Genomic DNA, 57,671 nt, shown 5'->3' on the forward strand with positions numbered 1-57,671 from the left:
ACGACGGTTTGCTACGCTGTCAGTCTTAGCCAGTGTGATTAAAGGTTCAATTACACGGCGCAACTCTTTCGCTTTAGGCAAAGTTGTTTTGATGATTTCGTGCTTCACCAAAGAACCAGCCATGTTGCTGAACATCGCTTTGCGATGGCTGCTGTTACGGTTTAATTGACGACCACTCTTACGATGGCGCATGACCCTATCCTTCTAACTAAACTAATATAGTAATCTGATTATTCAGCTAGACTTGCAGGTGGCCAGTTTTCTAGGCGCATGCCTAGAGAAAGACCACGTGAAGCTAGCACGTCTTTGATCTCTGTTAGAGACTTCTTACCAAGGTTAGGCGTCTTAAGAAGCTCAACCTCAGTACGCTGTACCAGATCACCGATATATTGAATTTGCTCGGCTTTCAGACAGTTCGCTGAACGTACAGTTAGCTCTAAGTCATCAACAGGACGAAGTAGAATCGGATCAAACTCCGGCTTCTCTTCTTTCGCTTCTGGCTCAGAAACATCACGTAAATCTACGAATGCTTCAAGCTGTTCAGCTAGGATAGTCGACGCACGACGGATCGCTTCTTCAGGATCTAGTGTGCCGTTCGTTTCCATATCGATGATTAGTTTATCTAAGTCTGTACGCTGTTCAACACGTGCTGACTCAACCGAGTACGCAATACGCTCAACCGGGCTGAATGATGCATCAAGCAACAAACGACCGATTGGACGCTCATCGTCATCAGAGGATAAACGACTTGACGCCGGTACATAACCACGACCACGCTCAACACGAATACGCATGCTGATCTCGCTATTGTCAGCCGTTAGGTGACAAATCACGTGCTCAGGATTAGCAATTGTTACATCGCCATCATGTTGAATATCTGCCGCAGTCACAGGGCCTACACCAGATTTAGTCAGGGTAAGGAAAACTTCATCTTTACCTTCTAGAGATACTGCTAAGCCTTTTAGGTTTAACAAAATTTCAATGATGTCTTCTTGAACGCCTTCTTTCGCGCTGTACTCGTGTAATACACCGTCAATTTCAACTTCAGTCACTGCACAACCTGGCATAGATGACAGAAGAATACGACGTAAAGCATTACCCAAAGTGTGACCAAAACCACGCTCAAGTGGTTCTAAAACAACTTTAGAACGTGATGGGTTGATAGCGTCGATATCGACTAACCTTGGCTTTAGGAATTCGGTTACAGAACCCTGCATTTTATCCTCTCTTAACTCTTAACTTTACTTCGAGTAAAGTTCGACGATTAGTTGTTCGTTAATGTCCGCAGACAGATCAGAACGCTCTGGTAGGCGCTTGAAGCTACCTTCCATTTTCTTACCGTCAACTTCAATCCAAGTTGGCTTTTCACGTTGCTCAGCCAACTCTAGAGCAGCGATGATACGCGCTTGCTTTTTAGACTTCTCACGAATTACTACTACATCTTCAGGAGTAACTACGAAAGAAGGGATATTAACAACAGTACCATTAACCATAATCGCTTTGTGGCTAACTAGCTGACGTGCTTCAGCACGTGTGCTTGCAAAACCCATGCGATATACAACATTGTCTAAACGTTGCTCTAGAAGCTGTAATAGGTTTTCACCTGTATTACCTTTAAGGCGAGCAGCTTCTTTATAGTAGTTACGGAATTGCTTTTCTAGTACACCGTAAATACGACGAACTTTTTGCTTTTCACGTAATTGTAGACCGTAATCAGATAGACGACCTTTACGAGCACCGTGCTGACCAGGTGCTGTTTCAAGCTTACACTTAGAGTCGATTGCTCTAACGCCGCTCTTAAGGAACAGGTCAGTACCTTCACGACGACTTAGCTTGAGCTTAGGGCCCAAATATCTTGCCATGTTCTTTCTCCTAACCTATTGTTATACGCGACGTTTCTTCGGTGGACGACAACCATTATGAGGGATTGGCGTCACGTCAGTGATGTTTGTGATACGGTAACCTAGTGCATTTAATGCACGAACTGAAGATTCACGACCTGGACCTGGGCCCTTGATGAATACTTCTAGATTCTTAAGACCGTACTCTTGTGCAGCAGTACCTGCGCGCTCAGCAGCAACCTGTGCAGCGAACGGAGTAGACTTACGAGAACCACGGAAACCAGAACCACCTGCAGTCGCCCAAGAAAGAGCATTACCTTGACGGTCAGTGATGGTCACAATAGTGTTGTTGAATGATGCATGAACGTGTGCCATACCATCAGCAACTTGCTTTTTGACCTTTTTACGACGAATTGGTGCTTTAGCCATAACTTACCCCACCTTATTTCTTGATAGGCTTGCGTGGACCCTTACGAGTACGCGCGTTAGTCTTAGTACGCTGACCACGTAGTGGTAGCGAACGACGATGACGTAAGCCACGGAAACAACCAAGGTCCATTAGGCGCTTGATGTTTAGTGTAACTTCACGACGAAGGTCACCTTCAACAGTGTACTTACCTACTTCTTCACGAAGTACGTCAAGTGTTTCGTCAGAAAGATCACCGATTTTAGTAGTTTCGGCGATACCAGTCGCTGCTAAGATCGCCTTAGCGCGAGTTTTACCTACACCATAGATGCTTGTTAAACCGATAACAGCATGCTTATGATCAGGAACGTTAATGCCTGCGATACGGGCCACTAACATATCTCCTATAATTAAACTTGATCATCATCTTGCTGGAAAGCCCGTATAGGATACCCAGCCGATATTCAAGTTTTACCAATGAAACAGGCTAAGTAATATTACTTAGCCTGCATGACTTTTATTAGCCTTGCCTTTGCTTGTGCTTTGGCTCACTGCAAATCACACGTACAACGCCTGCACGTTTGATTACTTTACAGTTACGGCAAATTTTCTTAACGGAAGCACGTACTTTCATTGCTCAACTCCGTAAACTAGCCTTAACGACCGTAGCCCTTAAGGTTTGCTTTTTTCAGCACAGAATCATACTGATGTGACATCATATGAGTCTGTACTTGTGCCATAAAGTCCATGATTACTACAACGATAATCAAGATTGATGTACCGCCGAAGTAGAATGGCGTTTGCCACGCCATAGTCATAAACTCGGGCACTAGACAGATAAAGGTTATATACAACGCGCCCGCAAGGGTTAAGCGTGTCATCACTTTATCAATGTATTTTGATGTCTGTTCACCCGGACGAATGCCTGGAATAAAAGCGCCAGACTTTTTAAGGTTATCTGCTGTCTCACGCGGGTTAAATACCAACGCAGTGTAGAAGAAGCAGAAGAAGATAATAGCCGCAGCTAATACCATCGCATACAGAGGCTGACCAGGAGTCAACACTGCAGAGATAGCTTGTAGCACATCAGCGACCGGACCTTCACCTTGGCCGAACCAGCTTGCAATTGTACCAGGGAACAAAATGATACTGCTAGCAAAGATTGGTGGAATAACACCCGCCATATTAACTTTTAATGGTAAGTGCGTGCTTTGAGCAGCAAATACCTGACGACCTTGTTGACGCTTCGCATAGTTAACAACGATACGACGTTGACCACGCTCAAAGAACACAACAAGATAAGTTACAGCGAATACGATTACCGCAATCATAAGCAGTACAAAAACATTCAAATCGCCTTGGCGCGCCATTTCGGCTGTCGAGCCAACAGCAGACGGCAGGTTAGCTACGATACCAACAAATATTAGAACTGAGATACCGTTACCGATACCACGCTCTGTAATTTGTTCACCCAGCCACATAAGGAACATAGTACCTGTTACTAAGCTCACCACAGCGGTGAAATAGAAACCGAAACCTGGGTTAACAACTAACCCGTCCATCATGCTTGGTAAGCCAGTGGCGATACCAATCGACTGGAATGTAGCAAGCACGAGCGTACCGTATCGAGTATACTGGCTGATTTTCTTACGACCTTGCTCACCTTCTTTCTTAAGCTCTATCATCGCAGGATGTATGTGCGTTAATAGCTGCATAATAATCGAAGCTGAGATGTAAGGCATAATACCCAGCGCTAATACCGAAGCACGCTCAAGCGCACCACCACTGAACATGTTGAACATCTCAACAATGGTGCCCTTTTGTTGCTCGAAGAACTCGGCAAGTACAGCGGCGTCAATCCCAGGGATCGGCACGAAAGAACCTAAACGGTAAATAATAATTGCACCTAATACAAATAGTAAACGGCGCTTTAATTCCGCTAAGCCACTTTGTGCACTTTGCATATCTTGACCTGGTTTAGCCATTGTGTACTTCCTTAGTCTTCTACCTTGCCTCCGGCAGCTTCAATAGCTTCGCGTGCACCTTTAGACACTTTCATGCCTTTAACAGTAACAGCGCGTGAAACTTCGCCAGATTTAACTACTTTAACGAACTGGATGTTCTTTTTAACTAGACCAGCTGCTTGTAACGCGTTCAGATCTACCACATCGCCTTCAACTTTAGCGATTTCGTATAGGTTAACTTCAGTAGATACTAGAGATTTACGTGAAGTGAAACCGAACTTCGGTAGACGACGTTGCATAGGCATTTGACCGCCTTCGAAACCAACGCGAACTTTACCGCCAGAACGTGATTTTTGACCTTTGTGACCACGGCCGCCAGTTTTACCTAGACCAGAACCGATACCACGACCAACACGTTTACCAGCAGACTTAGAACCTGCAGCAGGAGAAAGAGTATTCAAACGCATCGAATTAGCCCTCTACCTTAACCATGTAAGAAACTTGGTTGATCATACCACGTACACATGCTGTATCTTCTAATTCAACAGTGTGGTTGATACGACGTAAACCAAGGCCACGTAAAGTTGCTTTATGCTTCGGTAAACGACCGATAGAGCTCTTTACTTGAGTAACTTTTACAGTATTTGCCATGGTTAATTACCCCTGAATTTGGTCAACAGTTAGACCACGCTTAGCAGCGATCTTCTCTGGAGAGTTCATGTTCTCAAGAGCAGCTACTGTAGCGCGAACGATGTTGATTGGGTTAGTTGAACCGTATGCTTTCGAAAGTACGTTCTGTACACCAGTTACTTCTAGTACTGCACGCATCGCACCACCTGCGATGATACCTGTACCTTCAGATGCTGGCTGCATGTATACTTTAGAACCCGCGTGGCGACCCTTGATTGGGTGCTGTAGCGTGTTGCCATTTAGGTCAACAGTGATCATGTTACGACGTGCTTTTTCCATTGCTTTTTGAATCGCAGCTGGAACTTCACGTGCTTTACCGTAACCAAAACCTACTTTACCTGCGCCATCACCAACTACTGTTAGTGCAGTGAAGCTAAAGATACGACCACCTTTAACTACCTTAGACACACGGTTTACCGCGATTAGCTTTTCAGCTAATTCTGGCTGTTGTGCTTTTGCTTCTACGTTAGCCATTGTCTACTCCTAGAATTGCAAGCCAGCTTCACGCGCTGCATCAGCAAGCGCCTTCACACGGCCGTGATATTTAAAGCCACTACGGTCAAAAGCAAGTTTTTCAATGCCTTTGTCTGCAGCGCGCTCAGCAATTGCTTTACCTACAGCTTGTGCTGCAGCGATGTTGCTAGTGCCTGTTAGGGCTTCTGCAATTGCTTTCTCAACAGTAGAAGCAGCAGCCAGCACAGTACCTTCAGCGTTTACTAGCTGAGCGTAAATGTGACGTGGCGTGCGGTGGATAACAAGACGCGTTGTGCCTTGTTCAATAAAATTTCTACGAGTGCGCTTAGCACGACGTAGACGAGCTGTTTTCTTATCCATCGTCTTACCTTACTTCTTCTTAGCTTCTTTACGACGCACGTGCTCATCAGCATAACGTACACCTTTACCTTTATAAGGCTCTGGCTCACGGTATGAACGGATGTTAGCAGCAGTTTGACCAACTAATTGTTTGTCAGCGCCTTTAACTACTAGTTCAGTTTGGCTAGGAGCTTCGATTGTGATACCCGCAGGGATCTCGAAGTTCACTGGGTGTGAGAAGCCAAGCGTTAAGTCTAATACTTTACCCTTAACTGCAGCACGGTAACCAACACCTACTAATTGAAGCTTTTTCTCGAAACCTTCGTTAACACCTTGGATCATGTTGTTGATCAGTGCACGTGCAGTACCAGCTTGAGCCCAAGCATTTGCTACGTCACGTGGAGCAGTAGTGATAACGTTGTCGTTTAAAGCAACTTCAACAGCATCGTTAACTACACGAGTTAATTCGCCGTTTTTGCCTTTAACTTTGATTTCCTGGCCAGCTAGTGTAACTTCAACACCGGCAGGAACTGCAATAGGAGCCTTCGCTATACGAGACATAGTTCCCCTCCGATTAAGCTACAAAGCCAATGATCTCACCGCCAATACCAGCACTACGTGCAGCACGGTCAGTCATTAAGCCTTTAGAAGTTGATACGATAGCGATACCTAAACCACCCATTACCTTTGGTAAGTCGTCACGTTTCTTATAGATACGTAGACCAGGGCGGCTAACACGCTGGATATTTTCGATTACAGCTTTGCCTTCGAAGTACTTAAGTTCGATAGTCAATTCTGGTTTTGCGTCGCCAGCTACTGCGAAGTCAGTGATATAACCTTCTTCTTTTAGTACTTTAGCAACTGCTACTTTCAGCTTTGAAGTTGGCATTGAAACTGATACCTTCTTCGCAGACTGACCGTTACGGATACGTGTGAATAAATCCGCAATAGGATCTTGCAAGCTCATGTCTTACTCCCGTGATTCTATTACCAAGAAGCCTTTTTAAGGCCAGGAATTTCACCGCGCATAGCAGCTTCGCGAACTTTGATACGGCTCATGCCGAACTTGCGAAGGAAACCATGTGGGCGGCCCGTGATGTTACAACGATTACGTTGACGTGCAGGGCTTGAATCACGCGGTAAAGACTGAAGCTTTAATACCGCGTCCCAACGATCATCTTCAGATGCATTAACATCGCTGATGATAGCTTTTAGTGCAGCGCGCTTTTCAGCGTACTGTGCAACTAATTTAGTGCGCTTTGCTTCGCGCGCTTTCATTGAATTCTTTGCCATAACCCTACCCTTACTTTTTGAATGGGAAGTTGAACGCTTCTAATAACGCACGGCCTTCATCATCTGTTTTCGCAGAAGTAGTGATCGTGATATCCATACCGCGAACGCGGTCTACTTTATCATAATCAATTTCTGGGAAGATGATTTGCTCACGTACGCCCATAGAGTAGTTACCGCGACCGTCAAAAGACTTTGCGCTAACACCGCGGAAGTCACGAATACGTGGCATCGCGATAGAGACTAAACGCTCTAGGAAATCCCACATACGCTCGCCGCGTAGGGTTACTTTACAGCCGATTGGGTAACCTTCACGGATCTTAAAGCCAGCAACTGATTTACGAGCTTTAGTCACTAGAGGCTTCTGACCAGAGATTGACTCAAGGTCGCGTACAGCGTTCTCAAGGATCTTCTTGTCAGCTAGGGCTTCGCCCACACCCATGTTAAGTGTGATCTTTTCGATCTGAGGGACTTGCATGACAGAGCTGTAACCGAACTTTTCAAAAAGTTCTTTTACTACTTTGTCTTTGTAAACTTCATGCAGTTTCGCCATCGTCTACTCCAACTAATTAAATAGCTTTTCCGTTAGACTTAAAGAAACGAACTTTTTTGCCGTCTTCAAATCTAAAACCTACACGATCAGCCTTGCCAGTTTCGGCATTGAAGATCGCTACGTTAGAAGCGTCGATTGATGCTTCTTTTTCAATGATACCGCCAGCTTGTTGAAGCTGAGGAACTGGTTTTTGGTGCTTCTTGATAAGGTTTACACCTTCAACGAAAACACGACCAGTTTCAGTAACAACTGAAAGCACTTTACCGCGCTTACCTTTGTCTTTACCGGCTAGTACGATTACTTCGTCATCACGACGGATTTTTGCTGCCATGATCGACTCCTTATAGTACTTCTGGTGCTAGTGAAACGATCTTCATGAACTTGTCGTTACGTAGTTCACGAGTCACAGGGCCGAAGATACGAGTACCAATTGGCTGTAGGTTATCATTTAAGATAACAGCCGCATTGCTATCGAAACGGATTAAAGAGCCGTCTGGACGACGAACGCCTTTTTTAGTACGCACAACTACTGCGTTTTTAACATCACCTTTCTTCACTTTACCGCGAGGAATTGCTTCTTTAACAGAAACTTTAATGATGTCACCAACTGCCGCGTAGCGACGGTGCGAACCACCAAGGACTTTAATACACTGCACTTTGCGAGCGCCGCTGTTATCAGCAACGTCCAGCTGAGTTTGCATTTGGATCATTTTTGATGCTCCGGTGTAGTTAAACTTCGCTTCAAATTTGTATAAATATGAAGCAGTTAGATTATTAATCACTCAAAAAACGTGGAGTTCGTCTTTCAAGGGCGGGCAATTGTAGCAATAAACATGAGGGATGGATAGTTCAATTTTTAATTAATTGTGCTATTCCACCAAGTTTTCTAGATTGCATTTCTGATATGGAGACAAGCAGTTAGTTTTTCAAGCGCAAAAACTAAAACAACTTCAACTGATTAAATAACAAACAAGTAAAAATAGCAGTGATAAAATAAAACCGTCGTTTATTTAATCTATTTCATGTTTTTCTATCGTAAATAGTTCGAATTCTCAAACTCGAACCGATACACTAACTCTAGAACTAATAATAAAGCATTTTATCGTGATACAACTCGAGCAATTTTACCAACAAATCACCCCATTAGGACAAGGCGGCATGAGCCGTGTTTTTTTGGCCGTGGATGCTAAGTTAGAGCGTCATGTTGCGGTAAAAGTGCTCGACGTAAATAAAGTCGATAAACAGCAGGCTTTGAACGAAGCCAAAATTCTTGCCCGCGTTAATCACCCAAATATTGTGCAAGTATATAAAGTGCACGAGAGTGACACCCAGCTCGCCATCGAAATGGAATATGTACAAGGCGCTACCCTTAAACATTTTTTAAAAACTCGTCATCTCGAGTCTGAGCAAAAGTTACAGCTATTAATTGATATAGCCCAAGGCTTATCAGAAGCGCACAAAAACGACATTCTGCATCTAGATTTAAAAGCTGATAACATTTTAATCAACGCCCAGGGTGTGGCAAAAATCGCTGATTTTGGCATTGCCCAACTCGGTGATGAGCAGCGCAGTCATCATTCTAGCTTTGGTAGTTTAACGGCAATGTCACCAGAGCAATTGAATAAGCAGCCGTTAGATCAGCGTGCCGACTTATTCGCATTTGGCTTGCTGGCCTATCAGCTGTTTGCAAATGAGCATCCTTATTTAGCCCAAGCCAAAGACGCCGCGCCAGATGCCATTGCAGAACAAATCAAGCATGTTCCTTGTCAAAATGATGCAAGCAAATTACTCGACATGCCTGCGCAGCTTGGTGCCCTAATCAATTCGCTATTGGCATTCGACAAAGCAGCACGCCCAAATAGCTTTCACCAAGTCATTACTCAGTTAAAGCAATTACAGCAAAATATTGGTTATGCACAATGCGATGACACACAAGATATTGATGCAGTAGACCTACAAGTACCCACACCTTCAGAATCTACATCTAATGCAAAATCGAGCTTCTGGCAAAAGTATGTCACGGCTATGTCGTTTTTATTTGCTGTTTGCCTTATCGGCGCGGGTTATTGGTATTGGCAAAGTAATCAACCAAAGAGTTATATTGCTGCCCTGCCCATTACCTTCGACGGACAAACTGAATTAACCGACACCCAACAGCGCATTGCCACCTTAGGGCTTGAAGACGCCATCAGTAACTTTATTTTACAAGACACCTCAAGCTTGCAGGTATCGAACTCAGAAGTAACCAGCACTTTAAAGCTGATGGGTGAACAAGCATCGCAAACTGACATCGGCAAAGCCCTTGGCGCCGACGTGCTGCTTGAATCAGTATTTAACTGCCGTAATTCATTGTGTGAAGTCACACTTAATGCCATTGATGCACACACAGCCACTTTGCTCGATACCACTCGTTATAGTGTCGATACCGAAAGCTTTTCGGAGGCCTATCACAACAGTTTGGTGAATATTGAGGCATTATTCGACAAGCGCTTTACCAGCCAAACTTATAGCGATGCGTTTTACGACAAATATGTAGCGCAGGTTGAAGCATTTCAAAGTGGCTCGCAAGACATTGCGGTGACACTGGCTGAAGTGAAGTCACTGATCCGCAAAGAACCGAGCTTTGTGCCTTTGTATAGGCTTTATAGGAAGGTGGCGGTTACTACCCATCATTTAAATCCAAATGACGATATTATTTGGGAGTTATTAGATGCATTAGACCGTTCGCCTGAAATTTATAAGCAAAATTTAAATTACATTGTTGACCGTATCCAAGCTTTCCAAGCTGTGAAAGATTGGAATAAAGCAGAAGCTTTAATTAGAAGCCTTGAAAAATCAAACATAGAGCCATATGAGTTATTCAGTGTCAAGGCAAATTACTTTAGGAAGCAAGGAGACTACGATAAAGCATTTGAGAATATAACTGCTGCATATCAATCAAAGCCAACTTTTCAAGTTATTCGAAATGCGGGAATAATCGCATTGCTAAAAGGAGAATATCGTTCAGCAATTGCCTATTTGGAAGAAGCTCTGGTGATTGCAAAAAATGATTTCTGGGCTCTTAAAGCCCATGGAGATATTTCTTTAGTCAACGGCGCACCTGACAAAGCAATACAATCTTATACTGAATTATTATCAGAAACACCTAACGATAGTACACTATTATCGAATCTTTCGATTGCTCAATCTTTACTTGGGCAGTTTATAGAATCGAACTCTTCTGCAAAGAAAGCTTATGAGCTTAATCCAAATAATATTGATATCATACTTAATTTAGCTGATAGCTATTCATACATAAATAAAACGCTTCAAGCTCATGAGGCTTATAATAAAATAATTTCTCTTACAGACATGACTTCCAGTAAAGATGAATTAATTGTTAGGGTTCAGGCTTTGCTTCATACAGGTAAAAAGGTTAGGGCTCTTCAACTACTTGATAAATTGGAAAAAAGCGATTCCAATATATATGACCTTTTATTTGTTAGAGCATTAGTATTAACTAGGCTTGGGGAACACCAATCAGCAATGTTAAGTATTAATTCTGCTATCCAGAATGGCTGGAGTAAGAGCTTTTATACACTTCCCTGGTTTCAACCTCTTTGTGAATATTCGTCTCAATTAGAAAGAGTTATAGGTACTAAGAACATGAACCAGCTCTGTACCTATAAATAATCAGATTTTTATGGCTGTGTATCGCCTATTATCACTCTTGGATCTTGAGAAATATAAAGCTTACCTTTTTTACCCTCTTTCTCTGCAAGTAATCTAAAGTCAATCTCGTAATTGGTATTGGCTTCAAGCTCAACTTTAGAGAACACCTTGTCTTTGCTCTTAGACTTCACTAACTCTTTAATCACATCAGCTGGAATGCTGGCATCCGGTTCAATATTCATTACCGTCACGACCACAGAAGTGCCGCCATTGAATACTTCGCTGCTAAGCTGATAGTTAAAATTATCACGGGCATCAGTGAACAAGGTGCCATTGCCAGCAAAGCGGAAACCTTTGTCTATGCTTGATTGTGTTAGCACATACACAAGGTTAATCGACTCATCTTCAGGGAATTGAGCAAGATCGACCGATACGTTATCGGCAGGGTTGCCGTCTGTGTCTAAAATTACCCAAGGCGTGTCGTCACGGCTTGGTTTAACGGTATACGTTAATTGTTGCGTCATAGTAATGTCCTTTAGAAGTACTAACCCCATAAGAGCACAGACAATTATTGAAAACAACTCCTTGAGATTACACCCGATTACACTGGTTGTTTCATGAGCAAAATAGCACTTTATATGACGAAAAATAATCAACCGATGGTAAAACATGACGCGAAGTAATTTCGCTGCTACCAAGAGTGCAAAATACACGTTGCGAAGCAAGGTTATTTTTGCGCAAGGTGAAATGAGCAACATTAACTGCTGCAATGGAGTACTAAATCTATCGTTTTTACGTCATTTATGGCGACAATTTAAAAAACAGTGTTGCGCTAAACAAAAAAGCCAGTGCATTGCGGCACTGGCTTTTGCTTGTTTAGAAACGCTTAGGTTTTAACCGAAGAAGCCTTTTAATTTGTCTTTCAGCTTATCTTTTACTTTCTCTTTCGCTTCTTCTTTGGCTTTGTCTTTTGCCGCACTGCCAAAGTCGAGTTTGTAATCCACCTTGTGGAATGGGCCTTTAATACGCAGTGGTACTTTAAAGCCGGTGCTGTCATCCCTGCTTGCTTGGCCTTCAATGGTATCAACTAAGCCTGTGACTAGGCGGTAATTCACATAAGTCTTAGGTAAATCGACTTCACCGCTGCCCGTAATTCGCAACAGTGGGCTGGCAAGGTTTAGGTCAGTATTGGTGCCGACACCATTTTTAAAGGTAAAGGTGCCTGTCAGTGCCGAGAAGTCGGTTTTCTGATTTGGATCGAAGTCGGCGTTCAGGCCTTCTTTTAAAGATGAGAAGTCACCTTTGAGCATTTCGCTGCCCTTACGCATCATCTCTGCGATATTGGCCCCTTTTACGCCACCATCTACAAAGCTAAACGCCAAGTTACCCGCTAAGGCTGACACAAACTGCTTCTGACTTTGACCTTGGGTGTTCAGCGCCCAGCTGATGCTGCCTTTGCCTAATACCTTGTCAAAGCCGACCGCGTCAGTCAGTAATGGTTCGGCGTTGATGTCGGTTAAACTAAAATCGGTATTAATCTGGTAAGGGGCACGCTTGGCATTCACCACCACTTTACCCTGCCCTTTACCTTCATAAGCGTTGAATTTATCTAGGCCTAAACGTGCTTTGCCGTCTTTCAGATTAACTGAGAATTGGTTTTCGCCCAGTTTAATCTCTTTAGCAATGAGGCCCTTTGAGCGCACTTTTATGTCGGCGTCTAAGGCATTAAGACCCGATAAATCAATCGGTGTGTCGTCCCATACAATCGGCTGTGGCTCACCCGGTTCTGCAGGCTGTGCAGGTTCGGCTGGTTTTTCCGGGCTCTCAGGTAGGTATGGGTTGAGGTCTAACATACCCAGGTCAATGTCGGCCATGACATTTAAACGCGCACCTAAATCAATTTGGCTTTGCCCTTTAATTGCCAGTGCATCAAGTTTAGCTTCGAATGCGCTCAGTTTAAAAGTCTCTTCAGCTAGGTGCATCTCACCACTGACACTAAACTGGTTAAAGGCGTTGTCTTTGGCTTTGAGATCAATGCCCTGCCACTGGGTAATGGCTTTTACTGAATCACCTGCCAGTTTCAAACTACCTTTAATGTCTTTGCCTTGCTGAGCAATGGCACCGTTAAATTCAAGATCTAATAACGTTGAAGCTAAAGTTTGCGTGACATTAAAGGTTTGCCCTTCAATGGCTTTTGCTGGTGTTTCGACTTGGGTATTTAATTCAAAACGCTGTTGTTGGTAGGTTAACCCCCCTTTCACATCTAGCGGCTTGAATAAAGAAGGCAGCGCTACAATTAATTCAAAGTCACTCACCTGCTGTTTTGCGCCAGTCACGCCATCAAGATAAGTCAGTTGACCCCCGTAAATCGCCACTTCACCTAAGCTGACATCAAACCCTTGAGGTAATTTTACTGGGCCAGCGGCTGCCTCATTAGCTTGAGCTGTTGGCGCAGCGGCAGTTGTTGGCATGATCTGCCAGTTCGCTTTGCCTTGTTTGTCTGTTTCTAGCAAGATGTTTGGATTGCGGATCACAAAACGCTCTAACTTGGCTTCACCACTTAATAACGACAACCAAGGAATATGTACGGCAAGCTGTTCCATACTGACCATATTTTCAGCACTGCCCGAGGCCATATTGGCAAAAGCAACGTCGTTCAGTTCAATACTTAGGCTTGGAAACACCGTTAGCTGGCTTTCGCCGGCAATGGTGAGTTTACGACCTGTGGTATTTTCGACTTGTTCTGAAACCTGCTGAATAATGGTGTCGGTTGGGATCAAAAATGGCGCCGCAACCACAGCACCAACGGCCACAACAACCACACCACCAATGACTTTTACAAAGCGATTCATTGCTTTTCCTTACATTTGCAATTGATGTTACTAATCATAACGGCTGAGACGAAAAAAATCTGCACACAAAGACAATGAAATTAGCATGATACCTAGAGGTTACAAAAAACCGTTGACCTTATGATACCTACAGGTTACATTGATACCCGCAGGTTACATTACGAAGGAAACCATGGCATGACAAACCTAGAAGTTAAAAATGAAGAGAAGCACATTACATTAAGTGGTTGGTTTTGGCTGGCACTTGGCACAGTGTTACTGTTCATGGTGATCACTGACGTATTCAGCGACAGTGAAAATCAACAATTCTTTAATATAGGATTTGTGGTGCTATTTGTTGGCATAGCTGTTTTTTACAAAATTAAAGCGTTCTTCAATTCAAAAAAATACACTGACGGCTATCAGGACGAGTTTATAAAGCAAATGAACCATAACGCTTGCCGCCATGCTTTTTACTGTACTGTCGGTGTCATTGTTGCAGTTTGGGTAATTGGAGATGTCATAACAATTCCATTTACTCATGAAACAATGTCACTTGCGTACTTGGCCACTGCCAGCTTAAGTTATGGTGCATCGATAATTTGGCAAAATAGAGACTAACAAGTATGCAAGTTAAGGTTGCTGAATTAAGAAAGCTCAACAATTTATCTCAACAAGAGTTAGCCGATTTAATTGGTGTTTCTCGCAAGACCATTAGCACCATAGAAACTGGCCGCTTTACCCCCTCGGTGGTGATTGCATTAAAGATTGCGCGCCACTTTGAGCAACCTGTTGAGTCACTCTTTGAGTTAGAGACAAGTGATTAACGCTAAAAAAGGACACTTACTATGAAAAAACAAATAACCGAGTACTGGGCAACCTTGCCCAAACATACACAGTATGAAATAGAAACACACCTTGCCATTATGTTACCAGCGATAGGGTCAATTCTTGGCGCAGCATTGGTGTTGGCCTTTTAACTCCACCTCCAAAAACTCAGCTTGTAAGCTCCTGCAGATGCTGAGTTTTCTTACCTCTTGCAATAAATAAGCATTTCTTCGATTGCATCCACGTCTCACTTAGGTATGATCCACGCCCTCATTTGTGTAGCACAAGTTCTGCTACACTTATTTGGTTAGCTATTTAACCTGAGCTCAGGTTAATTAACCCCTAATAACTTAACCCGTGGAGACACCACCCCCTATGAAAAAGCTGCTCATTTCCCCGTCAAAAATGGCATTGGGTGAACAAGAAAGTCAGATTTACCAAAACATTCTTAAGCAATCTACCGAGATAAGTTTGAATCTGATGGCAGTCAAAGTAGAAAACCACCCAGAAGACTTCTTGGGTTGGTGCTATGAGTTATTAGATGTAGCAAAAAACCGCATCAACTTCGACTTACTCGACGACCACCAGCTTCCAACGGTTAAGAAACTACAAGATTTGTTAATTTCTGCTATCAGCTTTTTACAGCTTAAAACGCTACGTATTGCCCCTTGGCCTGTGATCTGTGGCTTTATCGAGCAACATAAAGACGTATTGGCCCTTGAAGAACAGTTAAAGCTAACCAGCTACCTAGCACCGATGCGCAGCACGCCATTAAAAGAGATGATCGCCGAAGACCGCCTAGCGTTTACTGGTAAACATGCTGCAAGCTTGGATACCAGCGTGTACAACTTCGATGTTGAATGGTTTGCTTCAACTAAGAGTGCGAAAGGGTTCCACCAGCTATTAGCAGATTTACCTGGGGCGTTTGATGACGCCCTTGCGAACATTCCAGCTGAAGGTGACGTAAGCGAGCAAGACTATCAAGCATTTATGATTGGTTACTTAAGTGCCTTTGCGGGCACAGATGAAAAACCAACCCTTGCGCCTGCTACGCGCCTATTAGCGATGCGTCGTCCAGATGTGTTCACACCTATTAGCAACAATCGATTAGATGCACTTTGCCAAGCATTGGGTATTAGCCGTTTAAATAACCGTGACTTCGAGCGCTATTGGTCAGATGTTGTGATGAGCATCCGCACTATGCCTTGGTTTGCAATGACGACTGAAAACGGCGAATTAGAAGAGCAACTCGCTAGCATCAAAGCACTGTTACCTTGCTTCTTCTATTATGCTGACAAAGACACGGCTGATAACTCTAACTATATTAAGTTATTAAATAAGCCTGTACGTAGTAGCCGCAGCGGTGGCACTAAAACCGTTCGTCGCGGTAAAGAGTCTGCTGAGGTATTGGTTGATCGCGCACTTGCTGATGAGAGCATTCCTGATCATATTCGCGATAAGCGTGACTCAATCATCGCAGAGGTTGAAAAAGGCCGCAGCGTAGACGAGACCATTGGCTTAATGCGCGCGATCTTTGGTTAACCTGTAAATATATAAGGTTAAGCACAAAGAAATAAATATTCCCCATTGCACGATATGCGCAAATATCGTGCAAAACATTATTCCTTTCGCACTAAAACTGTGCATAAATTTTCTAATCAAAAACTATCATTTATAAAAAAACATTAATAATCAAATAGTAAACTATATTAATATAGACACATAAAAAGTGGTGCACGCATTGCTTTTAAGATTAGGAAAATTTAGCGCACATAGGAATGAAGATGAAAAAGACAACCTCTCTCTTACTTAGCTCACTATTACTCGCAACTTCTACTGCAAGTTATGCTGAAGTCACCGCAAACATTGCAGCAAGCTCAAACTACTTCTGGCGTGGTATTACACAGTCCGCTGATGGTGCAGCCGTATCGGGTGGCATTGATTATGGCAATGATTCTGGCTTTTACGCTGGCACTTGGGTATCAAATATCGACTTTGGTGGCAAAGAAAGCTATGAGATGGATTTTTATGCGGGCTTCAGTGGCTCTGCAGGTGATATTGGCTACGATGTGGGCTATGTCTATTACGCTTACCCAGATGCCGAGGGCAGCATCGACTTTGGCGAACTTTATGGCGAAGTCAGCTATGACGTATTAAGTGCGAAGATCAGCTATCTAAGTAATGCGCAAAGCGGCTCAACTGCAGAAGAAGACATGCTGTATATTGAGTTGAACGCCGCATTTAGCGTATTCAATGACACTGAACTTGGCTTACATTTAGGTCGCTCAAGCGGTGACACTGTAACTGAGTGGTACTCAGAAGATAACTATATGGATTATGGTTTTAGCCTAAGCAAAGATGGCTTCACTTTTGGCGTGATCAAAACTGATTTAGACGCCGATGACGATATGAAAGCATACGTCAGCTATTCAATGGATTTTTCTTTGTAATTACTTGCTATTCAAGAAGTGACAACCCGCTTGTCACTTCTCACTTTTTGCAAAATCTAGTTTCGCGCTTTGCACGCTACACCCTCAGTGAAAAGCAACTCACCGTTGTCTTGATAATAAGATACATAGCACTTTTGATTTGATTCACTTACTTTAGGGGTCAAATGCTTTTGAAACTGCTTTGACGCGCACTCATCTACCTCCCAAAGAATACCCGCAGAACCATAAGCATCAAGCGAAATGCCATCGATCACAGTGAGTATTGGATTTACATCAACCTGCAAGCGGTTGTTGTTCCAAAAAGTTGTATAGGTGACATAGTAATCTGGACCAAGTACTCGTTCAATATGTCTCCAACTTCCCTCATATTTGCTATCGTTAAACCGCAGCGAAAAGTTGCTTTGATTAACCTCGGCCGAATTAAAAAAACTTTCAGGATCTTCAATCTCTCGTTCTGCTTTATTTCTTATTTCTGACCGAATTTCATTGATAAACTCTTGGTCATACACAGCCGAAAACGTAGCTTCGATATAGTTAGGACAAACTAGCTGAACTTCTTCCTTTGTAATATCCGCCTTTTTCACGGTAACTTTTGTCGCACCGGAAGCATCCGCGCTAACGAATGAACTAAAAGCAATTGCACACACAGTTAGCAGGCCTTTTAATAATGCCTTCATTTCTTACCGTTTTCCTTTTTCTTTTTTAGAAACAAAGTAAAGCTATTAAAAAAAGGATTAAATTGCAACCAGTGGGGCTTACAAGTTACTGCTAAACGATTGATCTAAATTGGAGTAAATGCGTCTATCTCAGAACAACCTTTGCATTTAAAGGCGCCTGCTTCTGATACTGCAATTGCAACTCATCACCATGATTCAAGACCCCTACTCCTTCTGGTGTCCCTGTTAACACAATGTCGCCCGGCATCAGGGTAAAGCTTTCACTGATCTCTGTGAGTAAACGTTCGATGTTAAATAGCATGAGTTCAGTTTTGCCATGCTGCTTTAAATCACCATTCTGCCAATACTTATATTCAGCGCTAGAAAATTCAGTTGGTGATTTCAACGGATAAAATGGTGTAACAGGGCAGCTGCCATCATAAGCTTTGGCGCGCTCCCAAGGATGACCTTTGCTTTTAAGCTCACTCTGCACATCACGTAAGGTTAAGTCGAGAGCAAGCCCAACTCCGGCAATTTTTGTTAGCACATCTTGACCGCCGTATGAAATCGTATCGCCAATTAACAGGGCTAGTTCTGCTTCGTAGTGATGTTCACCTAAGCGTTTAGCGAGCGTAATCTCTTTGAAAGACTGTAAACATGTACTGGGTTTAATGAACAGAATTGGGCGGCTCGGAATAGGGTTATTCAGCTCTTGTGCATGCGCGGCGTAGTTGCGCCCAATACAAACTATCTTGCCCGTCGGTAGATTAATTGCCTCGCCTGTGTGCCATTGATGTTGATACATACATGCTCCTATTTGATACCTGTTATTTTCGCGCAAAGATTAACATAACAGGTTTATTTATAACCTTTATTTATTAAACCTTAAGTATTCACCAAATTTATATTTTGAAAAACAAAAGGCCTCTACGATAGAGGCCTTTAATGATTAACTTGAGCTGTAAATAACCTGAGCTCTTGATAATAAATCTATCTCCAGCGGCTACTTTCAACGTTAACAGCGTTGAATTTACTTGCAATAGGCCAGCTATTGACGCGTAAATTCGCCTTGTTATCGCTAAAAGTCCCCGGCTGCAGACTTGAAAAATCACTTATTATTTTAATATCAATATGTTAGTAAATCTCTTAACCAAAGCTCAGGTTAAATAAGTTAGCTCATACAAATTACAGCGACTTAATATTATCGGCTGCTTCTTTGTCGATCAGTTTTACAAATGGGTCAATACCCGCAAACTTAGGTAAGTCTTTTACTTTCAGTTTGATCACATTATCACCCGTCGTAATACTGTGCTTTTGTAGATACATCACATTCTCGCCTTCATTGATGTCATCAGGATCGGCTTTGAACAGGGCAATGTCTACCATTTGCTCAAGTGGTACATCTTCTTCGTTACCTTCACCATCAGCATGCTTTTTCGCTGCTTTCACGGTAAGCGTAATAGTATGAAGTTCACCTTCAGACGTAGCCTCTTCAATTTCAACGTCAGCCAGCTTTAACTCATATAAGGTAATTGAATTAAATTGGTCTTCGATGAAGGCTTGCTCTTGCGCCGTTGCATCTGACTTCAAGTATGTAATGAAATCAAGCGTGGTTGGGAAAACATCACTTCTGAAGCGATAGTCATCAATGAAGTTGCGTAGTGCTTTATTCAGGCGCGCTTCGCCCAGTAGGTCATGCAAAGCGAGCATCACAACTGATCCTTTATTGTAATGAATGTGCTGTTGCCCTACTGTTCTGGCAAGTGAGCGCTCTTCATGGGCTTCTGTCGTACGACCACGCAGGTATCTGTCTAGCTCATACTTCAAGAATTTACGAAGGTTGTGCTCGCCATACTTCTCTTTCATCACCATAATGGCCGCATACTGAGACAACATTTCAGACAGAATATTTGACCCTTCTACGTTTGCACCGATCACCTGATGCGCCCACCATTGGTGTGCCAGTTCATGAGCAGTGACATAGTAAGGCACATTAATATTCTCAGGATTGCGGGTATCGGTTAAGAAACCCATTTCTTCTGAGTACGGTACTGTATTGGCAAAACTCTGCGCAAACGAGCGGTAACGAGGGAACTCGATAATACGCATTTGCTTATGCTGATATGGGCCAAACTCTCTTGAGAAGTAGTCGATTGAGTCTTTTGTCGATTCAAGCATGGTATCCACATTCCACGCATGATCTTTGTGATAGTAAACCTCAAGCGCGATGCCCTTATACTCTTCACGTTTTACTTCAAGTTCCATCGACAGCATAGTGTAGAAGTGCAGCATAGGCGCATCCATCTCGTACACATAAGTTGTACGGCCATCTTTGGTTTCTTTCGACTGCAGGTAACCCGGCACCATAGCCACTTGCGATTCATCAGTCGTCACACGAGCTGCAAAGGTAATAAAGTTATCAGCAAATAGAGGTTGATTATGGTACTGCGTCTCTTCGATTTTGTTACCAAGCTTTAGCGGCTCAAGACCACGTTTACGACGCTCATTTTTATCAAAGATCTGCTTACCTTCACTATAACCAAGAGTTGGGAATAAATCGGTATTATCAATAAAAGTACCATTATGTACCAATCGGGTATCACTGCCTCGGTCAACAAACCCTAGAGTTTGACGCGCCACCGACATAGTTAAAGTACGACGCTCACCAGGTAGCATAGGTTCAGATAGGTTCATCCAAGCATGCGAATAATCTGTGTTTAATTCGCCAAGTGTTGCGCCTGACATTTCAACAGACCACTCAAGCGTATGTGCAGGCTTATTTACCAAGAAGCGCTCTATCACTTCTTTGCTCTTGTTTTCGACCTCTAAAACAACCGTTGCTTCAATACGGCGTGTTTTAGGGAAAATCTCCGCATCAAGTTTCACGTCAAGCGGAACGGGTATTGGTGCATCTCTGAATTGCACAAACTCACGTTCGTACTGCTCAGATAGGTCTTCTCTATCATCTTGTGTGATAAACTGATTAACGACTTGAGTGTTATAGTAGATATAACTACCACTGCCTACAAATAGGGCTGCACCCGCAACAATCACAGCTTTACCAGCAAGGCCTAGCTGATAGTTCACCTGACTTAAACGCGCCTTGAAAGTTTGCCCTGCGCCACGCGGCCATAGTGCATAGCTAAACGCTGCCAAGATCATCGCAAAGCCAAACCAATACATGTTATACCAATGTGCTGCACTTAAGAAATGACCGTAGCCGTTGATATCTGAATATGGCGTGCTTGGCATATTTCCGATGTGCCACAAATTATGCTCGAAACCATAACTCGACATGACTTGGGAAGCTATAAAGTAAAGCACAAATAGACCCATGCCCATATATTTACTCGGGCTAATGACTTGTAATAAGAACGCCACAGAACCCAAAATAAACAGCCCAAATGCAAATAAATAACCAAGGCGCATCGCGTACTGAGAAATTTCAATATGCTCTATACCGGAAATCAGTTGGAAAATAATGGTGATCAACGAACCAAATACGCATAACAGAGTAATGACAAGTACTAAGGCGCAATATTTAGAGCCCCAAAACACCCAATTCGCAACCGGATAAGAATCAACAATCTCACTCATACGCGCTTCGCGGTCATGCCAAACTAATTCGGCGCAGTAATAGACTAAGACGATGATCATCAAGAGACTGAAACTTCCCTGGATCAGCTCGACCATTCTAAAAGTAACAGGCCAAACATCTGTGCCATACATACCAATTGAACTGACAAGACCAGGAATTAACATACCAAGACTTAAAATAACCAAGACTAAGAATGAATAGCTAAAAATAACCTGCTTCACTTCAAAACGAGTACGCATCGTAAAGTGTGCCCAAGCACTGCTGGCATTGGCTTTAAAATCAATACGATTTAACAGCGCTTGCGCTTGACCGTTTTTCGCATCGCCTTTCGCCTTGCTTTTGTTTTTTTGCTTTTGTGGAAGATAATGTGTTTTATCTAGTACCAAGGTCAGTAAGCCAGCAACCGCCAACACACACCAAAGGATACGGTTATAGAGTAAGTCACCGGTTAAAGTGAGTATTGAGACATTGCGATCAGCAATTGTCCAGTACTCGGTTTGTGCATTCGCTGCCGACAACGCAAACATATCTATGTATGTAGAAAGTGTGCGGTATTCGATATCAGAAAATAGATTACGAGAGATTAAATAACCAATCAGAAGTGCCACCGCAACTAGGTACATGGCAGGCATACTTCTGAATTTTTTCGCAACCACGACGAATAGACTAGAAATGAAGAATAAAGTAGGCGCTGCAAGATAGAGATACGGCGTTAGATAATAAGATAGCTTATTTGGGCCAATCATCTCAGGGTCAAGCCACTGCATTAAACCGCCAAAACCAGATCCTATCCAAATACCGAAAAGGCACATAGAAAAAACGATCATAGTAACAATGTAAGCACCCAAAAAGCGCCCTAGTCGGTACTGTACTATGTCTAAAGGTTTACTAAGCGCAAGCTCGCTGAATTTGCTTATTTCGTCACGAATTGCTGCACTACCAACAAAGTTAACCACTAAGAAAATGCCGAATACCGACATAGTGCCAACCACCTGCATAATGGCAAATGGCGAGTTCACGTTCACATTACCTGCACCACCAATTTGTACGGTGTCAGACACCGACGCCAAAAAGGTCAGTAAAAATAAGATAAGTGAAGTGACATAAAACGAGGGCTGACGAATAAAGAATCGCAGCTCAGATTGCATCATTTTAAATAGCATTAACCGACTCCTTATGCAGCTTGGCTATTACGGTGTTGATGCAATGTCGAGAAATACACATCTTCTAAGTCAGCAGGCACGGCATTAAAGCCTTCTGGAGCTTCATCAGCAAATACATTCAGCAAAGTATTACCCGCAAATAAGCGCTTAGAAATAACCGGTAAGACTGCTTCTAACTCTTTTGCTTCAGCTAGGCTTACCGACTTACGCCAGATCTTACCTTGTAGCTGCTCAGTTAAATCAATCGGGTTGCCTTCAAGTAAGATCTGACCACTTGCCAATACCGCCATATTTGGGCACAGCTCAGACACATCTTCTACTATGTGCGTCGATAAGATAATGACCTTACTTTCACCTAAACCCACTAATAGATTGTGGAATCGGTTACGCTCTTCTGGGTCAAGGCCCGCTGTTGGTTCGTCGACAATAAGTAAGTCAGGGTCGCCAAGTAGTGCTTGCGCAATACCAAAACGCTGACGCATACCACCAGAGAAGCCACTTACCGCATTTTTACGATGGTCATATAAATTGGTTTGGGCCAGTAAGCCTTCAACTGCTTCTTTACGTTCTGCTTTATTATTTAAGCCTTTTAGCACTGCCATATGATCAAGTAAATCATAGGCACTGACGCGTGGATAAACACCGAAGTCTTGTGGTAAATAGCCTAAACGCTCACGCAACGCCTTTGGCTGTTCGAGTACGTTAATCCCATCAAACTCAATACTCCCCGAATCAGCGGATTGTAATGTTGCAATTGTACGCATAAGTGAAGACTTACCTGCGCCATTTGGCCCCAGTAATCCATACATACCTTTTGGAATATCTAAATTCACCCCACGTAACGCGTGAACGCCATTGTCATATGTTTTTGAAAGCCCAGTTATTTTAAGCATTTACATTCCCTTTTATTGAACAAATAAGCAACGCTGTTATAGCAGCTTTACATTACAGGTACAATTAATACCCTGCTAACAATTGCAATAGTTTGTAAACACTGGAACACTAAATGACCTGAGCTAAATATAAAAATTACCCTAGGGATGAGACATGCAAGACCATGCAAACCGACCGCTAAGCGACTTTATTGAATACCCACAAGACGAGATGCTGAGCCGCGCTGAAAGCTTTTTAGACAACTGTAAGCGTCGCCACTCAATTCGCAGTTTTAGCAACCGTCCTGTACCAAAAGAAATCATCGAAGCCTGTATTAAGACCGCAGGCACGGCGCCAAGTGGTGCCAATCACCAGCCTTGGCATTTTGTTGCGATCCACTCAACCGATGTCAAAAAGCAAATTCGCCAAGCCGCAGAAGATCTAGAGCGCTCTTTTTATGAAGGTCGTGCAGGTGAAGAATGGCTAGATGCCCTAAAGCCATTAGGCACAGATGCACAAAAACCGTATCTTGAGCACGCACCTTGGTTAATTGCCGTGTTCAGTCAGAAGAAAGGCGGTATTCACACTGAAGATAAGAACACCAACTACTACGTGCATGAGTCTGTGGGTTTAGCGACTGGGTTCTTGATTCAAGCATTACATAATGCGGGCTTAGCAACACTGACACACACGCCAAAACCGATGAGCTTCTTAACCGATATTTGTGGCCGTGACCGCGATAATGAACGCCCTTATATGTTGCTGATTGCAGGTTACCCAAGTGAAGATGCGACTGTGCCAGAGCACGCTTTAGTGAAGAAACCAATCGAAGAGATTGCGACGTTTTTATAAAGAACGCGCTCTAAGAAAAAGGCCACATTAAAATATGTGGCCTTTTTCTTATGTAACCGTTCCGTCAATTATATCGCAGGCTTCAATGCGATTTTCTCGCCTGCTTCTAACCCAGCCAGTACTTGCACGTCACTGTTATTTACGGCTTCACCTAGCCGAACATAACGCTTTTGCAATTGTCCTTGCTCAACCACTTCAACCATAGTCAATTGCCCATAGCGTTTCACCAGTTTACGCGGGATCACAATGGTGACTTGCTCTTCACCCGGCAAAAAGACTTGCGCATACATGCCCGGTTTGACTTCTTTGGCAAAACCGATATCAAGTTTGATGGCAAAACGGCGCGCTTGTTTATCAGCAACCGGTACAATTTCGCTAATTTGCGCATACTCGGTTAAGCCAACGGCAGGCACAAACACTTTTAATTTATCGCCGACTCGTAAAAAAGCAGCTTGCTGTTCACGCACCGGCGTATGAACTTGTAACTTAGTCGGGTTATATAAAGACACAATCGCCATGCCAGGGCTCAGCATAGTGCCTGGCTCTTGTAAGCGCTCTACCACTTTGCCATCAATTGGCGCATGAATTTTGGTGTATCCCAAGGCAACTTGTGTGCCTTCAAGCTGCTGAACCAAAGCCGCCGACTGCGCTTCTAGCTCGTTCACTTTGGTTTGCCATTCATCGACCTGATTTTGTGCCACAAGCCCTTGGGCTTTTAGCGCAACCACGCGCTCTAATTGCTTTTTAGCTTGTGTAAGCTGGGCGTCATTGGCGCTTTGCTGAGCCTTAACTTGCTGAACTTGTGTTTTTAAGTCAGCACCTTCAAGGGTTGCGATTAACTGCCCCGCCGATACAGTATCGCCCGCACGTACATGTAAGGTTTTTAACTGCGCCAGCACACGACTCGACACGCGCGTATTAAACTTGGCATCGACGCTGCCGCTGACGACTTCAGCACTTTTTACCGCTTGCAAACTCACGGTATGAGTTTGACCATTATATTCTTCAGCAAGGGCTTTTGTGCCCGCGGGCATTTTTTCGTTAAACACCCCAGCCATGGCCGCAATGGCAATCGCTAACACGCCCATCGCCACACTGATCCCTGCAATTTTAGTTACTTGTTGCATCTTGCTGCCCCTGTTGCTCGGTTGATTTGAAAACTAAGAAATACACCACTGGCACCACCAACAACGAGAAGATAGTTGAAGCAATAATGCCAAACATAATGGCCAAAGCCAGCCCGCTAAATACGGGGTCGAGGATGATCACCGCATTCCCCAATAAAGTTGTGCCTGCGGTGAGTAGCACTGGGCGCATACGTACTTCACCTGCACGTACCAAGGCTGCTTTCAATGCCATGCCTTCTGCTCGAGCCTGATTGATAAACTCAACCAAAATAAGTGAATTACGTATTACGATGCCTGCCAGTGCTATCATGCCTATCATGGCCGTGGCGGTGAATAAAATAGGCTCAGGTGCGCCCGCAATCACGCGTTCGCCAAACTGATTTAGCGCCCAAAAGCCTGGCATAATGCCAATCATGGTTAACGGAATGGCCGACATAATTATCAGCGCTAAGCGGTTCGAGCCCGTTTGCATACGCAATATGATAAATATCGCCGTGAGGGCAAAAGCAAAGGCAATACCCATATCTCTAAACACATCCACAGTAATGCGCCACTCACCTTCGCCACCAAAGCTATAGCTGGTGCCTGTAGGCATTTGCCAGCCTTGTGTGCCGCCTGAGTTTAAGAAAGTGCGCGTTTGCCAAGGTTGGTAGTTTTCCTCAGTGCGATTTTCATCTGCAACCACATCGGCGATGACTTCAGCAGGCGTTCGACCATTTAACTCCGCCATAACATACACCACGGTTTGAAGGTCTTTGCGCATAATCGGCTGTTCAACATAATGTTGTTGCCACTGACCAAGTTCAGACAGTGCAACCAAAGGTCGTGCAGCACTATCGAGGCCATAATCATTGGCGACTTTACTTAATGCCTGTTGACCCGTTAACTGCACGGCCGCCAAAGACTGCCATTGATTGCGCACTTCATACGGTACTTGCAGTTGCACCGGTACTGGCATGGCTTCATGCGGGGTATATAGTACACCCGCAGGCATACCTTGGCTGGCTATCTGTAGGGTTTGGCTAATATCTTGGGTGCTAACGCCTGATAACGCCGCTTTTTCTTTGTTTGTCACAAAACGCGCTAGAGGGGCAAGCTCAGCAATAAAGGTGTCGACTTCAACCACATGGGGCTCTTTTGCTAAACGTTTCGCCAGTGTGTTTACCGCCTCATGATGCACTTGCGTATCAACAAATGGGTCGGCGGTGACTTCGGCCACTAAGGTGTTTAGCACTGGCGGACCCGGTGGCACTTCGACCACTTTGACCTTGATGCCATTTTGATTGAACCCGGCCAGCGCCTGACGTAAACGCAATACCACCCCATGAGATTGGTGGTCGCGCTCGGTTTTATCGTTCAGTAATACGCGCAAGTCAGCAAGGTGCGGAGCATGACGTCGATAATAACCGCGTACCATACCATTGAAGTCCATGCTCGAAGGTTGACCGACATAAGCGGCAACCGCGGTGATTTCGTTAAGCTGCCACGCAGCTTGTTGTACTTGTCGTGCCACTAAGCTGGTTTGCTCCAGCGAACTACCCTCTGGTAGCTCAACCAATATTTGCACTTCATTCTTGTTATCAAACGGCAGTAACTTAAGCGGCACGGCTCTGAAGACTGGTAAACTCGCACTCAGCATAAACAGCACCAATACCGACCACAGCAACCACTTTGCTTTCTTGTTCGAGTCTAATAGCGGCATCACTAACTTGCTATAAAGACTCTTGCCCTCACCGATTTCTGGCTCTTCAATTTCATGACCTTTAAGCAGTTTTTTGGCAAGCCAAGGTGTGACAAAGAAGGCTACAACGGTTGAAACCACCACACTCACAGGCACATTAAACGCCATCGGTGCCATGTAAGGCCCCATCATGCCAGTAATAAATGCCATCGGCACAAATGCCACCGCAATGGTTAACGTCGACATCAACAACGCCACTTTAATTTCACTCATCGCACCAAGAATGCGCTTGCTTGACGAGTCTGATTTCTTACCATGTTTTAAGAAACGACTGATGTTATCGACGCCCGTGATTGGATCATCAACTAATAAACCTAAAGACAAGATCAGTGCGAATAAGGTGACGCGGTTAATGGTATAACCAAAGGCAAAATCTAGCGCCAGTGTAATGCCATAACAAATAGGCACAGCGAGGCCAACCACAATCGCTGGGCGCCAGCCTAGAAAGACCCCAACAAAGACCACCACAGTAAAGACCGCAAAGGCCAAACTCGCAGTGAGATTATTTACTTTCTCATTGGCCGTTTCACCATAGTTTCGCAATACTTTAAAATCCACTTCAGCAGGCAATAAATCGGCTTTAAGCTGCACCATTTTGGCCAGCGTTTGCTCGGCTACCGCCACGGCATTACTGCCTTTTTGCTTGGCAACGCTGATGGTGACAAGAGGCAAATCTTGCTGAGTATCATCAATGGCCAACCACTGATATTGATTTGGCTCGCTAGGGCCATCGGTGACTGTTGCAACATCTTTTAATAAAACTTGCTGACCGTTTACGACATTCACTGGCAGGCTCGCCACTTGTATTACATCGCGAAGCACATCGCCCGCTTGAAGTTGAATTTGCTGTTTGCCCGTCACCAGATGACCGACTTGCTGTAATTGATTCGACACTTGCAGTGCGCGTAATACATCTAAAGGCGTGGTTTGGTGTGCAGACAGCGCACTAATGTCTAAATCGACTTGCACTTGACGGGTGCGACCTGCGAGCACTTCAATGGCACTGGTATTGGGAATTTGTTGCAGGTGATTGGATAGCTCTTGAGCAAAGCGCGTGAGTTCGTAGTCGCCATATAAACGGGGATCTTGTGAATACAAGCCCAACATTAAAATGGGCACATCGTCCACTTCTATGGGTTTGATCTGCCAATTACTAATCACCGGCGCCATCTGCTCTTGGTGTGCATAAAGCTTGCTGTAGGTATTGAGAATGGCATTTTCTCTGTCTTCACCAACATGAAAGCGCAGCGTCACAACCGCTTGCCCTGTTTGTGTCGTAGAGTAAACGTGCTCAACACCAGGGATTTGTCGCAATAACTTTTCGAGTGGCTCAGTGACCAAACGCACCACTTCAGGCGCACCTATGTTGGGTGCTTGTACATGAATGTCGAGCATAGGCACGACAATTTGAGGCTCTTCTTCACGCGGCGTAAACTGTAAGGCCATGGCCCCCATTACCAGCGATAAGAACAAGATCACAATAGGGATACGACCTTGCAAACTTGCCGAAATGGCTTTGTCTAATCCCATCATTATTCACCCGGTTGGCAAAAGAGTTGGTAAAGCTGCTGCAAAATCGCCTCAACCTTAGGATCGGTAAGACGATAGTAAATTGTTTGCGCATCTCGACGGGTGGCAACACATTCGGCTTTTCTTAACGCTGCAAGATGCTGGGAGAGTGCCGATTGCGCTAACGGAATCGACTCATTTAACTGCGTCACACTCATTTCACCTTGCAACAAGCTGCATAAGATCATCAGGCGGTTTTTATTCGCCATCATTTTTAATAACTGCTCTGCTTGCTCTGCGTTATGCGCCATATCTTCAATTTGCATACATGTCCCCATGGTCGATTTTCAACAAGTATAAACCATACATTAGAAAAGTCTAATATTAGAGCTTGCTAATTTAGATTTTACTAATAAACTAATTATACCAATCCTCTTAATTAAGTGAGCTATTTTTAGGCGAGAAAAACTTGTCGATAGCAAGGCGAATATTTTGCTATTTAGTTGTTCTAAATAAGAAATTTTCAACGTAGCTAGCGTCAGTTTTAATCCCTCAAAATGATTAAGTATTATTGAGGGTTGGTATTTTGATGTCTTCTATTCTTAATTTAGAGGTGAGCTATGACAATGCATCCAATACTGCGCTTAATCGCCGGCACTATGGTGTTAATTTCTTTACTGTTAACCTACTTCGTACACGAAAACTTTATGTGGTTTACGGTATTTATTGCTATAAATTTAATTCAATCATCTTTCACGCTTTGGTGTCCGATGATCACTTTTTTAAAACGACTCGGTATTAAGGAATAGTTCAATGTTGACTCCTGTTCAAGATGTATTAAAAACAGTTCATCCTAACCAGCGCTGCATTAGCGCAGAGCAAGCAAAGCAAGAAATTCAAGACAATGAGGGGGTACTTGTTGATGTGCGCGAGCCTCAAGAGCATGCGCAAAAAGCAGCAACCGGTGCCATCAATGTGCCACGCGGTTTACTAGAATTTAAATTACCTGAAATCGTGAAAGATGCCGAAAAACCCATTTATGTGCATTGCGCTGCAGGCGGCCGTGCAGTATTTGCCGCAGAGCAACTGACGCGTATTGGCTATCAAAATGTGACGGTGATCACCTGTAAAGCTGACGATATTTGCAATATTTTCTAACCTTTTGCGCTTTGCCCCTGTGCAAAGCGCTCTTTCACTCTGCCACCACACTGTCATATCACTCTTCCATATAGTTTTTATTAGCTTATAAATTAATAGGTTAGACTATGTGACACGCTCTGTCTTATGACAAAAAAGGCACTGACATATTACTGTCGGCGCTTTATACTGACGTACCGAATATGCTTATCCCAACTTAATCAAAACAACTAAGGGAATACGCACCATGACTCATAGCATCAACAACGAAGAAAAAGTACTACCTAAGAAGCAGTCTTTTGAATTGTATTTTCAAGATGGGGATAACCAAATCGCCTGTAAAGCAAATATGTTCACTGGAAAGGAATATGTGTACATCAATGATGAACTCGTTTCTGAAAAAAGAAATATTGGTTTTAAAACGGTACATGAATTCGAATTTGAAGGTAAACCGTGGCAAGTCACATTCGATGTAATGAACCTAATAACCTGTAGAACAGAGTGCGTTGTCATTAAAAATAAAAAGATTATTGGACGAAAAACTCTCGACCCATTTTCTTGGAAAGCACTGTTTAAGTTCTTTATATACGGAGTTATTTTTGGTGTTCTATTTGCCACTCTAGGATACTTCCTTGGTGGTTTATACGGCAGCACGCTTTAGGAGACTGCCATGCAACTAAACCCAAAAACCGTAAAACAGTTAAGAGATAACAAGAATTGGACACAGCAATCATTGGCAGATGCGTGTGGCCTCAGTCTTCGCACCATTCAACGTGTTGAAAAAGAAGGGGTTGCCAGCCGCGAAACCATGATGAGCTTGTGTGCCGTTTTTGAAGTAAAGCAGTCATCTCTAATTAACCTAGATGAAGCTGAGGCAGACAATAGCAGCCAAACGACTACTAACATGAAGCAATATTTAATGATGTTCAGTACTGCACTATTAGGTGGACTTGCAGGTGCAGGCATGATGTATGTATTCATTGCATAAACAGACCTGTACAGTAACCATCACTATATAAAGGAGTAGATCATGGACAGGATAATCATGAGCTATTACACAAGCAGCTTATTATTGACGACGGTTGGGACTTTGCTAAGCACCCAGACACCACCTTTTTATGCTGACATCATTATTTTGTGTGCCGCTTTATTGTTTGCCGTAACTGGTACACTAAAAACGAGAAAAGACATTTAGCCTAAACCTGACACCTTAATTCTGAGGATCTCATGACAGACATTGAACTGACTACCATTGCCATCGTTGATAAACAACTCGACGCCTATAACAACCGTGACATAGACGCTTTTGCTGCGACATATCATGATGATGTTGAAATTCATGCCTTCCCTGGTGGCTTACAATATCAAGGTAAAGATAAGCTGATTGAACGATATGGTCAGAAGTTCGCCTCTTTGAAATATCTTAATGCTAGCTCACTAAAACGCATGGTAGAGGGCAATATTTTGGTGGATCACGAGCTGGCTGAATCAGCCAGTGAAGATGCAAATATAATAGATAACAGCGTAACCGTGATAGCCGCTTATGAGGTGATTGACGGCCTTATTAAACGCGTGACTTTTATGGGTCGCTGACGGTTACTCTGTGATTAAAGCTGATGGAATAGCTGGTAACTGATATGGGGCAACCAATTTATTGAGTTGTCCTGATTTAGCCAGCTTTATCATTTTTCTTTGCAGCTTTATCGCCAGCTTGGTTTTTGCAAAGCGCTGGCTAAACGCCATATGACCATAGATGTTGTTGGTATGGCGATAATTCACTTTTTTTAATTGCTCAAATGGCTGATTCAGTGTTCTCATCGCCACCTCTGCGGTTTCTTCAACCGACAACACTAAATCAACCCGCCCTTTCAGTAGCAAATCAAACGCCACATGCTCAGAGTTCACTTGCACTCGATTGAGTGTGTTGTCTTCATCAAACTCTTTGTAATAGGCGCCTCCGCGCATTACCGCGATACGTTTGCCATGTAACTCATCGAAGTTGTTCACTTCGATATCACTGTGTTTATTGGCATAAAAAACAAAAGAAGACGATAAGACCATGTAAGGCGGTTGCACAAATGCCATGGTTTTTTCACGACGATTGGTTTTAATCAGGCCACCCATAACATCAACCTGCCCTTGGGCAAGCATACGTACACAGCGAGAAAACGGGCATGGTACGGGTTTAATTTTATAGCCTGGATGAGCGTCTTTCAGTAATTCTGAGACAATATCGATGATCAAGCCTTGGCTTTCACCTTGACTATCTATTTCACTGAATGGGGGTGCGTGGTCAATGGCCACATGTATGGTGTGATCAGCCCAAACTACTCGGGCAAACAACAAGAAAAAAACTGTGATAGCTGTATATTTAGTCAAATCAAATTACCTCTATTCACCTCCCTATTGCTTGCGTGATTTCTAACTCCATATCAAATGCCACAAAAAAACTATGCGATTTCGCATAGCGCAACAGGCGCACTGTATCATATGCACAGTTTAAATTATGCACTTTATGACAATTTTTTTACGACTCAATATGCTAAATAATTATATCAACCGATTACTTAAATTTGGCGGCCAATTCAATCATTGTTAAGAACGCACTAACTTTCAATCTAATATAAGTATTGGCAAGGCGTGGCGTTAGTCAAGTTTCAGTTGGCCCGTGACTGCTTGGAAAGGTCTTAGCTCAAAATCAGCTAACTTAGCAACCAAGTACTCGATAACCTCAGCTTGCAATTGTTCATAAGGCACCCACTGAGTGTTGCTACTAAAGCAATACACTTCTAACCCCAGACCTTTTTCGCTGGGTGCTAAAGAGCGTACCATAAGCACACACTCTTTACTGATTTTAGGGTGAGACCTTAAATAATGCTCAGCATACTTACGGAAGACAGACACATTACTCAGAGGTTGGGCTGCATCTATCTCAAAACCTAATTCGTTCGCTTTGCTGGTAATCTGTTCTTCTGACCAAGTTTGTAAGCTATGCATATCAATGTAGATTGGGCGCTTGATCCGTCTACCCGACGATTGCTGCATAGCGCGCCAGTTTTTAAATGAGTCCGAGATAAGTTGATAAGTAGGGATAGTCGTTATGGTGTTATCCCAGTTACGCACACGTACGGTATTCAAACCTAAATCAAGTACTTCGCCGTCTGCACCAAAAGCATCTACCTGGATCCAATCACCAATGCTCACCAGACGATTGGCTGCTATTTGAATGCTCGCCACTAGGCCTAAAATAGTGTCTTTAAACACCAATAGTGTCACCGCCGCAATGGCACCAAAACCCGATAAAATATAAGTGGGTGATTTATCAATTAACAGGCTGATTGATAAAATGGCACAGACAATAAAGGTAATTAATTTCGCAACCTGCACTAGGCCTTGGATCGGTACTTCTTTGGCAAACTTAAGTTGCTGATAAATACCATGACCCAAATTAATAAAGGCACTAAACAGCAAACCCGAAATAATCACTAACAGAATTTGCCCCACCACTTTGCCAATGGCAAATAGCCACTCAGGCGCAACAAATACCCGCTCAAAAAAGCCTAAAAACAGTACACAGCAAATGAGTGCCGAAAGGCGCCCTGATAGTTTACTAAGTTGTGGACTCAGCTGCCCAATACGACTAGGAGAGAAGCGCGTAATCAAATTCTGTAGGCTAGGTAAGACCAATCGGCGAGTCACTAAATACAACAAGCAAAGTGCACATAAACCAATTAGGTTTGCCACGGTATGGGTTAACCACTGCGACGCCATTGAGCTCTCAAACCAAGGCTCTATCAGTTGCGTCAAATGTATATCTGTCATAGTTGCGAAGCTTCCTTCTCTGTCGCGCTACTACTGGTTTGCTGAGCTGATAATATATCTATCTGCGTGTCTTTTTTCTGCCATTGTGCGTTTAGGTACTGCTGAAAAGTGACGCGGTAAGCTTTATCTTGCTGATAATCACCCTGCGGCACTTTCGCTAATGGAACAAAGTCTAGCTTAACATCAATGGCTGACAATTTGCCTAACATAAAGCTTTGAAAAATGTTCTGGCTGTCAGAATGGTAAACCAGAGTAGTGCTGATCAAGCCATCTAACTGCTCAGCCAATACTTGCAAGGCAAAAGCTGTGCCGCCCGCTTTTGGCTTCAATAAATTCTTAAACGGCGAGCTCTGTCTGCTATGCTTTTTAGTGGTAAAACGCGTTCCTTCGGCAAAATTAATCACAGTTGTAGGATGATGTTTAAAGTTCTTACAGCTTTTTTGTGTGCGCGCCACGTCCATGCCCTTTAGCTTGGGGTTTTTCGCAATTTGTGCTTTGCTTGCTCGCTTCATAAATGGCATACCTAAGGCCCAAGCACCTGAACCAATAAGCGGCACATATTTTAATTCATCTTTTAAGAAAAATTTCGGTGCAGGCAAGGCATCAATGGCCGTAAGAACAATAATATCTAACCAACTAATGTGGTTTGCCACCAACAAGTACCAGCCCTGCGCATTGACCTGAGGTGCGATATCTGTCGAAAACTGTACGCCACTGAGTTTGAGCGCAAAAGAATTGCCACGACACCAACATTTATAAAAGCCATGAAGCGCATGTGAAACCAACGCCAAGGGCATAACTAACTTCACCAACCCAAGTAAAAAGATCAGCGTGCCCCACAATGCGGTATTAAGCACTAAAGCCGCTGTCGCGACTGCCCCTCTAATTAATTGCATTACATTTATTAGCACACGCATCTCCAAAGCCTATTTCAGCTTTTCTAATTGAGCGTCTTTTTGTTCCCAAAGCGTATTAAGCTCCGCTTGAAACTGCACTCTAAACTGATTGTCACCACTGTAGTCGCCAATCAGTTTGTCATCTACGCCTTGTGTTTCAACATGGACTTGCACACGCTTTACTTTGCCTGAGGCAAAATCCATAAAAGTCGGTATGCCATCTGGATAATGAATGGTGACATTTACGATTTGATTGATTTGTTCGCCCATAGCTTGCATTACAAAGGCGATACCACCTGCTTTAGGTTTAAGTAAATTCTTAAAAGGACTTTTCTGACGGGTGTGTTTATCAGTTGTAAAGCGCGTACCTTCAACAAAGTTCACTATGCTCACTGGCATGGTTTTAAACTTTTCACAGGCTTTACGCGTGGTCTCGATGTCTTTGCCTTTAAGCTTCGGGTTCTTCTTTAACTGGCTTTTACTGCTGCGCGTCATAAATGGAAAATCCAGCGCCCACCAAGCAATACCTAAAAATGGCACATACAATAACTCTTTCTTTAAAAAGAAATTTAAGAATGGAATTCGGTTATGTAGTACGCGTTGCAGCACTAAGATATCCACCCAACTTTGGTGATTAGCAATCACCAGATACCAGTCTTTACGCTTTAACGTATCTAGTCCAGTTAGCTCTATTTTGTACGGCGTGAAAAGGTTTTGGATAAGGCTATTACAGGCAACCCAATTACTGGCGCAGCCTTTGGCTAACCCGCCAAATAAGGTCTGTAGTGGTTTTATTGGGATCAGCTTGATCACCCCAAAAGCAAAGATTGGGACGCACCAAAACAAGGTGTTCAAACAATAGAATAATAAACTAAAGATACTGCGAAAAAACGACATGAATGACTTCCTTTACCACAACACAATTATGGCGATACACCTTATATCGCCATATAGCGTGTGAATAATACCGTTTTTTACGCAAACACAAAAGTGGAGGCTAAAGCTCGCACTAGTCTTCGAAGTAAGTGTAGCCTTCTAGACCCGCTTGTAGTTCAGCTAAATACTGCTGTTTTTGCGACTCAGGAATAGTTAGCCCAGACACTAATTGCTGGAAATTCTCTGCAAGCGAGCTCGGTTCATAATGCACAAACTTCAATACATCAGTGACGCTATCACCCTTAATGGCATTGGTTAATTGATAACCACTTTCAGTCATTTCAACATGTACTGAGTCGGTATCACCAAATAAATTATGCAAGTCACCTAAGATCTCTTGATATGCGCCGACCATAAACATCGCTATATGATATTGGTCGCCGTTATTGTATTGCGGAATTGGCAAACTCGCTTCGATGCCGGTCCCTTCAACATATTCTCTGATCTGACCGTCAGAGTCACAGGTAATATCTTGAATGATTGCGCGTTGAGTCAGCGGCGTATGCAAGTTTTCAATTGGCATCACAGGGAACAACTGCTGAATCCCCCACACATCTGGCAGCGATTGGAATAAAGAGAAGTTAACAAATAGCTTATCAGCCAGCTTTTCATTTAAGTCATCTAGCACTTCGCGATGCGCACGCGATTTACTGTCTAGCGCGCTGCGCACTTTATGCAGAATCGTAAAGTAGAGCTGCTCAATTTGCGCCCACTGCAGCATGCTTACTAAGCCATGCACATACTGACCATGCGCTTCGCTGAATAAATGCATCGCATCATGGTAGCTTTCTAGTGCCATACGCGGTGACACTTGTTGATGGACGCTATATAGCTCTTGTAGGATAGTGTGTGCGCCAGGTTCAGGTTGACTCACGTCGACTTGATTAGGGGCTGTTTCAACATCAATCACATCAGTGATTAATACAGCGTGATGCGCAGTCAGTGCACGGCCCGATTCTGTGATAATTGCAGGCTGCGTTAAACCATGCTGTTCACATACATCCGCAAACGCAGACACCACGTTTTTCGCATACTCTTCAACCGTGTAGTTCATCGAGCAAGCACTACGTGAGCCAGAGCCTTCGTAATCAACACCTAAACCACCGCCTACATCAACAGTGCAAAGTGGCACGCCTATTTTAGAGAGCTCTGCAAAGTGACGGGCACATTCAATCAGCGCACGTTGAATATCACGGATATTGGCGATTTGCGAGCCGATGTGAAAGTGCACCAACTGCATTAAGTGTAATTTGCCCGCAGCTTTTAGCATCTCAACCGCTTCAAGCACTTGACCTGCAGTAAGACCAAACTTGCCTTTCTCACCACCGGTATTTTGCCATTTACCTTTACCAACTGAGTTGAGGCGAATGCGAATACCAATCGCAGGCTCAATGCCTAAGTCATCGATTTCTTTAAGTAGAGTTGTCAGTTCAGAAAGCTTTTCAACCACGATATTTACATGATGGCCCAGCGCTTGACCAATACATGCCAAGCGTAAAAACTCACTGTCTTTGTAACCGTTACACACTATTTTAATCGGTTGTTTTGCTAGTCCTAAAATAGCCATCAGCTCAGGCTTAGAACCCGCCTCCAAGCCCACTTTACCGCTTGGATGAGCAAGGAGCTTACTTACGACCGAGCGCTGCTGATTTACTTTTATTGGATAAACACACGTGTAGTCACCCTGATACCCTTTATGCTCGCATGCTTTTGCAAACGCATTGGTCATGGTATCGACTCTGTCTTGCAGAATGTCGGTGAAACGAACCAGCACAGGTAAAGTTAAACCTTGTACTTTAAATTCTTCAGTTAATTTTGTAAAAGAGATCGGTGCTTTACTTTGACATTTATCTGGAAATGCAACCAGCTCACCTTGCTCGTTGATATCAAAGTAGCCATCGCTCCAATGGGCTACGTTATATGTTGCTCGCGCGGTATCTAAACCCCAAGTCATCTCGACCTCTTAAACAAACTAGCAAAACATGCATTTTAATATGCAGTTTGCGCATTTGCGACTGTATTTTTACTCATTTTGCTCAGTTGCAGCTAAGCTATAAATTAACACTCTATTTTTAACGCTACCGCGTATTGAAATAATATGTTTTTAGTTGCAGATCTAGAGTAAGACGGCACAAATTAAAAATGGAAAACACTGGGGAAGATTGAAGTATAAAAAACTGCCCCAACATCATTAAATAAAGATTGAGCATAAACTCAGGCGCTGGCAAAATGCGCCGTTAACAATTTACAGTGTGATTTAATTCTTATGTCGAATTTAGAAGCAAACCGTTGGTTTACCGAGATCAGTGATCGCGATGGCAGTGCGTTCTCTTTACGCATCAATAAAAAGCTTGATGAAATTCAGTCTCCTTTCCAAAAAGTTGAGATGTTTGAAACAACTGATTTTGGCAACCTGATGATCATCGATGGTTGTACTATGGTAAGTACTCGTGAAAACTTCTTTTATCACGAGATGATGAGCCATCCTGCGCTATTCTCACACCCTGCACCTAAAAATGTCGTGATCATTGGTGGTGGTGACTGCGGTACATTACGTGAAGTACTAAAACACCCTGGTATTGAAACAGTAAAGCAAATCGACATAGACGAAGTAGTGACACAAATGTCATTGAAATACTTCCCTGAATTATGTGAGTCAAATAACGACCCTCGTGCAACGGTAATGTTTGATGATGGCATCAAGTACATGCGCGAAGCGGCACCAGAATCAATTGATGTGATCATTGTTGATGGCACAGATCCAGTAGGCCCTGGTGAAGGCTTGTTTAACCACGCTTTCTATACAAGCTGTCTAAATGCACTGCGCCCAGGCGGCATCATGATCCAGCAAAGTGAATCTCCACTGATGCATATGCCGCTACTTTTAGAAATGCGCGATGCAATGAAAGACGTCGGCTTTGCTGATTTACAAACTCTGCCTTTCCCACAGCCAATCTATCCAAGCGGTTTATGGTCGGCAACTATGGCTCGTAAAGGTGAACAGTTCGCTGGTTTCCGTGAGAAAGATGCAGAATCAGCACCTTTCGATACTGAATATTACAATGTCGGTATTCATCATGGCGCATTGGCAACGCCTAACTTTATGAAGCGAGCGTTTGATAAGTAATATCTCTTATTGAATCAATAAAAAAGCCCGATTTGCATCGGGCTTTTTTATTTGTTTTGCTAATTCAAAATTATACCAATCCGCTTAACTAAGTGGTCTATTTTGAGGCAAGAAAACCTTGTGGTAGCAAGGCAAATATTTCGTTATTTAGTTGTTCTAAATGAGAAATCTTTAACGCAGCTATCATCAGGTTTAATCCCTCAAAATGATTAAGTGTTATTACGGATTGGTATTACAGCACTAAGTGCTCATCAAGAAACGCTAATACACGCTTGTAGTAATCGGCTCTATGCTCCGGCTTATAAAAACCATGTCCTTCATTTTCTAATAACATGTATTCATAAGGATGCTTCGCTTTCTTTAAAGCATCAACCAAAGATTCAGCCTGTTCAATCGGTGCTCGCTCGTCATCACCACCATGTACAATAAGCACTGGCGCTTTTAGTTTGTCGATATTATAAGAAGGCGAATAAGCTTTAAGCTTTGCTTCATCTGTACCCAATACTTGTGTTAAGTACCTTTGACCGGAGTTGCGCTCTGCTACATCACCTTCTTCAAACATCAATGGCAGATCATAAACACCTACAACACCAATCGCGCACTTAAACATATCTGGCTCAATAATCGAACTTTGTAGTGCTGAGTAGCCACCAAAACTGGCGCCCATGATGCACATATTTTTAGGATCTGCGTAGCCTTGTTCGATCACATACTTAGTCGCATCTATGATGTCATGCTGAATTGCTGATCCCCACTTTTGGTGACCTGCATGTTCAAATGCACGACCATATCCACCTGAACCTCTGAAGTTCACTTTTAAAACGGCGATGCCACGATTGGCAAGCAACTGTGCATCTGAGTCAAAGCCCCACCAATCTCTCGGACCATGTGGACCACCATGAGGCATTACTACTAGTGGTAGATTTTTAGCTTCTTTATTGAAAGGCAAAGTAAGATAACCATGAATTTCAAGGCCGTCTCTCGCTTTAAATGAAACAGGCTTAGTTTCTGCCATCAAACGATAATCTATACCTTCCTTTGTGTTAAACAGAAACTGTAACTTATTCTTATCAGCATGAAACAAATAATACGTGCCTGGATTAATATCACTGTGCGCATACACTATCGACTTGTTCGCATCTAATGTAGAACTAACTAGCTGAATTTGCTCACCAGGCAAAGACTGTATTAAATCTTTCAAGCGTTGAGTCATTTTTGCCGTATTATCAACAAAAGCATAAGTGGGGTAGCCTGGCTCCAGCTCTACAGCAAAAAGCTCATGATTGACATTATCAACCCATAACTTTTTAGGTGAAACTTCTTGGTCTTGAAGTAATTTTTTTACCTTGCCAGACCCTAGGTTTAATTCAAAAACCCCCTCTGCTTCCCCCGATTCAGACGCTGTGATGTAGATCTTTTTGCCACTACCATCAAATGCATGCAGATTAATGTCTGTAAGATTTGCATTGAGTTTAAACTCTCTCCAGTCATCTTTATCGTTATCTCTAATGTGGATGGTTTGATTTATATAATCATCTGTCGACAACGACACTCTCACATGTCCTTGATTGTCAGTTAAAAAAGCTGCCATTCTTGAAGGAGAGCGTGTGATTCTTTTTCGCACACCCGTTTTTACGTTCACTCGGTATACGATAGTTGTTGGCTCTTTACTTGCATTCCATGGAATAGTGTAAACCAACATATGTTTATCATCATGTATCAACGGGTCTAATATGTAAGAAGTGCCATATACTGCTGACGCTCTTTTTAAAAGAGAGCCAGTTTCCATTGCTCCTTGATAACCGACCAAGTATTTATCACTAGAGCCATCAGCATCAACACCAAAAAGTTCGCCATGATAAACAGGATGATCAGTCCAGCCTTTAACATAAAGCTTTTGCATTACCAAACGCTCACTATTAACCCACTGATAAGAACCTACTTCTGAATTACCTGAGAACCTGACAACATTCTCGATTTTATTTTCTTCTAGGTTTAGTACAAATAGTCTCTTACGGCCTTCTACTTCAGAGGTAAAGCTGAGATACTTTCCAGTTGGTGAAATTTTGACTCGTGAGTATTTTTCACCAGAACTAAACGCTTCAATTGGTATTTGCTTCGCAGCTATTGTTTGTCCAAATAGCAACGACAATACTAAAATCCCATATGTTATTATTTTCATTTTATGTCCATTCTGATTAAAAATTCGGCTTAACACTAAAGTTCTTGTATTGAATTTGTAAACAAAGATATCATTCTTAATTTTATAAGCATAGAAAAAAGCCCGATTAACTCGGGCCTTTTTATGTGTTTTACTAATTCGAAATTAAAGCACTAAGTGCTCATCAAGAAACGCTAATACACGCTTGTAGTAATCGGCTCTATGCTCCGGCTTATAAAAACCATGTCCTTCATTTTCTAATAACATGTATTCATAAGGATGCTTCGCTTTCTTTAAAGCATCAACCAAAGATTCAGCTTGTTCAATCGGTGCTCGCTCGTCATCACCACCATGTACAATAAGCACTGGTGCTTTTAATTTGTCGATATTATAAGAAGGCGAATAAGCTTTAAGCTTTGCTTCATCTGTACCCAATACTTGTGTTAAGTACCTTTGACCAGTACTACGTGCTGCCACGTCACCTTCTTCAAACATCAATGGCAGGTCATAAACACCTACAACACCAATCGCGCACTTAAACATGTCTGGCTCAATAATCGAACTTTGTAGTGCTGAGTAGCCACCAAAACTGGCGCCCATGATGCACATATTTTTAGGATCAGCGTAGCCTTGTTCAATCACATGCTTAGTCGCATCTATGATGTCATGCTGAATTGCTGACCCCCACTTTTGGTGACCTGCATGTTCAAATGCACGACCATATCCACCTGAACCTCTGAAGTTCACTTTTAAAACGGCGATGCCACGATTGGCAAGCAACTGTGCATCTGAGTCAAAGCCCCACCAATCTCTCGGACCATGTGGACCACCATGAGGCATTACTACTAGTGGTAGATTTTTAGCTTCTTTATTGAAAGGCAAAGTAAGATAACCATGAATTTCAAGGCCGTCTCTCGCTTTAAATGAAACAGGCTTAGTTTCTGCCATCAAACGATGGTCAATACCTTCCTTTGTATTAAATAAAAACTGTAACTGATTTTTATCAGCATGATACAAATAGTAAGTACCCGGATTAATATCACTACGAGCAAGAACAATAGACTTAGTCGCATCAACCGTTGTACTGACCAGATGAATTTGTTCGCCTGGCAAAGACTGTATTAAGTCTTTTAAACGTTGAGTCATTTTTGCAGTATTATCAACAAAGGCATAAGTTGGGTAACCTGGCTCTAGCTCTACAGCAAAAAGCTCATGATTAACATTATCAACCCATAACTTTTTAGGTGAAACTTCTTTGTCTTGAAGTAATTTTTTTACCTTGCCAGATCCTAGGTTTAATTCAAAAACGCCCTCTGCTTCTCCCGATTCAGACGCTGTGATGTAGATCTTTTTACCACTACCATCAAATGCATGCAGACTAATATCAGTAAGATTTGCATTGAGCTTAAACTCTCTCCAATCATCTTTATCGTTATCTCTAATGTGGATGGTTTGGTTTATATAATCATCTGTCGACAACGACACTCTCACATGTCCTTGATTGTCAGTTAGGAAGGCGGCCATCCTTGAAGGAGAGCGGGTAATTCTTTTTCTCACACCCGTTTTCACGTTAACTCGGTATACGACAGTTGTTGGCTCCTTGCTGGCACTCCACGGAATCGTATACACCAACATATGTTTTTCATCATTAACTAATGGGTCTAAAATGTATGAAGTACCGTATAAAGGTGTCGCTTTTTTCAAACGAGAGCCTGTTTGCATCTCGCCTTGATAACCAACCAAGTATTTACCACTCGAGCCATCAGCATCAATGCCAAAAATCTCGCCATAATATAATGGATGATCAGTCCAACCTTTTAGATATAACTTCTGGAGCGCTAAACGCTCATCATTAACCCATTCATAGTAGCCGACTTCAGAGTTGCCACTAAACCTGACCACGTTAACGATTTTATTAGTTGCCAACTCTAAAACAACAAGGCTATCTCGGCCTTCTGCATCAGAGGTAAAGCTTAAGTACTTTCCAGTTGGTGAGAGCCTAACTTGGGAGTACTTTGATCCAGCACTAAACGCCTCTATTGGTATTTGCTTTGCGGCGATTGTCTGCCCAAATAACAATAATAATATCAATGCCCCGTAAATTACTTTTTTCATTTGATATTCATTCCTTTTAAAAATATCAGTTTACCATTAAAGTTTTTGTCTTCAAATTGTAAACAAATTTGTCATTATTAATTTCATTTTTTCGAAGTTAATCACCCAGTTTATTCTTAACCATCAGCAAACTTCATTTAGGCTAAGCCTAAAAAGCACTCATGGTTAATACCAACGCTCAATCACTTTGAGGGATTAAAACTCAAATTTAGTGGTGTTAGAAGAGATTAAATAGCTTTGTGGATTATTAGATTTTGGACTGACTAGCCATTAAGGTAAGTACTCTATGCTGAGCGACAACAAAGTCATCATTCAAAAGGCCCTAGTGAAATATAGGGCCTTCACATACAGGTGAATAACTAAGATTGTGCCAATGTATCGTTTATATATTGATTCACTTGCTCTTCTAACACAAACAGTGGCACTGAACCGTGGCGTAAAATCTGGTGATGGAATTCTCGAATATCAAACTTATCACCTAAACGTGTTTCAGCTTCTTTGCGCAGACGCTTAATCGTCAACTCACCAATTTTGTAAGACAATGCCTGCCCTGGCCATGAAATGTAGCGATCGGTTTCGGTTTTTACGTTATGTAACGATAAAGCCGTGTTATCTTGCATAAACTTCATTGCTCTATCTCGGCTCCAACCAAACATATGCATACCGGTATCAACCACTAAGCGCGCTGCACGCCACATTTCGTAAGTTAAACGACCAAAGTTGCTGTATGGGTCTTGGTAAAAGCCCGCTTCTAGACCTAAATATTCAGAATATAAGCCCCAACCTTCACCAAATGCTGAGATATAGGCATTACGGCGGTAACTTGGTAAGTAGTCTAGCTCTGCGTTTAAAGCGATTTGTAAGTGATGGCCTGGTACTGCTTCATGCAGTGTTAACGCTTCTAAAACATATAGTGGGCGCTTATCAAGTGCATAGGTATTTACCCAATAAAAGCCTGCTTCATCGTCTTTACGTGCACCTGAATAACGGCCCGTTGTGTATTTAGGCGCAATGCTCGCTGGTACTGGGGCAACACCGTATGGACGACGTGGCAATGTGTGGAACAACTTAGGCAGTTGTGCATCCATTTTTTTAGCAATGAAAGAGGCTTCTTTTAACAGCTGTTCTGGCGTTGTGGCGTAAAATTGCGGATCGGTACGTAAGAAGTGCACAAACTCAGCGAAGCTACCTTCAAAGCCTACTTGCTTGATAATTTGCTCCATTTCCGCACGGATTCTGGCGACCTCTTGCAAACCTAGCTCATGGATTGCCTCTGGGGTCATATCCGTAGTGGTGTAATGCTTAGCGCGATTAGCATAGAAGGCTTTGCCATTCGGTGTACTGCTAATACCAATCTCTTCACGCGCTGCTGGACGATACTCCGTTGTGAAGAATGTGAAGTAGTTCTGGTACGCAGGAATAACCAACTCTGACAAGACTTGTTTCGCCTGTGCCTGCAAAGCCTGCCATTCAGCATTATTTAATTTCGCAGTATTTGCTTTAAATGGTGCAAAAAACTCAGATTCTTCGATATTTTCTGGAATATAAGCAGAAATCGACTCTTCATAGCCAACAAGCACTTCCTGTGGCTGAGTTAAGCCCACTTTTATCCCTTCTTTCATCCAAGCAATATTTTGCTGAAAAAATCGAGGGACTTGTGAAAGACGTTTTAGATATAACTCAAAGCCAGCCTTCTTACTGAAGTCATGCCCTCGAACCATAAATGAGAGACTTGAATGAAAGCCATACTCAGAAGTCAACGGCATGTAATGTGCGTTAAACTGGTATTCGTCGACCTTATTCTGCACCTGTGCACGAATAATGGTGTGGTTAATTTGGTTTTCACTACTTAATCGCGACACATCAATGCGGTCTAACTGCGCTAAAAAGTTGACTCGTTGTTTATTTTGCTCTGCCAACGCGGTCGCCGATAAGTTTGGCAATAAATACTCCGCATTTAAATCTTGGCGAGAATAAGGGCTAATTTCGCCGCGATAAGTTTCTATTTGCTGAGTTAGTTGCGTGAACTGAGTGTCTAAAGACTGACTAGTAAGTTGGCAGCCCGATAGCGCTAAAGTGACCGAAAGGACACAGGCACTTAACAAGCGAGTTGGTCGAACATTTTTCACTTTTTTTACCCTGTAACTGATTTATCACTACCTTATAGACTCTAAAAGCACTGATGCAATAAATTGCGACCAGCTTAAACAAACAGCAAGCTCGGTCCTCTCTTTGCTCCCAAGTTGGAAACTCATACTTTTTGCTCGCATTTCAATCAAAAGATCCCTCTTATCTTTATATTTGCTGCTTTGACGCATTTTTTCCTTTGCAAAAAACCAGAAAAAAAGTAGTCTGGGACAGTTGTGATGGATCACAGTGTTTCATAGGGAGGTTGCTAATATTTTGTTTGATTTAGTATGCGGTAGTAACATCATGTTTCATGATCCAATGGTAGTAGCTCAAGAGAAAATGACTAAGGTCTGCGTGTTCTTAGAGCAGCATCATTTACCTCCAACTCCGCTCAATTACCAAGTCGCTTACACTTACATTAGCAAGTCTCATAACGAACTCAATCAAACCTTAGACTATGCCATCAGGCAGGGTCACAACATTGATAGCATCTTTATCGAACAACTATACTTTGAACATCTGAACCGCAACCATGACATGGAAGCAAACATGCTGAAAAACGTCGATAGTGTGGTAACAAACCTTGCTAATTCAGCACAACAATCTCAGCGTAGTATTACCAATTTTGCAGAGCAAGTAAGCGTTTGCGTCAACAGTTTAGATGAACATAATATCGCAAAGACCAAACATGCATTGAGTCAGTTGGCCAAGCATACTGATGTTATTCTTCAGCAGCATAAAAAGTTCAAAGAAACACTTCAGAAAACCCGCTTAATGCATCGTGAGGCTAGACAGCAACTCACTAAGCTTCGTAAAGAACAACTGATTGATGTGCAAACGGGTTTGTATAAACGTCATTACTTAAATCAACAAGCGCAACTGTGGATCACACAAGATAAACCTCTGTGTGCTATCTCCATTCAGATCAATAACCTGCATGAGTTTTCTGAAGACTTTGGTGACCTAGTTAGTGAAGTCGTGTTAAACCGTGTGGCGAAAAAGATCCAAAAGTATGTGTTTGAAAGTGGTTTACCAGGTCGCACTGCAAAAGATGAGTTCGTAGTGTTGATGTCGGACATTGAACCGGAAACCGCGAATATCATCGCTGAAAAGATCCGCGTCGGTGTAGAAAAGCTTAAGTTTGTCAGCTCAAAAAGTGAAAAAAACCTACCAAAAGTAGACTTATCTTTCGGCATTGCCAAACGCAACGACGAAGAGAACTTCAATGCCCTAGCGCGTAAGGCAACACATGCAGCACATAAGGCACATTCTCTTCAACAATCCACCTTTATTGCCCTGTAACAAACAAAGCCTAAATTTACAGAAACAAGCGCAAATTCATCTGTTATAAATTGCACCTCTTAGCCGCAATCAAGTACACTATGGCTTGAAATTCAATGCCAAACAATTAGAGAAGCAAAGATGAAAGAGTCGCAACACAATACCACTGATTTTGGTTATAAAACCGTTGACCGCGAAGCAAAAGCCTCTATGGTTGCCGATGTATTCCACTCCGTTGCGGCCAAATATGACATCATGAACGATCTTATGTCGTTTGGTATTCACCGCCTTTGGAAACGCCAAGCCATTGCCAGTGCAGGTGTTCGTAAAGGCCATCGTGTTTTAGACCTAGCAGGCGGTACCGGTGACTTAACGGCAAAATTCAGCCAGTTGGTTGGTGACACAGGTCAAGTTATCTTAGGTGACATTAACGACTCTATGCTTAAAGTGGGCCGTGACAAACTGCGTGATTTAGGCTTAGTGAGCAACATTGAATATGTGCAAATGAATGCCGAGGCGCTGCCATTCCCTGATAACAGTGTTGATGTGATCACCATTGCATTTGGTTTACGTAACGTTACAGATAAAGACGCCGCGCTTCGCTCTATGTACCGCATTCTTAAGCCGGGTGGTCGTTTACTGGTATTAGAATTTTCTAAAACAGATAACGAAGCACTTTCAAAGCTATATGATTTCTATTCTTTCAATATTTTGCCAAACATGGGCAAATTGGTTGCCAATGACAGCGAATCTTACCGCTACCTTGCGGAATCTATTCGTATGCACCCAGATCAAGAAACACTTAAAGGCATGATGGAAAACGCGGGCTTCGAACAAGCAACGTATCAAAATATGACAGGTGGCATCGTCGCATTGCACCGAGGCTTTAAGTACTAGGATCGACTATGCTGACGACGCTTGCCTGCGCAGCCATTGAAAATGCGCTTAATCTGCTTTTAGACAAAGAGCCCAGCTTAAAACTAGCGCTTGATCAGGTTAAGCATCAAACCTTGGCCGTCGAGATTAGGGACTGGCATATGACCTATGCGCTCACTTTCACTGGTAGACAGTTTATGCTGTTCAACAACTACCAAGAGCAAGCTGAGTGTAAGATCAGTGCACACTTAGAGACCTTACCTGAGCTCAAAGATCCCAGTGTCATGACACAACTTATTCGTCAGGACAAACTGGATTTAGAAGGTGACTTGCACTTAGCACAGGCATATAGCGGTGCTTTTGCCAAGTTAGACATTGATTGGGCTGAACATCTATCCGCTTACATCGGAGATGCCCCAGCACAACTCATCGTCGAAAAAGGCCAACAAACCAAAGCGTGTTTAAGTCACAGTGCCACAACCTTTGCAGGCACTTTCACGCAACTTATGCAAGATGAGCTGAAAGTTGCGATTCACCCATTAGAATTGCAACAGTTTAAACAACATACACGCGCTATAAAACAACATGCTGCGCAACTCGAACAACGTATTGAACAACTTTTAAATCGCTAAGGGAGCTATTTTGTCTGCATCGCGTTTGTATCATATTACAAAAACCCTTCTGCAATACGGCCTTGACGACCTCATACCGAAAGACAAATTCCCTTGGTTTGCAAAAGCCGCCAGAAATAGCTTATTTTGGCTGCAAAATCAGCATAAAGATAAACCTCTGGGGTATCGCCTTCGCCTAGCCCTACAGTCTCTTGGCCCAGTTTGGATCAAGTTTGGGCAAATGCTGTCTACACGTCGTGACTTGCTACCTGATGATATCGCTCGCGAACTAGCCCTACTGCAAGACAAAGTAGAGCCGTTTGAAGGCCACAAGGCACAAGAACTCATTGAGCAAGCGTTAGAGATTAATAGCATCGATGAGCTTTTTGCTAATTTTGAGCAAATCCCGTTGGCGTCTGCGTCAATTGCCCAAGTACACACTGCAACCCTAGAACTTGAGTCAGGTACTCAGGATGTCGTCATAAAAGTCATTCGCCCTGATATCGAAAAACAAATTCATGCCGACTTATCTTTAATGGGGCAAGTTGCCAAAGTCATCGTCAAGTTTATTGGTGAATCACGCCGTCTTCGTCCCGTTGAAGTAGTGAAAGAGTATCGTAAAACTTTATTAGATGAACTCGACCTGCAACGTGAAGGGGCAAATGCCCTGCAACTAAGACGCAACTTCTTAGACTCTGACGCACTATATATTCCTGAGGTATTCAGCGATTACTCACGCAAAAATGTACTGGTAATGGAACGCATATACGGCATTCCTGTATCAGATATTGACGCCCTTGAAGCTCAAAATACCAATTTAAAATTACTCGCTGAACGTGGCGTTGAAGTCTTTTTCACCCAAGTATTCAGAGACAGCTTTTTCCATGCCGATATGCACCCTGGTAATATCTTTGTCTCTCGTGAACATCCTGAAAACCCAAAATATATTGGCATCGACTGCGGCATCGTCGGCACCCTAAATAAAGAAGATAAGCGCTATTTAGCAGAAAACTTTATTGCCTTCTTTAACCGCGACTATCGCCAAGTTGCGCAGTTACATGTTGATTCGGGCTGGGTGCCCGCCGATACTTGCGTTGAGGAGTTTGAGTTTGCCATTCGTACGGTGTGCGAGCCCATTTTCAATAAACCGCTTGCTGAGATTTCATTTGGCCATGTGTTGGTTAATCTGTTTAACACGGCACGCCGCTTTAACATGGAAGTACAGCCCCAATTGGTATTGTTACAAAAAACCTTATTGTATGTTGAAGGGTTAGGTCGACAACTCTATCCACAGCTCGATCTTTGGCAAACGGCGAAACCTTTCTTAGAAAATTGGGTCAAAGATCAAGTGGGCCCTGTCTCAGTATTGAAACAAATGTATGCTAACTTGCCATTTTGGGCAGAAAAGATGCCTGAACTACCAGATTTAATCTATCAAAATCTGAAACAAAAAAAGCAGCATACCGTACAGCCTGTTGTAAGCTCTCAAAAGCCTATTTTATTGGGAATGCTGGCTTCTAGCTTGTTAATTGTGTCTGGTCTCAGCTTTTTAGCAGCGCAGACAACCTTGAGCACCATTAGCTTAATTGCATCAATCGGCGCGTTTCTAGCGGCGTGGCGTAAAACAGGGTGATATTTTGCTCACTGAGCGTATAATCAACTTTTATTTAATCTTTCATACGGAGTCATTATGGGTGTAGGTGGAATTAGTATTTGGCAACTTCTGATTGTTTTAGCGATCATTGTGCTTTTGTTTGGTACTAAAAAACTACGCGGCATTGGTGGCGATTTAGGTAATGCAGTAAAAGGCTTTAAAAAAGCCGTTTCTGATGAAGACCAAAACAGCAAGCCTGAGCAACTTAAAGACAACAGCCAACAGCAAACCCAAGCAGCTGAAGAAAAGCAAAAAGATAAGGTTTAACCCTTATGGGTATGTGGGAATTAGTGGTCGTCTTAATCGTCGGCCTCGTTGTGTTGGGCCCTGAACGCCTGCCCGTCGCAATTAGAACTGTCAGCCGCTGGATTAAAACCATTAAATCAGTGGCTAATTCTGTTAAAGCTGAAGTCAATGAAGAGCTGCGAATTCATGAGTTGCACAATAACCTTAAAAAGGCTGAGCAACAAAATATGGAAGATTTAGCACCAGCACTAAAAGAGTCAGTTGAAGAGCTTAAAAAGGCCGCAGAGTCAGTGCAACACAGCTATAAACAACCCGTTCAACACACCCCCGTTGAACAGAAAAACGATAATCAGAAATAACGAGCACCCACTATGTCCGAATCGCTTCAAAGCGGGTTTATTGGCCATTTAATTGAGTTGCGTAATCGCTTAATGAAAGCGTTACTCAGTATTTTATTGATATTTATTGCCTTAGTTTACTTTGCTAACGACATATATGCTTTTGTCGCTGATCCGCTTGTACAGAGCCTGCCTGAAAACAGCACCATGATTGCAACTGATGTGACGGCCCCTTTCTTCGCGCCGTTTAAGTTAACCTTGTTTATATCCTTGTTTGCTGCCATCCCTTTCATTTTGCATCAGGTGTGGAGTTTTATCGCTCCCGGTCTTTACCAACATGAAAAGCGCATGCTGATCCCCATTTTAGTGTCGAGTATCGTGCTATTTTACTCAGGAATTGCTTTTTGTTATTTCGTTGTCATGCCAATCATCCTGGGGTTCTTTACAAGTGTCGGCCCTGAGATGATGACGCTTTCTCCTGATATCAGTAGCTACTTAAGCTTTATCTTAAAGTTATTTTTTGCCTTTGGTGTTGCATTTGAGATCCCTGTAGCCATCATGTTGTTATGCTGGAGTGGTGCAACAACAACACAAAGCTTGCGAGAAAAGCGTCCTTATATTGCTGTCGGTGCTTTTGTTGTTGCGATGTTTTTAACACCGCCAGATGTTCTATCGCAAACTTTACTCGCATTACCTATGCTATTGTTATTTGAGTTAGGTCTTATATTAGCGGCTTTTTATACAAAAAAAACAACTGAACAACAGGAAGAAGAGCTATGAAAAAAATACTAATGACAACGATTTTGTTACTCTCTGCGTCTGGTTATGCCTCTCAGATTAATGTGCAAGCCCTAGAGGCGTGCAGCCTAGTAGAAAACGATTTAAAGCGCTTAATGTGTTATGACAAAGTCATCGCCGGCAAGAAAATTTCTCAGCCAGTAACGAAAGCCAAAGAGAATACTCCAGCCAAAGCACCAAAAGTGGTTGAAAAACCTCAGGACAAAGCCAATGAATTTGGGCTAGAGAAAAGCAAACAAGCCGCGGCTAAAAAGCTAGATGAGATCCGCTCTACGGTTGTAAAAATAACAAAGAACCCGAGAGGACAACGTACTTTCACTTTGAGCAATGACCAAATATGGAAGCAAAAGGGTTCAGACCGATTTACGGCTAAAGAGGGCGATGAAGTCATTATCATCCGTGGTGTTTTTGATTCTTTCAGAATGAAAAAAGCAAATACCAACCGCCTCATACAAGTTAAACGTATTCAGTAATGCATAATCGTTTCATCGATGCAGGTATCAATTTAACCAGCAGTCAGTTCGATAAAGACAGAGCCCATATGCTTGTACGTGCTGGTGAGGCCGGCATAGACAATATGTTGTTAATTGGTTGCTGTCTTCAATCTAGTCATGAAAGCTTGTCGCTTGCCAAACAGCATGGTTTTGTGAGTACGGCGGGGATCCACCCTCATGATGCGAAAGATGCACCCGCAGATTTTGTGGCGCAGATCCGCGCCTTGGCCGAACATCATGAAGTGGTTGCAATTGGAGAGTGCGGTCTTGATTTTAATCGTGACTTTTCTCCTCGCGATAGCCAAAATGCAGTTTTAGAGCAACATCTACTGCTCGCTCAGCACCTTGATATGCCTGTATATCTTCATGAAAGAGATGCCTTTGATAGTATGCGTGCGCAGTTAGAGCGCACTCCAGTCAAAGGCGTGCTGCATTGCTTTACCGGAGAACAACACGCGCTAGAGTACTATTTAAGCTACGGTTTAATGATTGGTATTACTGGTTGGTTATGTGATGAGCGCCGTGGCGAACAATTGCAAAAACTATTGCCTTTAATCCCAGATGACAGACTTTTACTCGAGACCGATGCGCCTTACCTGCTACCTCGTAGCTTAAAGCCCAAGCCAAAATCTCGTCGAAACGAACCTGCTTTTTTGCAAGAAATTGCAAAAGTCGCTGCTGAACTGAGAGGGCAAACAATCGAGCATATTTCAGAGATCACACGCAATAACTTTCAGCGTTTATTTTTGTCTGATAGGGACAAGTAATATGCGTATCTTGCTGTCATTTTTATTATTCTTCAGCTCATTTTTTAGCTCGGCATTAGAGGTAGGCAATGACTTTCGCTATCAAAAACAATTGCCATACGCTTATACGTTAGACGACAGCAAAAACCTAAAACAGCTGATAGAAAAAAACGTTAACTGGACAGATGAAGCAACAGAGCCACTTAATTTAGGCAAAACCACTCAGCCACTTTGGCTTAAAGTTTCTCTAAAGAATCTCTCTGTCAGTGATATCGACTTATTATTAAGTGTTGATAATATCTTACTCGATAAAGTCACTGCCTATATTGCCACGCAAGACAACTCAATTATCACGCTCGCTTTAGGCGATGCACTGCCGCTTGTAAAAAGGCCGATAAAGCATGAGGCACAGCTAGTACCCATCAAACTTCTAGCGCAACAACATGCTATTTTATATCTCAATATTGAACACTCGGGTGCCATCAATGTACCTTTGAGTCTGTGGCACCCTATTGAATATATAAAGTACAAAAGCAAATTCAATCTGATTTACGGTATTTTTGCCGGCTTTATTATCGCCCTAGCACTGATGCATTTGGCGCTGTTCTCATTTACCAAAAAGCCTTACTTTCTTTATGCGACAGCATTTGTGAGTTTACTTTGGTTACTCAACATTCACCTCTATGGCTTTAGCTATCGCTATTTGTATGGCAATTGGCAGTGGCTACAACAATACGCACAGCCTTTGCTGATCTTACTGTCGAGTAGCGCCTTAATTCCTTTATTGAAACCTTACATAAAGGTAGCAAAGCTCGAAGTATTTCTTTCGTCACCTAAGCGCTATACATATACTGTGATTGCAATACTCACACTTGCTCTGGGTCTATTGCCAATTGATGTTGCCTTGGCATCAAGTTATACCCTCAGCTTTGTGGTGATTACAGCACTTATGCTGGTATTTATTAGCCAATGGGTGATTTACAAACAGCATGCTCCTTGTTTTATTGCCATGTTTGCTTTCATGCTTTTTGCATTAGTGCATCAAGTCAGTTTTGAATTAGGCTTTCTTTCAGGGCCGCAACTGAGCACTCCTGTCAGTTATTTTTGCTACTTCATTGTGAGCTTAATTCTTAGTTTTGCCCTGGTAAGACAGTTTATTTCTGAACGAGACCTTGAGGTCGAAGCCCAACAAGCTAAATTGGCCCATAGCCAAGCCCAAGATGTTCTGCTTAATGAGAAACTTAAACTACAAGAACAAACACAAGCTGACTTAGAAGCACTCGTTGATGAACGCACCTTCGAATTACAGGTCACTTTGCGAGAGCTTGAAGATAAAAACCGTGAGCTTGAACAGATCAACATCGAAGATCCACTCACTAAAATTAAAAATCGTCGTTATTTCGATAAACGCCTCCAAATGGAAGTAAGACGCTCAAGGCGAGAACAAAGTACATTAAGCGTCGTGATGTTAGACATAGATCACTTTAAGAATATTAACGATACCTATGGCCATTTAAGTGGCGATAAAGCCATTTGTGCCGTTGCAGATATCATCAAATCACACTTACAGCGCCCTTCTGATGAAGTATTCCGCTATGGCGGCGAAGAGTTTGTGATGCTACTACCAAACACTGAACTGGAGGGCGCGCAACAAATTGCAGAGCAGATCCGCAGTACCGTTGAGGAATTCCAATTGAAACTCGACAAAGTAATCGTCAATTTGACGCTCAGCTCAGGCGTTTATAGTGCCGTTGCTATCGACCCTAAATCACCACATCTTTATACCGATCTTGCTGACAAAGCCCTCTATGAAGCTAAAAAGCAAGGCCGTAACCAAGTTAGAATCTATCAGCCTTAGGAGAATAGAATGGCTCAATCAGGATTAGATTTATTTCCTTATACTCGTATGCGTCGCATGCGTCGTGATGACTTCTCTCGTCGCCTGATGAGTGAAAATCAATTAACCGTGAATGACCTGATTTATCCAGTTTTTGTACTTGAAGGGAAAAACCGTCGTGAGGCCATTGAATCTATGCCTGGCATTGAACGGTTATCTATCGACTTGCTCGTAGAAGAAGCAAAAGAGTTGGTAGAGCTAGGTGTACCTGCAATCGCTATCTTCCCAGTAACACCTGCTGATAAGAAATCACTTCATGCGGAAGAAGCCTATAGCCCTGAAGGGTTAGCACAGCGAACAGTACGCGCCTTAAAAGCGGAGTGTCCAAGCCTTGGCGTGATCACCGATGTGGCACTTGACCCATTCACGACACATGGTCAAGACGGTATCATTGATGAAACGGGCTATGTGATGAACGACATCACCACAGAGATCTTAGTAAAACAAGCACTGTCACATGCTGAAGCGGGTGCCGATGTGGTTGCACCTTCGGATATGATGGATGGCCGCATCGGTGCCATTCGTGAAGCGCTAGAAGCTGAAGGTCACATCCATACACGCATCATGGCGTATTCAGCAAAGTACGCGTCAAGCTACTATGGTCCGTTCCGTGATGCAGTCGGCTCTGCAGGTAACTTAAAAGGCGCTGATAAAAAGAACTACCAAATGGATCCAGCTAATTCAGACGAAGCCATTCGTGAAGTTGCACTAGACCTGCAAGAAGGTGCCGACATGGTGATGGTTAAACCAGGTATGCCTTACTTAGATGTGGTACGTCGCGTAAAAGACGAGTTTGGTGTACCAACTTTCGCTTATCAGGTAAGTGGTGAATACGCCATGCATAAAGCAGCGATTGATAACGGCTGGCTTGCTGAAAAACCATGCATTATGGAATCGTTACTGGCCTTTAAGCGTGCCGGTGCTGATGGCATTCTGACTTACTTCGCTAAGCAAGCAGCTATCTGGTTAAAAGAGCAATAAAAACCACAATTAATAAAGAGTGAAAGCATAGAGTTTTCGCTCTTTATTTTCCTCAAAGATTAACATTTTGTCATTTTTATGTAACATACCCCGCGTAGGCTAATGTCCCCATTTAGCTAATAATCAAAATATACACGGGAACAAAATGATTAAAACAAGCTTAAAACCCCTTGCTCTATTAGTGGCTGCCGCAACAGCTCCTGCGCAAGCAAATCTTATTATCTCTGAATATGTAGAAGGCAGTTCAAGCAATAAAGCTGTAGAGTTATACAACACTTCTGGTGCTGAACTCTCACTAGATGGCTACAGCATCTCTCTTTATTCAAATGGTAACGGTGATCTAGCGTCACCTAATAACACCTTAGCTTTAACCGGAACACTCGCAGCAAACGCAACCTACGTTATTGTAAATAGCAGTGCGGTTGATGAATTAAAAGCAAAAGCCAATATAGAATCAACCATTACTTTTTTCAACGGTGATGATGCATTAGTACTTACTAAAGACGATTCAATTATTGATAGTTTTGGTCAGTTGGGTGTTGATCCTGGTTCAGCATGGGATGAGGGCGGTGTAACCACAGCCAACAAAACCCTGCGCCGTAAAGCAAGCATCACTTCAGGCCGCACTGATGCAACATCTGCTTTCAACCCAAGTGAACAGTGGGAGCAATTCGACCAAAATGACTTCTCTGGTATAGGTGCCCATGGCGCTACAGATGGCGGCGACGGTGGTGATACGCCTGAGCCTATTAAGCCGCTTGTATGTAACGACGCATATACTACGATTAATGCGATCCAAGGTGATGCTGACGAAAGCCCACTTAAAGACCAAGTGGTTATCATTGAAGCGGTCGTAACAGCTGACTTACAAACTGACGACCAATTAAAAGGCTTCTTTGTTCAATCATTAGCAAAAGATGTTGATACAGATGCAAAGACCTCTGAAGGTATTTTTGTTTACTACTCAGAGTTAGGTGTAAAAGTTGGTGACATTGTGCGCTTAGAAGGTACTGTGCAAGAGTATTACAGTGCGACGCAGATTGGCAATGTCACTCGTGCAGAGAGCTGTGGTACAGCTGATATTTCTGCAGCAGCACTTACTCTGCCTGTAGCCGCTTTAGATGATTTAGAAACCTTTGAAGGCATGCTAGTTAGTATTGACCAACAGCTGTACGTAAATAACACATACGGTTTAGGCCGCTATGGTGAAGTTGCGCTTGGTACAGAGCGTCTTTATCAAGGTACGCAAGTTGCTCTTCCTGGTGATGCAGCTAATGCAGTAGAAGCACAAAATAAGTTAAAAGAAATTCTTCTAGATGATGGCTCTACAAAGCAAAATCTTGATCCTAAATACCCTCAAAATGGTTTAAGTGCTTACAACAGCTTACGTTTAGGCGACACTGTAAATAGCGTAACCGGTGTTGTCGGCTACAGCTTCAACAAGTATCGTATTCATCCAACCGTTGATCTTGAGTTTGTAAACAGTAATGAGCGTACTGAAGCTCCTGAGTTAAAAGGTGAAGGTGATTTACGTATCGCCAGCTTTAACGTATTAAACTACTTCAATGGTGATGGTGAAGGCGCTGGCTTCCCTACCCCTCGTGGTGCAGATAACGAAGAAGAATTACAGCGCCAACAAGCTAAACTTGTTTCTGCTATCACAGCATTAAACGCTGATGTTATCGGTTTAATGGAAGTCGAGAACGATGGGTTTGGTGAACTGAGTGCAATTGATGATCTGGTTGCAGCAATTAATGCAGAATCAGACAGCGACTATGCCTTCGTTAACTTCAATGCAGAAAAGATTGGTACTGACGACATCACAACAGCGATCATTTATCGTAAAGATGTTGTTGAAGAGGCTGGCACGGCAAGCTTTACCACAGAAGCACCATTTGATTATAGCAACCGTCCACCAATTGCACAGAGCTTCAGAAAACTGGATACGAATGAAGAGTTCACAGTTGCAGTCGCTCACTTGAAATCTAAAGGTAGCTGCCGTAGCGCTGAAGGCGATAATGCTGACTTAGGCGATGGTCAAGGCTGTTGGAACGCAATTCGTACTGAAGGCGCGAATAAGTTTGCTGACTGGCTAATGACTTATCCAACAGGCAATGAAGATGCAGATATCATTCTTGTTGGTGACATGAATGCGTATGCGATGGAAGATCCTATTAAAGCATTTGCAGACAAAGGCCTAGCAAATGTAATGAACCACGTTGACGGCGATAACTTCGGATACTCTTATACTTTCTCTGGCCGCCTAGGTAGCCTAGACCATGCTGTTGCATCTGCTAGCCTTCTGAAGAAAGTAACAGACGCAACTGATTGGCACATTAATGCGGATGAGCCAGCGGTATTTGACTATAACACTGAGTATAAGTCTGACACTCAGCTAGCAAGTTACTATGCTGATCATGCATACCGCTCATCAGATCACGACCCGGTTGTTATCGAAATCAAGACTGTTGATGCTCGCCCTGTCATTACTACTGGTCAAACTTTCCAAATCGAAGAAAATGCTGAAATGGATAAGGAAATTGGCACATTAGTATTTACTGATGCCGATGCTGACTTATCACCAGTTAC

At 42.9% G+C, this 57,671-nt stretch carries 60 protein-coding genes (2 of these 60 only partly in view); 26 read left to right on the forward strand and 34 right to left on the reverse strand.

Features of this window, described 5'->3' with window-relative positions; genetic code table 11:
• The 17 genes from rplQ to rplN form a co-directional block, all read right to left on the reverse strand.
• Window positions 1-192 carry the 5' portion of a 50S ribosomal protein L17 gene (gene rplQ, locus ACXAC4_RS16240; RefSeq protein WP_058031289.1) on the reverse strand. 207 nt of this gene lie to the left of the window's left edge, so the window shows 192 of its 399 coding nt (coding positions 1-192); its start codon is at window positions 190-192; the stop codon falls past the left edge of the window.
• 38 nt (window positions 193-230) lie between these two features.
• Window positions 231-1,217, reverse strand: a complete 987-nt coding sequence (locus tag ACXAC4_RS16245; protein ID WP_058031290.1) for a DNA-directed RNA polymerase subunit alpha — start codon at window positions 1,215-1,217, stop codon at window positions 231-233.
• A 24-nt stretch (window positions 1,218-1,241) separates the two neighbouring features.
• A complete protein-coding gene (rpsD, locus tag ACXAC4_RS16250; RefSeq protein WP_058031291.1) occupies window positions 1,242-1,862 on the reverse strand; it encodes a 30S ribosomal protein S4 in 621 nt (206 codons plus the stop codon).
• A 21-nt stretch (window positions 1,863-1,883) separates the two neighbouring features.
• Entirely contained in the window at window positions 1,884-2,270 is a 387-nt protein-coding gene (gene rpsK / locus ACXAC4_RS16255) for a 30S ribosomal protein S11 (protein ID WP_010562279.1), read from the reverse strand.
• Window positions 2,271-2,283: 13 nt separating this feature from the next.
• Complete coding sequence (rpsM, locus tag ACXAC4_RS16260) at window positions 2,284-2,640, reverse strand: 30S ribosomal protein S13 (protein ID WP_058031679.1); 357 nt, start codon at window positions 2,638-2,640, stop codon at window positions 2,284-2,286.
• A 127-nt stretch (window positions 2,641-2,767) separates the two neighbouring features.
• Window positions 2,768-2,881: a 50S ribosomal protein L36 gene (gene rpmJ, locus ACXAC4_RS16265; protein WP_002959476.1), complete on the reverse strand. Its 114-nt coding sequence runs from the start codon at window positions 2,879-2,881 to the stop codon at window positions 2,768-2,770.
• Window positions 2,882-2,903: 22 nt separating this feature from the next.
• Complete coding sequence (gene secY / locus ACXAC4_RS16270) at window positions 2,904-4,232, reverse strand: preprotein translocase subunit SecY (RefSeq protein WP_058031292.1); 1,329 nt, start codon at window positions 4,230-4,232, stop codon at window positions 2,904-2,906.
• Window positions 4,233-4,243: 11 nt separating this feature from the next.
• Window positions 4,244-4,678, reverse strand: a complete 435-nt coding sequence (rplO, locus tag ACXAC4_RS16275; protein WP_058031293.1) for a 50S ribosomal protein L15 — start codon at window positions 4,676-4,678, stop codon at window positions 4,244-4,246.
• 4 nt (window positions 4,679-4,682) lie between these two features.
• Window positions 4,683-4,862, reverse strand: a complete 180-nt coding sequence (gene rpmD, locus ACXAC4_RS16280) for a 50S ribosomal protein L30 (protein ID WP_058031294.1) — start codon at window positions 4,860-4,862, stop codon at window positions 4,683-4,685.
• A 6-nt stretch (window positions 4,863-4,868) separates the two neighbouring features.
• Entirely contained in the window at window positions 4,869-5,375 is a 507-nt protein-coding gene (gene rpsE / locus ACXAC4_RS16285) for a 30S ribosomal protein S5 (RefSeq protein ID WP_058031295.1), read from the reverse strand.
• A 9-nt stretch (window positions 5,376-5,384) separates the two neighbouring features.
• Entirely contained in the window at window positions 5,385-5,735 is a 351-nt protein-coding gene (gene rplR, locus ACXAC4_RS16290) for a 50S ribosomal protein L18 (protein WP_058031296.1), read from the reverse strand.
• A 9-nt stretch (window positions 5,736-5,744) separates the two neighbouring features.
• Complete coding sequence (rplF, locus tag ACXAC4_RS16295) at window positions 5,745-6,275, reverse strand: 50S ribosomal protein L6 (protein ID WP_138562773.1); 531 nt, start codon at window positions 6,273-6,275, stop codon at window positions 5,745-5,747.
• 13 nt (window positions 6,276-6,288) lie between these two features.
• Window positions 6,289-6,681 (reverse strand): 30S ribosomal protein S8, encoded by a 393-nt coding sequence (gene rpsH, locus ACXAC4_RS16300; protein WP_058031298.1) that lies wholly within the window; start codon window positions 6,679-6,681, stop codon window positions 6,289-6,291.
• Window positions 6,682-6,701: 20 nt separating this feature from the next.
• The gene (gene rpsN / locus ACXAC4_RS16305) at window positions 6,702-7,007 is read right to left on the reverse strand and encodes a 30S ribosomal protein S14 (protein WP_058031299.1); all 306 of its coding nucleotides are present in this window, start codon (window positions 7,005-7,007) and stop codon (window positions 6,702-6,704) included.
• A 10-nt stretch (window positions 7,008-7,017) separates the two neighbouring features.
• A complete protein-coding gene (gene rplE, locus ACXAC4_RS16310; RefSeq protein WP_058031300.1) occupies window positions 7,018-7,557 on the reverse strand; it encodes a 50S ribosomal protein L5 in 540 nt (179 codons plus the stop codon).
• 16 nt (window positions 7,558-7,573) lie between these two features.
• Window positions 7,574-7,888, reverse strand: a complete 315-nt coding sequence (gene rplX, locus ACXAC4_RS16315) for a 50S ribosomal protein L24 (protein WP_058031301.1) — start codon at window positions 7,886-7,888, stop codon at window positions 7,574-7,576.
• Between the two features lie 10 nt (window positions 7,889-7,898).
• Window positions 7,899-8,267: a 50S ribosomal protein L14 gene (gene rplN / locus ACXAC4_RS16320; RefSeq protein WP_058031680.1), complete on the reverse strand. Its 369-nt coding sequence runs from the start codon at window positions 8,265-8,267 to the stop codon at window positions 7,899-7,901.
• 394 nt (window positions 8,268-8,661) lie between these two features.
• On the opposite strand from rplN, the gene ACXAC4_RS16325 reads away from it, so the two are divergent.
• Window positions 8,662-11,229: a protein kinase domain-containing protein gene (locus tag ACXAC4_RS16325; RefSeq protein WP_475163446.1), complete on the forward strand. Its 2,568-nt coding sequence runs from the start codon at window positions 8,662-8,664 to the stop codon at window positions 11,227-11,229.
• A gap of 8 nt (window positions 11,230-11,237) precedes the next feature.
• On the opposite strand, the gene ACXAC4_RS16330 is transcribed toward ACXAC4_RS16325, so the two are convergent.
• Window positions 11,238-11,732, reverse strand: a complete 495-nt coding sequence (locus ACXAC4_RS16330) for a hypothetical protein (RefSeq protein WP_475163448.1) — start codon at window positions 11,730-11,732, stop codon at window positions 11,238-11,240.
• 369 nt (window positions 11,733-12,101) lie between these two features.
• Window positions 12,102-14,060 carry an AsmA family protein gene (locus ACXAC4_RS16335; RefSeq protein WP_475163450.1) on the reverse strand — a complete coding sequence of 653 codons (1,959 nt, stop codon included), beginning with the start codon at window positions 14,058-14,060 and terminating at the stop codon, window positions 12,102-12,104.
• A 177-nt stretch (window positions 14,061-14,237) separates the two neighbouring features.
• Here ACXAC4_RS16335 and ACXAC4_RS16340 point away from each other — a divergent pair, with 177 nt between their 5' ends.
• The 5 genes from ACXAC4_RS16340 (at window position 14,238) to ACXAC4_RS16360 (ending at window position 17,317) form a co-directional block, all read left to right on the forward strand.
• The gene (locus ACXAC4_RS16340) at window positions 14,238-14,660 is read left to right on the forward strand and encodes a hypothetical protein (RefSeq protein ID WP_475163452.1); all 423 of its coding nucleotides are present in this window, start codon (window positions 14,238-14,240) and stop codon (window positions 14,658-14,660) included.
• Between the two features lie 5 nt (window positions 14,661-14,665).
• On the forward strand, window positions 14,666-14,866 hold the full coding sequence (locus tag ACXAC4_RS16345) for a helix-turn-helix transcriptional regulator (RefSeq protein ID WP_138477750.1): 201 nt from the start codon (window positions 14,666-14,668) through the stop codon (window positions 14,864-14,866).
• Between the two features lie 21 nt (window positions 14,867-14,887).
• Window positions 14,888-15,019, forward strand: a complete 132-nt coding sequence (locus ACXAC4_RS16350) for a hypothetical protein (RefSeq protein WP_475163454.1) — start codon at window positions 14,888-14,890, stop codon at window positions 15,017-15,019.
• Window positions 15,020-15,242: 223 nt separating this feature from the next.
• Window positions 15,243-16,409, forward strand: coding sequence for a hypothetical protein (locus ACXAC4_RS16355; RefSeq protein WP_058031306.1), 1,167 nt, complete (start codon window positions 15,243-15,245; stop codon window positions 16,407-16,409).
• Window positions 16,410-16,651: 242 nt separating this feature from the next.
• On the forward strand, window positions 16,652-17,317 hold the full coding sequence (locus ACXAC4_RS16360; RefSeq protein WP_475163457.1) for a TorF family putative porin: 666 nt from the start codon (window positions 16,652-16,654) through the stop codon (window positions 17,315-17,317).
• A 56-nt stretch (window positions 17,318-17,373) separates the two neighbouring features.
• Here the strand turns inward: ACXAC4_RS16360 and ACXAC4_RS16365 are convergent, their stop codons facing one another.
• From ACXAC4_RS16365 to ACXAC4_RS16380, 4 genes are all read right to left on the reverse strand, one after another.
• A complete protein-coding gene (locus tag ACXAC4_RS16365) occupies window positions 17,374-17,994 on the reverse strand; it encodes a hypothetical protein (RefSeq protein WP_475163460.1) in 621 nt (206 codons plus the stop codon).
• Window positions 17,995-18,118: 124 nt separating this feature from the next.
• The gene (locus ACXAC4_RS16370; protein ID WP_475163463.1) at window positions 18,119-18,778 is read right to left on the reverse strand and encodes a fumarylacetoacetate hydrolase family protein; all 660 of its coding nucleotides are present in this window, start codon (window positions 18,776-18,778) and stop codon (window positions 18,119-18,121) included.
• A 380-nt stretch (window positions 18,779-19,158) separates the two neighbouring features.
• A complete protein-coding gene (locus tag ACXAC4_RS16375; protein WP_475163465.1) occupies window positions 19,159-22,734 on the reverse strand; it encodes an ABC transporter permease/M1 family aminopeptidase in 3,576 nt (1,191 codons plus the stop codon).
• 11 nt (window positions 22,735-22,745) lie between these two features.
• Window positions 22,746-23,627, reverse strand: a complete 882-nt coding sequence (locus ACXAC4_RS16380; RefSeq protein WP_138477738.1) for an ABC transporter ATP-binding protein — start codon at window positions 23,625-23,627, stop codon at window positions 22,746-22,748.
• Between the two features lie 154 nt (window positions 23,628-23,781).
• On the opposite strand from ACXAC4_RS16380, the gene ACXAC4_RS16385 reads away from it, so the two are divergent.
• On the forward strand, window positions 23,782-24,459 hold the full coding sequence (locus tag ACXAC4_RS16385) for a nitroreductase family protein (RefSeq protein WP_475163467.1): 678 nt from the start codon (window positions 23,782-23,784) through the stop codon (window positions 24,457-24,459).
• Window positions 24,460-24,527: 68 nt separating this feature from the next.
• On the opposite strand, the gene ACXAC4_RS16390 is transcribed toward ACXAC4_RS16385, so the two are convergent.
• From ACXAC4_RS16390 to ACXAC4_RS16400, 3 genes are read right to left on the reverse strand one after another with little or no spacing between them, the layout of a single operon-like run.
• Window positions 24,528-25,586 carry an efflux RND transporter periplasmic adaptor subunit gene (locus ACXAC4_RS16390; protein ID WP_475163470.1) on the reverse strand — a complete coding sequence of 353 codons (1,059 nt, stop codon included), beginning with the start codon at window positions 25,584-25,586 and terminating at the stop codon, window positions 24,528-24,530.
• A complete protein-coding gene (locus tag ACXAC4_RS16395; RefSeq protein WP_475163472.1) occupies window positions 25,570-28,860 on the reverse strand; it encodes an efflux RND transporter permease subunit in 3,291 nt (1,096 codons plus the stop codon). The genes ACXAC4_RS16390 and ACXAC4_RS16395 overlap by 17 nt, the downstream gene beginning before the upstream one ends.
• Window positions 28,860-29,162, reverse strand: coding sequence for an ArsR/SmtB family transcription factor (locus tag ACXAC4_RS16400; protein WP_058031315.1), 303 nt, complete (start codon window positions 29,160-29,162; stop codon window positions 28,860-28,862). The genes ACXAC4_RS16395 and ACXAC4_RS16400 overlap by 1 nt, the downstream gene beginning before the upstream one ends.
• Before the next feature lie 300 nt (window positions 29,163-29,462).
• On the opposite strand from ACXAC4_RS16400, the gene ACXAC4_RS16405 reads away from it, so the two are divergent.
• From ACXAC4_RS16405 to ACXAC4_RS16430, 6 genes are all read left to right on the forward strand, one after another.
• Entirely contained in the window at window positions 29,463-29,645 is a 183-nt protein-coding gene (locus ACXAC4_RS16405; protein WP_475164172.1) for a YgaP family membrane protein, read from the forward strand.
• Window positions 29,646-29,649: 4 nt separating this feature from the next.
• Window positions 29,650-29,994, forward strand: coding sequence for a rhodanese-like domain-containing protein (locus ACXAC4_RS16410; protein WP_475163477.1), 345 nt, complete (start codon window positions 29,650-29,652; stop codon window positions 29,992-29,994).
• Window positions 29,995-30,220: 226 nt separating this feature from the next.
• A complete protein-coding gene (locus tag ACXAC4_RS16415) occupies window positions 30,221-30,634 on the forward strand; it encodes a hypothetical protein (protein WP_475163481.1) in 414 nt (137 codons plus the stop codon).
• A 9-nt stretch (window positions 30,635-30,643) separates the two neighbouring features.
• Window positions 30,644-30,961, forward strand: coding sequence for a helix-turn-helix domain-containing protein (locus tag ACXAC4_RS16420; RefSeq protein ID WP_475163485.1), 318 nt, complete (start codon window positions 30,644-30,646; stop codon window positions 30,959-30,961).
• Between the two features lie 42 nt (window positions 30,962-31,003).
• On the forward strand, window positions 31,004-31,168 hold the full coding sequence (locus ACXAC4_RS16425) for a hypothetical protein (RefSeq protein ID WP_475163489.1): 165 nt from the start codon (window positions 31,004-31,006) through the stop codon (window positions 31,166-31,168).
• 32 nt (window positions 31,169-31,200) lie between these two features.
• Entirely contained in the window at window positions 31,201-31,566 is a 366-nt protein-coding gene (locus tag ACXAC4_RS16430; RefSeq protein WP_421964922.1) for a nuclear transport factor 2 family protein, read from the forward strand.
• Window positions 31,567-31,569: 3 nt separating this feature from the next.
• Here the strand turns inward: ACXAC4_RS16430 and ACXAC4_RS16435 are convergent, their stop codons facing one another.
• From ACXAC4_RS16435 to speA, 5 genes are all read right to left on the reverse strand, one after another.
• Entirely contained in the window at window positions 31,570-32,352 is a 783-nt protein-coding gene (locus tag ACXAC4_RS16435) for a substrate-binding periplasmic protein (RefSeq protein WP_475163492.1), read from the reverse strand.
• Window positions 32,353-32,619: 267 nt separating this feature from the next.
• A complete protein-coding gene (locus tag ACXAC4_RS16440; protein WP_475163494.1) occupies window positions 32,620-33,795 on the reverse strand; it encodes a mechanosensitive ion channel family protein in 1,176 nt (391 codons plus the stop codon).
• Window positions 33,792-34,691, reverse strand: coding sequence for an acyltransferase (locus ACXAC4_RS16445; protein ID WP_475164174.1), 900 nt, complete (start codon window positions 34,689-34,691; stop codon window positions 33,792-33,794). Before ACXAC4_RS16445 ends, ACXAC4_RS16440 begins: the two co-directional genes overlap by 4 nt.
• A 30-nt stretch (window positions 34,692-34,721) precedes the next feature.
• Entirely contained in the window at window positions 34,722-35,588 is an 867-nt protein-coding gene (locus ACXAC4_RS16450; protein ID WP_475163495.1) for an acyltransferase, read from the reverse strand.
• 112 nt (window positions 35,589-35,700) lie between these two features.
• Window positions 35,701-37,581, reverse strand: coding sequence for a biosynthetic arginine decarboxylase (gene speA / locus ACXAC4_RS16455; protein WP_475163497.1), 1,881 nt, complete (start codon window positions 37,579-37,581; stop codon window positions 35,701-35,703).
• Between the two features lie 312 nt (window positions 37,582-37,893).
• On the opposite strand from speA, the gene speE reads away from it, so the two are divergent.
• Window positions 37,894-38,754 carry a polyamine aminopropyltransferase gene (speE, locus tag ACXAC4_RS16460; RefSeq protein ID WP_475163498.1) on the forward strand — a complete coding sequence of 287 codons (861 nt, stop codon included), beginning with the start codon at window positions 37,894-37,896 and terminating at the stop codon, window positions 38,752-38,754.
• 232 nt (window positions 38,755-38,986) lie between these two features.
• On the opposite strand, the gene ACXAC4_RS16465 is transcribed toward speE, so the two are convergent.
• The 3 genes from ACXAC4_RS16465 to ACXAC4_RS16475 all read right to left on the reverse strand — a co-directional run bounded on the left by ACXAC4_RS16465 (window position 38,987) and on the right by ACXAC4_RS16475 (window position 45,159).
• The gene (locus ACXAC4_RS16465) at window positions 38,987-40,936 is read right to left on the reverse strand and encodes an alpha/beta hydrolase family protein (protein ID WP_475163499.1); all 1,950 of its coding nucleotides are present in this window, start codon (window positions 40,934-40,936) and stop codon (window positions 38,987-38,989) included.
• Window positions 40,937-41,080: 144 nt separating this feature from the next.
• Entirely contained in the window at window positions 41,081-43,030 is a 1,950-nt protein-coding gene (locus ACXAC4_RS16470; RefSeq protein WP_475163500.1) for an alpha/beta hydrolase family protein, read from the reverse strand.
• Between the two features lie 359 nt (window positions 43,031-43,389).
• Complete coding sequence (locus ACXAC4_RS16475) at window positions 43,390-45,159, reverse strand: DUF885 domain-containing protein (RefSeq protein ID WP_475163501.1); 1,770 nt, start codon at window positions 45,157-45,159, stop codon at window positions 43,390-43,392.
• Between the two features lie 319 nt (window positions 45,160-45,478).
• Here ACXAC4_RS16475 and ACXAC4_RS16480 point away from each other — a divergent pair, with 319 nt between their 5' ends.
• From ACXAC4_RS16480 to ACXAC4_RS16535, 12 genes are all read left to right on the forward strand, one after another.
• Window positions 45,479-46,462, forward strand: coding sequence for a GGDEF domain-containing protein (locus ACXAC4_RS16480; RefSeq protein WP_475164175.1), 984 nt, complete (start codon window positions 45,479-45,481; stop codon window positions 46,460-46,462).
• A 120-nt stretch (window positions 46,463-46,582) separates the two neighbouring features.
• Complete coding sequence (gene ubiE, locus ACXAC4_RS16485) at window positions 46,583-47,338, forward strand: bifunctional demethylmenaquinone methyltransferase/2-methoxy-6-polyprenyl-1,4-benzoquinol methylase UbiE (RefSeq protein WP_349284850.1); 756 nt, start codon at window positions 46,583-46,585, stop codon at window positions 47,336-47,338.
• 8 nt (window positions 47,339-47,346) lie between these two features.
• Entirely contained in the window at window positions 47,347-47,949 is a 603-nt protein-coding gene (locus tag ACXAC4_RS16490; protein ID WP_475163503.1) for a ubiquinone biosynthesis accessory factor UbiJ, read from the forward strand.
• Between the two features lie 10 nt (window positions 47,950-47,959).
• Complete coding sequence (ubiB, locus tag ACXAC4_RS16495; protein ID WP_475163504.1) at window positions 47,960-49,561, forward strand: ubiquinone biosynthesis regulatory protein kinase UbiB; 1,602 nt, start codon at window positions 47,960-47,962, stop codon at window positions 49,559-49,561.
• Between the two features lie 57 nt (window positions 49,562-49,618).
• Complete coding sequence (gene tatA / locus ACXAC4_RS16500) at window positions 49,619-49,849, forward strand: Sec-independent protein translocase subunit TatA (RefSeq protein ID WP_138477702.1); 231 nt, start codon at window positions 49,619-49,621, stop codon at window positions 49,847-49,849.
• 5 nt (window positions 49,850-49,854) lie between these two features.
• A complete protein-coding gene (gene tatB / locus ACXAC4_RS16505; RefSeq protein ID WP_349284853.1) occupies window positions 49,855-50,187 on the forward strand; it encodes a Sec-independent protein translocase protein TatB in 333 nt (110 codons plus the stop codon).
• Window positions 50,188-50,199: 12 nt separating this feature from the next.
• On the forward strand, window positions 50,200-50,946 hold the full coding sequence (gene tatC, locus ACXAC4_RS16510; protein ID WP_138477699.1) for a twin-arginine translocase subunit TatC: 747 nt from the start codon (window positions 50,200-50,202) through the stop codon (window positions 50,944-50,946).
• The gene (locus ACXAC4_RS16515) at window positions 50,943-51,437 is read left to right on the forward strand and encodes a hypothetical protein (protein ID WP_349284854.1); all 495 of its coding nucleotides are present in this window, start codon (window positions 50,943-50,945) and stop codon (window positions 51,435-51,437) included. Before tatC ends, ACXAC4_RS16515 begins: the two co-directional genes overlap by 4 nt.
• Window positions 51,437-52,225 carry a TatD family hydrolase gene (locus tag ACXAC4_RS16520; protein ID WP_475163506.1) on the forward strand — a complete coding sequence of 263 codons (789 nt, stop codon included), beginning with the start codon at window positions 51,437-51,439 and terminating at the stop codon, window positions 52,223-52,225. Before ACXAC4_RS16515 ends, ACXAC4_RS16520 begins: the two co-directional genes overlap by 1 nt.
• A 1-nt stretch (window position 52,226) precedes the next feature.
• Window positions 52,227-54,062: a sensor domain-containing diguanylate cyclase gene (locus ACXAC4_RS16525; protein ID WP_475163508.1), complete on the forward strand. Its 1,836-nt coding sequence runs from the start codon at window positions 52,227-52,229 to the stop codon at window positions 54,060-54,062.
• A 9-nt stretch (window positions 54,063-54,071) separates the two neighbouring features.
• On the forward strand, window positions 54,072-55,082 hold the full coding sequence (hemB, locus tag ACXAC4_RS16530) for a porphobilinogen synthase (RefSeq protein WP_475163509.1): 1,011 nt from the start codon (window positions 54,072-54,074) through the stop codon (window positions 55,080-55,082).
• Between the two features lie 145 nt (window positions 55,083-55,227).
• A protein-coding gene (locus tag ACXAC4_RS16535) for an ExeM/NucH family extracellular endonuclease (RefSeq protein ID WP_475163511.1) crosses the window boundary here: on the forward strand, window positions 55,228-57,671 show its 5' portion. It continues 541 nt past the right edge of the window; the window shows 2,444 of its 2,985 coding nt (coding positions 1-2,444); the start codon lies at window positions 55,228-55,230; the stop codon falls past the right edge of the window.

This window comes from Pseudoalteromonas sp. AWM4_233, from assembly GCF_056158285.1.

Excerpts from the sequence above, each read along its gene's own strand:
- ACXAC4_RS16360 (WP_475163457.1), top strand. The coding sequence starts at position 16,652 with ATGAAAAAGACAACCTCTCTCTTACTTAGCTCACTATTACTCGCAACT.
- rpmJ (WP_002959476.1), bottom strand. The coding sequence starts at position 2,881 with ATGAAAGTACGTGCTTCCGTTAAGAAAATTTGCCGTAACTGTAAAGTA.
- ACXAC4_RS16350 (WP_475163454.1), top strand. The coding sequence starts at position 14,888 with ATGAAAAAACAAATAACCGAGTACTGGGCAACCTTGCCCAAACATACA.
- rpsD (WP_058031291.1), bottom strand. The coding sequence starts at position 1,862 with ATGGCAAGATATTTGGGCCCTAAGCTCAAGCTAAGTCGTCGTGAAGGT.
- ACXAC4_RS16425 (WP_475163489.1), top strand. The coding sequence starts at position 31,004 with ATGGACAGGATAATCATGAGCTATTACACAAGCAGCTTATTATTGACG.
- ACXAC4_RS16395 (WP_475163472.1), bottom strand. The coding sequence starts at position 28,860 with ATGATGGGATTAGACAAAGCCATTTCGGCAAGTTTGCAAGGTCGTATC.
- ACXAC4_RS16400 (WP_058031315.1), bottom strand. The coding sequence starts at position 29,162 with ATGCAAATTGAAGATATGGCGCATAACGCAGAGCAAGCAGAGCAGTTA.
- rpsH (WP_058031298.1), bottom strand. The coding sequence starts at position 6,681 with ATGAGCTTGCAAGATCCTATTGCGGATTTATTCACACGTATCCGTAAC.
- ACXAC4_RS16345 (WP_138477750.1), top strand. The coding sequence starts at position 14,666 with ATGCAAGTTAAGGTTGCTGAATTAAGAAAGCTCAACAATTTATCTCAA.
- ACXAC4_RS16370 (WP_475163463.1), bottom strand. The coding sequence starts at position 18,778 with ATGTATCAACATCAATGGCACACAGGCGAGGCAATTAATCTACCGACG.
- rplO (WP_058031293.1), bottom strand. The coding sequence starts at position 4,678 with ATGCGTTTGAATACTCTTTCTCCTGCTGCAGGTTCTAAGTCTGCTGGT.
- ubiE (WP_349284850.1), top strand. The coding sequence starts at position 46,583 with ATGAAAGAGTCGCAACACAATACCACTGATTTTGGTTATAAAACCGTT.
- ACXAC4_RS16465 (WP_475163499.1), bottom strand. The coding sequence starts at position 40,936 with ATGAAAATAATAACATATGGGATTTTAGTATTGTCGTTGCTATTTGGA.
- ACXAC4_RS16440 (WP_475163494.1), bottom strand. The coding sequence starts at position 33,795 with ATGACAGATATACATTTGACGCAACTGATAGAGCCTTGGTTTGAGAGC.
- speA (WP_475163497.1), bottom strand. The coding sequence starts at position 37,581 with ATGACTTGGGGTTTAGATACCGCGCGAGCAACATATAACGTAGCCCAT.
- ACXAC4_RS16410 (WP_475163477.1), top strand. The coding sequence starts at position 29,650 with ATGTTGACTCCTGTTCAAGATGTATTAAAAACAGTTCATCCTAACCAG.
- ACXAC4_RS16415 (WP_475163481.1), top strand. The coding sequence starts at position 30,221 with ATGACTCATAGCATCAACAACGAAGAAAAAGTACTACCTAAGAAGCAG.
- ACXAC4_RS16405 (WP_475164172.1), top strand. The coding sequence starts at position 29,463 with ATGCATCCAATACTGCGCTTAATCGCCGGCACTATGGTGTTAATTTCT.
- rplX (WP_058031301.1), bottom strand. The coding sequence starts at position 7,888 with ATGGCAGCAAAAATCCGTCGTGATGACGAAGTAATCGTACTAGCCGGT.
- tatA (WP_138477702.1), top strand. The coding sequence starts at position 49,619 with ATGGGTGTAGGTGGAATTAGTATTTGGCAACTTCTGATTGTTTTAGCG.
- tatC (WP_138477699.1), top strand. The coding sequence starts at position 50,200 with ATGTCCGAATCGCTTCAAAGCGGGTTTATTGGCCATTTAATTGAGTTG.
- ACXAC4_RS16390 (WP_475163470.1), bottom strand. The coding sequence starts at position 25,586 with ATGCAACAAGTAACTAAAATTGCAGGGATCAGTGTGGCGATGGGCGTG.
- rplR (WP_058031296.1), bottom strand. The coding sequence starts at position 5,735 with ATGGATAAGAAAACAGCTCGTCTACGTCGTGCTAAGCGCACTCGTAGA.
- ACXAC4_RS16450 (WP_475163495.1), bottom strand. The coding sequence starts at position 35,588 with ATGTCGTTTTTTCGCAGTATCTTTAGTTTATTATTCTATTGTTTGAAC.
- ACXAC4_RS16385 (WP_475163467.1), top strand. The coding sequence starts at position 23,782 with ATGCAAGACCATGCAAACCGACCGCTAAGCGACTTTATTGAATACCCA.
- ACXAC4_RS16430 (WP_421964922.1), top strand. The coding sequence starts at position 31,201 with ATGACAGACATTGAACTGACTACCATTGCCATCGTTGATAAACAACTC.
- ACXAC4_RS16445 (WP_475164174.1), bottom strand. The coding sequence starts at position 34,691 with ATGCAATTAATTAGAGGGGCAGTCGCGACAGCGGCTTTAGTGCTTAAT.
- ACXAC4_RS16355 (WP_058031306.1), top strand. The coding sequence starts at position 15,243 with ATGAAAAAGCTGCTCATTTCCCCGTCAAAAATGGCATTGGGTGAACAA.
- ACXAC4_RS16335 (WP_475163450.1), bottom strand. The coding sequence starts at position 14,060 with ATGAATCGCTTTGTAAAAGTCATTGGTGGTGTGGTTGTTGTGGCCGTT.
- ACXAC4_RS16515 (WP_349284854.1), top strand. The coding sequence starts at position 50,943 with ATGAAAAAAATACTAATGACAACGATTTTGTTACTCTCTGCGTCTGGT.
- rpmD (WP_058031294.1), bottom strand. The coding sequence starts at position 4,862 with ATGGCAAATACTGTAAAAGTTACTCAAGTAAAGAGCTCTATCGGTCGT.
- ACXAC4_RS16380 (WP_138477738.1), bottom strand. The coding sequence starts at position 23,627 with ATGCTTAAAATAACTGGGCTTTCAAAAACATATGACAATGGCGTTCAC.
- tatB (WP_349284853.1), top strand. The coding sequence starts at position 49,855 with ATGGGTATGTGGGAATTAGTGGTCGTCTTAATCGTCGGCCTCGTTGTG.
- hemB (WP_475163509.1), top strand. The coding sequence starts at position 54,072 with ATGGCTCAATCAGGATTAGATTTATTTCCTTATACTCGTATGCGTCGC.
- ACXAC4_RS16470 (WP_475163500.1), bottom strand. The coding sequence starts at position 43,030 with ATGAAAAAAGTAATTTACGGGGCATTGATATTATTATTGTTATTTGGG.
- rplE (WP_058031300.1), bottom strand. The coding sequence starts at position 7,557 with ATGGCGAAACTGCATGAAGTTTACAAAGACAAAGTAGTAAAAGAACTT.
- rplN (WP_058031680.1), bottom strand. The coding sequence starts at position 8,267 with ATGATCCAAATGCAAACTCAGCTGGACGTTGCTGATAACAGCGGCGCT.
- rplF (WP_138562773.1), bottom strand. The coding sequence starts at position 6,275 with ATGTCTCGTATAGCGAAGGCTCCTATTGCAGTTCCTGCCGGTGTTGAA.
- ACXAC4_RS16420 (WP_475163485.1), top strand. The coding sequence starts at position 30,644 with ATGCAACTAAACCCAAAAACCGTAAAACAGTTAAGAGATAACAAGAAT.
- ACXAC4_RS16525 (WP_475163508.1), top strand. The coding sequence starts at position 52,227 with ATGCGTATCTTGCTGTCATTTTTATTATTCTTCAGCTCATTTTTTAGC.
- secY (WP_058031292.1), bottom strand. The coding sequence starts at position 4,232 with ATGGCTAAACCAGGTCAAGATATGCAAAGTGCACAAAGTGGCTTAGCG.
- rpsN (WP_058031299.1), bottom strand. The coding sequence starts at position 7,007 with ATGGCAAAGAATTCAATGAAAGCGCGCGAAGCAAAGCGCACTAAATTA.
- rpsE (WP_058031295.1), bottom strand. The coding sequence starts at position 5,375 with ATGGCTAACGTAGAAGCAAAAGCACAACAGCCAGAATTAGCTGAAAAG.
- ACXAC4_RS16375 (WP_475163465.1), bottom strand. The coding sequence starts at position 22,734 with ATGCTATTTAAAATGATGCAATCTGAGCTGCGATTCTTTATTCGTCAG.
- ACXAC4_RS16365 (WP_475163460.1), bottom strand. The coding sequence starts at position 17,994 with ATGAAGGCATTATTAAAAGGCCTGCTAACTGTGTGTGCAATTGCTTTT.
- ACXAC4_RS16245 (WP_058031290.1), bottom strand. The coding sequence starts at position 1,217 with ATGCAGGGTTCTGTAACCGAATTCCTAAAGCCAAGGTTAGTCGATATC.
- ACXAC4_RS16340 (WP_475163452.1), top strand. The coding sequence starts at position 14,238 with ATGACAAACCTAGAAGTTAAAAATGAAGAGAAGCACATTACATTAAGT.
- ACXAC4_RS16330 (WP_475163448.1), bottom strand. The coding sequence starts at position 11,732 with ATGACGCAACAATTAACGTATACCGTTAAACCAAGCCGTGACGACACG.
- ACXAC4_RS16480 (WP_475164175.1), top strand. The coding sequence starts at position 45,479 with ATGGTAGTAGCTCAAGAGAAAATGACTAAGGTCTGCGTGTTCTTAGAG.
- rpsK (WP_010562279.1), bottom strand. The coding sequence starts at position 2,270 with ATGGCTAAAGCACCAATTCGTCGTAAAAAGGTCAAAAAGCAAGTTGCT.
- speE (WP_475163498.1), top strand. The coding sequence starts at position 37,894 with ATGTCGAATTTAGAAGCAAACCGTTGGTTTACCGAGATCAGTGATCGC.
- ACXAC4_RS16490 (WP_475163503.1), top strand. The coding sequence starts at position 47,347 with ATGCTGACGACGCTTGCCTGCGCAGCCATTGAAAATGCGCTTAATCTG.
- ACXAC4_RS16520 (WP_475163506.1), top strand. The coding sequence starts at position 51,437 with ATGCATAATCGTTTCATCGATGCAGGTATCAATTTAACCAGCAGTCAG.